This is a genomic window from Rugamonas brunnea, assembly GCF_014042345.1.
Taxonomy (GTDB): domain Bacteria; phylum Pseudomonadota; class Gammaproteobacteria; order Burkholderiales; family Burkholderiaceae_D; genus Rugamonas; species Rugamonas brunnea.
This window is the reverse complement of record NZ_JACEZT010000008.1, coordinates 171,041-226,978: the sequence shown is the minus strand read 5'-3', so window position 1 is coordinate 226,978 and position 55,938 is coordinate 171,041. Positions and strand designations below refer to the sequence as shown.

The 55,938-nt window shown below is 64.0% G+C and carries 55 protein-coding genes and 2 tRNA genes (2 of these 57 only partly in view); 31 read left to right on the top strand and 26 right to left on the bottom strand.

Annotated elements, in window-relative coordinates; genetic code table 11:
* From H3H37_RS14205 to H3H37_RS14145, 13 genes are all read left to right on the top strand, one after another.
* A protein-coding gene (locus tag H3H37_RS14205) for a SpoVR family protein (RefSeq protein WP_375540000.1) crosses the window boundary here: on the top strand, positions 1 to 1,341 show its 3' portion. It extends 198 nt beyond the left edge of the window; only the last 1,341 of its 1,539 coding nucleotides appear in the window; its start codon lies off the left edge, out of view; the stop codon is at positions 1,339 to 1,341.
* Positions 1,342 to 1,821: 480 nt separating this feature from the next.
* On the top strand, positions 1,822 to 2,481 hold the full coding sequence (locus H3H37_RS14200) for an energy transducer TonB (protein ID WP_182163520.1): 660 nt from the start codon (positions 1,822 to 1,824) through the stop codon (positions 2,479 to 2,481).
* 80 nt (positions 2,482 to 2,561) lie between these two features.
* Positions 2,562 to 3,467 carry a MotA/TolQ/ExbB proton channel family protein gene (locus H3H37_RS14195; RefSeq protein ID WP_182163518.1) on the top strand — a complete coding sequence of 302 codons (906 nt, stop codon included), beginning with the start codon at positions 2,562 to 2,564 and terminating at the stop codon, positions 3,465 to 3,467.
* Between the two features lie 5 nt (positions 3,468 to 3,472).
* Complete coding sequence (locus H3H37_RS14190) at positions 3,473 to 3,901, top strand: ExbD/TolR family protein (RefSeq protein WP_182152276.1); 429 nt, start codon at positions 3,473 to 3,475, stop codon at positions 3,899 to 3,901.
* A 69-nt stretch (positions 3,902 to 3,970) separates the two neighbouring features.
* On the top strand, positions 3,971 to 4,402 hold the full coding sequence (locus H3H37_RS14185) for an ExbD/TolR family protein (RefSeq protein ID WP_182163516.1): 432 nt from the start codon (positions 3,971 to 3,973) through the stop codon (positions 4,400 to 4,402).
* A 178-nt stretch (positions 4,403 to 4,580) separates the two neighbouring features.
* Positions 4,581 to 5,801, top strand: coding sequence for a tetratricopeptide repeat protein (locus tag H3H37_RS14180; RefSeq protein WP_229218834.1), 1,221 nt, complete (start codon positions 4,581 to 4,583; stop codon positions 5,799 to 5,801).
* A gap of 173 nt (positions 5,802 to 5,974) precedes the next feature.
* Positions 5,975 to 6,958, top strand: a complete 984-nt coding sequence (locus H3H37_RS14175) for a bifunctional riboflavin kinase/FAD synthetase (RefSeq protein ID WP_182163515.1) — start codon at positions 5,975 to 5,977, stop codon at positions 6,956 to 6,958.
* Between the two features lie 70 nt (positions 6,959 to 7,028).
* Positions 7,029 to 9,920 (top strand): isoleucine--tRNA ligase, encoded by a 2,892-nt coding sequence (gene ileS, locus H3H37_RS14170; RefSeq protein ID WP_182163513.1) that lies wholly within the window; start codon positions 7,029 to 7,031, stop codon positions 9,918 to 9,920.
* Positions 9,921 to 10,058: 138 nt separating this feature from the next.
* Complete coding sequence (gene lspA, locus H3H37_RS14165) at positions 10,059 to 10,592, top strand: signal peptidase II (RefSeq protein WP_182163511.1); 534 nt, start codon at positions 10,059 to 10,061, stop codon at positions 10,590 to 10,592.
* A gap of 16 nt (positions 10,593 to 10,608) precedes the next feature.
* On the top strand, positions 10,609 to 11,829 hold the full coding sequence (gene coaBC / locus H3H37_RS14160) for a bifunctional phosphopantothenoylcysteine decarboxylase/phosphopantothenate--cysteine ligase CoaBC (protein WP_182163509.1): 1,221 nt from the start codon (positions 10,609 to 10,611) through the stop codon (positions 11,827 to 11,829).
* A gap of 60 nt (positions 11,830 to 11,889) precedes the next feature.
* Complete coding sequence (gene dut / locus H3H37_RS14155) at positions 11,890 to 12,339, top strand: dUTP diphosphatase (RefSeq protein WP_182163507.1); 450 nt, start codon at positions 11,890 to 11,892, stop codon at positions 12,337 to 12,339.
* 72 nt (positions 12,340 to 12,411) lie between these two features.
* Entirely contained in the window at positions 12,412 to 13,461 is a 1,050-nt protein-coding gene (locus H3H37_RS14150; RefSeq protein ID WP_220456436.1) for a M48 family metallopeptidase, read from the top strand.
* Positions 13,462 to 13,475: 14 nt separating this feature from the next.
* A complete protein-coding gene (locus H3H37_RS14145; protein WP_182163503.1) occupies positions 13,476 to 13,910 on the top strand; it encodes a surface-adhesin E family protein in 435 nt (144 codons plus the stop codon).
* Between the two features lie 22 nt (positions 13,911 to 13,932).
* Here H3H37_RS14145 and H3H37_RS14140 read toward each other — a convergent pair whose 3' ends face one another.
* A complete protein-coding gene (locus H3H37_RS14140) occupies positions 13,933 to 14,076 on the bottom strand; it encodes a hypothetical protein (protein ID WP_182163501.1) in 144 nt (47 codons plus the stop codon).
* A gap of 70 nt (positions 14,077 to 14,146) precedes the next feature.
* On the opposite strand from H3H37_RS14140, the gene H3H37_RS14135 reads away from it, so the two are divergent.
* The 3 genes from H3H37_RS14135 to H3H37_RS14125 all read left to right on the top strand — a co-directional run bounded on the left by H3H37_RS14135 (position 14,147) and on the right by H3H37_RS14125 (position 17,103).
* A complete protein-coding gene (locus tag H3H37_RS14135; RefSeq protein ID WP_182163499.1) occupies positions 14,147 to 15,154 on the top strand; it encodes an XdhC family protein in 1,008 nt (335 codons plus the stop codon).
* A gap of 78 nt (positions 15,155 to 15,232) precedes the next feature.
* On the top strand, positions 15,233 to 16,132 hold the full coding sequence (locus tag H3H37_RS14130; protein WP_182163497.1) for a DMT family transporter: 900 nt from the start codon (positions 15,233 to 15,235) through the stop codon (positions 16,130 to 16,132).
* Complete coding sequence (locus H3H37_RS14125) at positions 16,129 to 17,103, top strand: DNA-3-methyladenine glycosylase 2 (RefSeq protein WP_182163495.1); 975 nt, start codon at positions 16,129 to 16,131, stop codon at positions 17,101 to 17,103. Before H3H37_RS14130 ends, H3H37_RS14125 begins: the two co-directional genes overlap by 4 nt.
* A gap of 157 nt (positions 17,104 to 17,260) precedes the next feature.
* Here the strand turns inward: H3H37_RS14125 and H3H37_RS14120 are convergent, their stop codons facing one another.
* Positions 17,261 to 19,534 carry a putative bifunctional diguanylate cyclase/phosphodiesterase gene (locus tag H3H37_RS14120; protein WP_220456435.1) on the bottom strand — a complete coding sequence of 758 codons (2,274 nt, stop codon included), beginning with the start codon at positions 19,532 to 19,534 and terminating at the stop codon, positions 17,261 to 17,263.
* Between the two features lie 349 nt (positions 19,535 to 19,883).
* A tRNA-Met gene (locus tag H3H37_RS14115) sits at positions 19,884 to 19,960 on the bottom strand.
* 201 nt (positions 19,961 to 20,161) lie between these two features.
* Between H3H37_RS14115 and H3H37_RS14110 the strand changes: the two genes are divergently transcribed.
* The 6 genes from H3H37_RS14110 (at position 20,162) to H3H37_RS14085 (ending at position 27,125) form a co-directional block, all read left to right on the top strand.
* Entirely contained in the window at positions 20,162 to 20,734 is a 573-nt protein-coding gene (locus tag H3H37_RS14110; protein WP_182163493.1) for an NUDIX hydrolase, read from the top strand.
* A gap of 7 nt (positions 20,735 to 20,741) precedes the next feature.
* Positions 20,742 to 21,470: a leucyl/phenylalanyl-tRNA--protein transferase gene (aat, locus tag H3H37_RS14105; RefSeq protein ID WP_182163491.1), complete on the top strand. Its 729-nt coding sequence runs from the start codon at positions 20,742 to 20,744 to the stop codon at positions 21,468 to 21,470.
* 121 nt (positions 21,471 to 21,591) lie between these two features.
* Entirely contained in the window at positions 21,592 to 22,332 is a 741-nt protein-coding gene (locus H3H37_RS14100) for an arginyltransferase (protein ID WP_182163489.1), read from the top strand.
* A gap of 51 nt (positions 22,333 to 22,383) precedes the next feature.
* Positions 22,384 to 23,424, top strand: coding sequence for a quinone-dependent dihydroorotate dehydrogenase (locus H3H37_RS14095; RefSeq protein WP_182163487.1), 1,041 nt, complete (start codon positions 22,384 to 22,386; stop codon positions 23,422 to 23,424).
* Positions 23,425 to 23,427: 3 nt separating this feature from the next.
* Positions 23,428 to 24,474 (top strand): aldo/keto reductase, encoded by a 1,047-nt coding sequence (locus H3H37_RS14090; RefSeq protein ID WP_182163485.1) that lies wholly within the window; start codon positions 23,428 to 23,430, stop codon positions 24,472 to 24,474.
* 317 nt (positions 24,475 to 24,791) lie between these two features.
* A complete protein-coding gene (locus H3H37_RS14085; protein WP_311197495.1) occupies positions 24,792 to 27,125 on the top strand; it encodes a TonB-dependent receptor plug domain-containing protein in 2,334 nt (777 codons plus the stop codon).
* Positions 27,126 to 27,235: 110 nt separating this feature from the next.
* On the opposite strand, the gene H3H37_RS14080 is transcribed toward H3H37_RS14085, so the two are convergent.
* The 8 genes from H3H37_RS14080 to H3H37_RS14045 all read right to left on the bottom strand — a co-directional run bounded on the left by H3H37_RS14080 (position 27,236) and on the right by H3H37_RS14045 (position 34,489).
* A complete protein-coding gene (locus H3H37_RS14080; protein ID WP_182163481.1) occupies positions 27,236 to 28,165 on the bottom strand; it encodes a CysB family HTH-type transcriptional regulator in 930 nt (309 codons plus the stop codon).
* A gap of 2 nt (positions 28,166 to 28,167) precedes the next feature.
* On the bottom strand, positions 28,168 to 29,232 hold the full coding sequence (locus H3H37_RS14075; protein ID WP_182163479.1) for a sulfate/molybdate ABC transporter ATP-binding protein: 1,065 nt from the start codon (positions 29,230 to 29,232) through the stop codon (positions 28,168 to 28,170).
* Between the two features lie 2 nt (positions 29,233 to 29,234).
* Positions 29,235 to 30,221 carry a sulfate ABC transporter permease subunit CysW gene (cysW, locus tag H3H37_RS14070; protein ID WP_229218833.1) on the bottom strand — a complete coding sequence of 329 codons (987 nt, stop codon included), beginning with the start codon at positions 30,219 to 30,221 and terminating at the stop codon, positions 29,235 to 29,237.
* Positions 30,218 to 31,072, bottom strand: coding sequence for a sulfate ABC transporter permease subunit CysT (gene cysT, locus H3H37_RS14065; RefSeq protein ID WP_182163477.1), 855 nt, complete (start codon positions 31,070 to 31,072; stop codon positions 30,218 to 30,220). The genes cysW and cysT overlap by 4 nt, the downstream gene beginning before the upstream one ends.
* Positions 31,073 to 31,273: 201 nt before the next feature.
* Positions 31,274 to 32,047 carry a sulfite exporter TauE/SafE family protein gene (locus H3H37_RS14060; RefSeq protein ID WP_182163476.1) on the bottom strand — a complete coding sequence of 258 codons (774 nt, stop codon included), beginning with the start codon at positions 32,045 to 32,047 and terminating at the stop codon, positions 31,274 to 31,276.
* Positions 32,048 to 32,162: 115 nt separating this feature from the next.
* Positions 32,163 to 32,801, bottom strand: coding sequence for a peroxiredoxin (locus tag H3H37_RS14055; protein ID WP_182163474.1), 639 nt, complete (start codon positions 32,799 to 32,801; stop codon positions 32,163 to 32,165).
* Between the two features lie 193 nt (positions 32,802 to 32,994).
* On the bottom strand, positions 32,995 to 33,999 hold the full coding sequence (locus tag H3H37_RS14050; RefSeq protein ID WP_182163472.1) for a sulfate ABC transporter substrate-binding protein: 1,005 nt from the start codon (positions 33,997 to 33,999) through the stop codon (positions 32,995 to 32,997).
* Between the two features lie 106 nt (positions 34,000 to 34,105).
* A complete protein-coding gene (locus H3H37_RS14045) occupies positions 34,106 to 34,489 on the bottom strand; it encodes a diacylglycerol kinase (protein ID WP_182163470.1) in 384 nt (127 codons plus the stop codon).
* 150 nt (positions 34,490 to 34,639) lie between these two features.
* Here H3H37_RS14045 and H3H37_RS14040 point away from each other — a divergent pair, with 150 nt between their 5' ends.
* Entirely contained in the window at positions 34,640 to 35,419 is a 780-nt protein-coding gene (locus tag H3H37_RS14040; RefSeq protein ID WP_182163468.1) for an IclR family transcriptional regulator, read from the top strand.
* Here the strand turns inward: H3H37_RS14040 and pbpG are convergent.
* The gene (pbpG, locus tag H3H37_RS14035; protein ID WP_182163466.1) at positions 35,401 to 36,456 is read right to left on the bottom strand and encodes a D-alanyl-D-alanine endopeptidase; all 1,056 of its coding nucleotides are present in this window, start codon (positions 36,454 to 36,456) and stop codon (positions 35,401 to 35,403) included. The genes H3H37_RS14040 and pbpG overlap by 19 nt on opposite strands.
* Positions 36,457 to 36,621: 165 nt before the next feature.
* Positions 36,622 to 37,317 (bottom strand): nitroreductase, encoded by a 696-nt coding sequence (locus H3H37_RS14030; RefSeq protein ID WP_182163464.1) that lies wholly within the window; start codon positions 37,315 to 37,317, stop codon positions 36,622 to 36,624.
* Between the two features lie 328 nt (positions 37,318 to 37,645).
* Here H3H37_RS14030 and phaP point away from each other — a divergent pair, with 328 nt between their 5' ends.
* Positions 37,646 to 38,206, top strand: a complete 561-nt coding sequence (gene phaP / locus H3H37_RS14025) for a TIGR01841 family phasin (RefSeq protein WP_182163462.1) — start codon at positions 37,646 to 37,648, stop codon at positions 38,204 to 38,206.
* A 138-nt stretch (positions 38,207 to 38,344) separates the two neighbouring features.
* Here the strand turns inward: phaP and H3H37_RS14020 are convergent, their stop codons facing one another.
* From H3H37_RS14020 to H3H37_RS13995, 6 genes are all read right to left on the bottom strand, one after another.
* Positions 38,345 to 39,067, bottom strand: a complete 723-nt coding sequence (locus H3H37_RS14020) for an ABC transporter ATP-binding protein (protein WP_182163460.1) — start codon at positions 39,065 to 39,067, stop codon at positions 38,345 to 38,347.
* Positions 39,067 to 39,837: an ABC transporter ATP-binding protein gene (locus tag H3H37_RS14015; RefSeq protein WP_182163458.1), complete on the bottom strand. Its 771-nt coding sequence runs from the start codon at positions 39,835 to 39,837 to the stop codon at positions 39,067 to 39,069. The genes H3H37_RS14020 and H3H37_RS14015 overlap by 1 nt, the downstream gene beginning before the upstream one ends.
* 8 nt (positions 39,838 to 39,845) lie before the next feature.
* Entirely contained in the window at positions 39,846 to 41,063 is a 1,218-nt protein-coding gene (locus H3H37_RS14010; RefSeq protein WP_182163456.1) for an ABC transporter permease subunit, read from the bottom strand.
* 18 nt (positions 41,064 to 41,081) lie between these two features.
* The gene (locus tag H3H37_RS14005) at positions 41,082 to 42,011 is read right to left on the bottom strand and encodes a branched-chain amino acid ABC transporter permease (protein WP_182163454.1); all 930 of its coding nucleotides are present in this window, start codon (positions 42,009 to 42,011) and stop codon (positions 41,082 to 41,084) included.
* Between the two features lie 261 nt (positions 42,012 to 42,272).
* Complete coding sequence (gene ispH, locus H3H37_RS14000) at positions 42,273 to 43,220, bottom strand: 4-hydroxy-3-methylbut-2-enyl diphosphate reductase (protein WP_182163452.1); 948 nt, start codon at positions 43,218 to 43,220, stop codon at positions 42,273 to 42,275.
* Positions 43,221 to 43,259: 39 nt separating this feature from the next.
* A complete protein-coding gene (locus H3H37_RS13995; RefSeq protein WP_182163450.1) occupies positions 43,260 to 43,715 on the bottom strand; it encodes an FKBP-type peptidyl-prolyl cis-trans isomerase in 456 nt (151 codons plus the stop codon).
* Between the two features lie 101 nt (positions 43,716 to 43,816).
* On the opposite strand from H3H37_RS13995, the gene radC reads away from it, so the two are divergent.
* The 3 genes from radC (at position 43,817) to rpmG (ending at position 45,112) form a co-directional block, all read left to right on the top strand.
* Positions 43,817 to 44,491: a RadC family protein gene (radC, locus tag H3H37_RS13990; RefSeq protein WP_182163448.1), complete on the top strand. Its 675-nt coding sequence runs from the start codon at positions 43,817 to 43,819 to the stop codon at positions 44,489 to 44,491.
* Between the two features lie 203 nt (positions 44,492 to 44,694).
* On the top strand, positions 44,695 to 44,931 hold the full coding sequence (gene rpmB / locus H3H37_RS13985) for a 50S ribosomal protein L28 (protein ID WP_008451488.1): 237 nt from the start codon (positions 44,695 to 44,697) through the stop codon (positions 44,929 to 44,931).
* Between the two features lie 13 nt (positions 44,932 to 44,944).
* Positions 44,945 to 45,112: a 50S ribosomal protein L33 gene (gene rpmG, locus H3H37_RS13980; protein ID WP_220456434.1), complete on the top strand. Its 168-nt coding sequence runs from the start codon at positions 44,945 to 44,947 to the stop codon at positions 45,110 to 45,112.
* Between the two features lie 70 nt (positions 45,113 to 45,182).
* Here the strand turns inward: rpmG and H3H37_RS13975 are convergent, their stop codons facing one another.
* The 6 genes from H3H37_RS13975 to H3H37_RS13950 form a co-directional block, all read right to left on the bottom strand.
* A complete protein-coding gene (locus H3H37_RS13975; protein ID WP_229218832.1) occupies positions 45,183 to 45,713 on the bottom strand; it encodes a hypothetical protein in 531 nt (176 codons plus the stop codon).
* Between the two features lie 67 nt (positions 45,714 to 45,780).
* Positions 45,781 to 46,983: a DesA family fatty acid desaturase gene (locus H3H37_RS13970; RefSeq protein WP_182163446.1), complete on the bottom strand. Its 1,203-nt coding sequence runs from the start codon at positions 46,981 to 46,983 to the stop codon at positions 45,781 to 45,783.
* A gap of 125 nt (positions 46,984 to 47,108) precedes the next feature.
* Positions 47,109 to 48,425, bottom strand: coding sequence for a mechanosensitive ion channel family protein (locus H3H37_RS13965; protein WP_182163444.1), 1,317 nt, complete (start codon positions 48,423 to 48,425; stop codon positions 47,109 to 47,111).
* Positions 48,426 to 48,532: 107 nt separating this feature from the next.
* A complete protein-coding gene (locus tag H3H37_RS13960) occupies positions 48,533 to 49,849 on the bottom strand; it encodes an RsmB/NOP family class I SAM-dependent RNA methyltransferase (RefSeq protein ID WP_182163442.1) in 1,317 nt (438 codons plus the stop codon).
* A gap of 42 nt (positions 49,850 to 49,891) precedes the next feature.
* A complete protein-coding gene (gene purN / locus H3H37_RS13955) occupies positions 49,892 to 50,512 on the bottom strand; it encodes a phosphoribosylglycinamide formyltransferase (RefSeq protein WP_182163621.1) in 621 nt (206 codons plus the stop codon).
* A 125-nt stretch (positions 50,513 to 50,637) separates the two neighbouring features.
* Positions 50,638 to 51,036: a barstar family protein gene (locus H3H37_RS13950; RefSeq protein WP_182163440.1), complete on the bottom strand. Its 399-nt coding sequence runs from the start codon at positions 51,034 to 51,036 to the stop codon at positions 50,638 to 50,640.
* A 443-nt stretch (positions 51,037 to 51,479) separates the two neighbouring features.
* Between H3H37_RS13950 and H3H37_RS13945 the strand changes: the two genes are divergently transcribed.
* From H3H37_RS13945 to H3H37_RS13930, 4 genes are all read left to right on the top strand, one after another.
* The gene (locus tag H3H37_RS13945; RefSeq protein WP_182163438.1) at positions 51,480 to 51,992 is read left to right on the top strand and encodes a glycine zipper 2TM domain-containing protein; all 513 of its coding nucleotides are present in this window, start codon (positions 51,480 to 51,482) and stop codon (positions 51,990 to 51,992) included.
* 151 nt (positions 51,993 to 52,143) lie between these two features.
* Complete coding sequence (locus H3H37_RS13940) at positions 52,144 to 52,923, top strand: spermine/spermidine synthase domain-containing protein (protein ID WP_182163436.1); 780 nt, start codon at positions 52,144 to 52,146, stop codon at positions 52,921 to 52,923.
* 48 nt (positions 52,924 to 52,971) lie between these two features.
* A complete protein-coding gene (tfpB, locus tag H3H37_RS13935; RefSeq protein WP_182163619.1) occupies positions 52,972 to 54,795 on the top strand; it encodes a type IV pilus assembly ATPase TfpB in 1,824 nt (607 codons plus the stop codon).
* A 93-nt stretch (positions 54,796 to 54,888) separates the two neighbouring features.
* Positions 54,889 to 54,964, top strand: a tRNA-Lys gene (locus tag H3H37_RS13930).
* A gap of 144 nt (positions 54,965 to 55,108) precedes the next feature.
* On the opposite strand, the gene H3H37_RS13925 is transcribed toward H3H37_RS13930, so the two are convergent.
* Positions 55,109 to 55,938, bottom strand: the 3' portion of a protein-coding gene (locus tag H3H37_RS13925) for a trypsin-like serine protease (protein ID WP_229218831.1). The gene runs 268 nt beyond the window's last position; only the last 830 of its 1,098 coding nucleotides appear in the window; the start codon falls outside the window, past its right edge — the gene reads right to left on this strand; the stop codon is at positions 55,109 to 55,111.

Sequence of the window (55,938 nt, the reverse complement as noted above, 5' to 3'; positions counted from 1 at the left end):
GTGTCCTACAACCATTGGTCGTTCGGCAAGCACTTCCTGGCCACGGAAAAGGGCTACAAGCGCGGACAGATGGGGCTGGCGTACGAGATCGTCATCAACTCCAACCCGTGCATCGCCTATTTAATGGAGGAGAATAGCCTGACCATGCAGGCGCTGGTGATCGCGCACGCAGCCTACGGCCACAACTCCTTCTTCAAGGGCAACTACCTGTTCCGCACCTGGACCGACGCCGAAGCCATCGTCGACTACATGGTGTTCGCCAAGAACTACATCGCCGAGTGTGAACAGCGCCACGGCATCGACGCCGTGGAATTGCTGCTCGATTCCTGCCACGCGATCCAGAATTACGGCGTGGACCGCTACAAGCGCCCGGCCAAGCTGTCCATGGCACAGGAATACGCGCGCCAGAAGGAGCGCGAAGCCTATGTGCAGTCGCAGATCAACGAGCTGTGGCGCACCGTGCCGCGGCGCGAGGAGGAGGAAGTGGACAAGACGGTCCAGCGCTTCCCGCCCGAGCCCGAGGAGAACCTGCTGTACTTCATCGAGAAGTACGCGCCGCTGCTGGAGCCGTGGCAGCGCGAGATGGTGCGCATCGTGCGCAAGATCTCCCAGTACTTCTACCCGCAGCGCCAGACCCAGGTCATGAACGAGGGCTGGGCCACGTTCTGGCACTACACCATCCTCAACCAGCTGTACGACGAAGGCGTGGTGGGCGACGGCTTCATGATGGAGTTCCTCAAGAGCCATACCAACGTGGTCTACCAGCCGCCCGTCAACAGTCCTTATTACAGCGGCATCAACCCGTATGCGCTCGGCTTCGCCATGATGACGGACATCCGGCGCATCTGCGAACATCCGACGGCCGAGGACAAGGAATGGTTCCCCGACATCGCCGGCAGCGACTGGCGCAAGACGCTGGACTTCGCGATGCGCAATTTCAAGGACGAGAGCTTCATCGCCCAGTATTTGTCGCCCAAGCTGATCCGGGAATTCCACTTCTTCGCCGTGCTTGATGATGACAACAACGAGAAGCTGGCCGTGTCCGCCATCCACGACGAGCTCGGCTACCGCTACGTGCGCCAGCAACTGGCCGAGCAATACAACCTGGGCAACCGCGAGCCCAATATCCAGGTGTGGTCGGTCAACACCCGCGATGACCGCGCCCTCACCCTGCGCCATACGCAGTTCCAGCGCCGCCCCCTGAACCAGCAGGCCAACGAAGTGCTCAAGCACGTGGCGCGGCTGTGGGGCTTCGACGTGCACCTGGAAACGGTGGCCCCGAACGGCGAGATCGTCAGTTCGCTGGAAGTCAAGCGCGAAAAGCGGGCCCGCAACAGCTGACCCCGGCGGCCTCCCCTCCCCGGCGCGGAGGCCGCGTTTCTCAACCCGGTTTGAATCGGCAATGCATGCTGCGGTGCGGAAGTCAAATTTTTTTTGACCAGTTTTGCCCAGCACCCTCAGAACAAGTTCCATCGAAGCAACAGAATTCACCAAATTTAGCATCGCGAAATTTAAAAATTACGACATAAAATTTCGCGTTATTTGAATTCGTAAAACATAATAACGCTATCGATTATCTTGCATCAAAATCGCGCCGAAATTACTTGCTTTTTGTGCCAGAACGGTGCAGACGCACCGCAGCAGAGCATGCCCATCATGGGCTAAGCGCATGAAATTTAACCGGTTTTAGGCTTGAAAATTCTATGTAAAATCAAGAATTCGTATGTATAATTCGCCGACGTCCCGGATGCGACTGTTGTTTTGTGTCGCCATTTTGGGGTTTAGTAGCAACAAAAAGAGTTGGTATTGGAGAAAGCAGGCATGAATTTCACGCACAACGAGAAAAGCGCCGGGAAGAACGTAACAGGCATCACAATTGTGGTACTTCTGCACATCCTGGTCGCTTACGGGATCGTGTCAGGCTTGGGCAAACGGATGGTCAGCAAGATGATCGAGCCGGTTGAAACCAAGATTATCGAGGAAGTGAAACCTCCTCCACCGAAAGAACTCCCGCCGCCGCCCCCGCCGCCGGAAATGAAAGCGCCACCGCCGCCTTTCATCCCGCCAGTTGAGGTGAACGTGCAGCAACCGCCACCGGTACAAAACACGATCGCCAACGCGACCAACGTGAAACCGGCGACGAATGAGCTGCAGAAGGCGCCTCCGGCCCCGCCGGCAGCGCCACCAGGTCCGGCCAAGTCGGTCCACATTCCGGCGGTATACGATTTCAACGCTTGCGCAAAACCAGAATGGCCTAAGTCATCGCTGCGCAACGAAGAAACCGGTACGGTGACCCTGCAGTTCCTGGTTGGAACGGACGGTCACGTACTCGAATCCAAGATCCTGAAATCGAGTGGTTTCCGGGAACTGGACAAAGCAGCAGTGGCAGGGATTAGCAAATGCAAATTCAAGCCAGGCATGACCGACGGCAAGCCAGAACAGTCGTGGACGCAAGTGCAATACGTTTGGACGCTGGAGTAAACCGGGACTCACCAGTCTCACCGAAGTTCGTTGTTAACCTACATTCAGCGATCTGATTATTTTATCAATTTGGAGGAAGCATGTTTAAGAATACCCGTTTGTCCGCTGTACTGGCCGCTGTGCTGTTCTCGGTGACCGCAGCTACCGCCCTGGTAAGCGCACCAGCCCTGGCTGAAGACGCACCAGCTTCGGCAGCCGCCTCGGCACCAGCAGCTGCGCCTGCAGCGGATGCGGCAGCAGCAGCACCGGAAGCGTCCGCTCCAGCCGCCAAGGTCACCAAGGAAGAAGTAGAAAACCCATACGGCTTCGAAGCTGTCTGGAACGGCGGCTTCGTGTCGCGCGGCACCCTGATCATCCTGTCGCTGATGTCGATGGGCTCGTGGTACATCATCATCACCAAGCTGATCGACCAGATGAAGATCTTCAAGCAGTCGAAAGAGACCGCTGCCAAGTTCTGGAAAGCATCGTCGATCGCCGCTGGCTCGACCGCGCTGACCGATGGCTCGCCTTTCCGCTTCATCGCTGAAACCGGCACCAAGGCCACCGCCCACCACGACGGCGCCCTGCTGGAACAAATCGACCTGTCGACCTGGGTCACCATGTCGATCCAGCGCGCTGTGGACAAAGTCCAGTCGCGTCTGCAAGACGGCCTGTCGTTCCTGGCTACCGTGGGTTCGACCGCACCGTTCATCGGTCTGTTCGGTACCGTGTGGGGTATTTACAATGCACTGATCGCCATCGGCATGTCCGGTAACGCCTCGATCGACAAAGTGGCAGGTCCTGTGGGTGAAGCACTGATCATGACCGCCTTCGGTCTGTTCGTCGCCGTTCCTGCCGTGCTGGGCTACAACTGGCTGGTGCGTCGTAACAAGGCCGCCATGGAAGACGTGCGTTCCTTCAGCGCCGACGTGCACTCCGTGCTGATCTCGGGCGCCATGTCCACCAGCGAAGCTGGCCGTGCTGCCGGCGCTAAAAAGATCGGGTAATCATCATGTCGATGTCCGTAGGCTCCGATAGCGGAGATGAAGATCAAGTCATGTCGGAAATCAACACGACGCCCCTCGTGGACATCATGTTGGTTCTGCTGATTATCTTCCTGATCACGAGCCCGGTTGTGCTGAAGCTGATTAAGATCAAGCTGCCAGAAGAAGCCAACCAGGTTATTCAGACCAAGCCGGAAGATGTCAACATCGTAGTGAGCAAGGATGGCGACATCTACTGGAATCAGAAGAAAATGAAGGACACGAATGAGTTGTTCGATTTTCTGAAGCTGGAAGCAGTCAAGCTGCCGCAGCCGGAAGTACACGTACGTGGCGACCAGGAAACGCGCTACGAAGCGATCGGCAAGGTGATCTACACGACCCAGCGTGCTGGTATCCAGAAGGTCGGCTTCATCACCGAACCGCCTGATAAGGGTTAATGCCCTGCCCGCCCCGGACGGCAACATCGCGCCGGGGCGGATCCAGCCCCCTTCTTAAAAGGAAACACCATGAGTATGAATGTCGGTTCGGGCGGCGCCAAGGGCGCGGATCCGGAACCAATGATGGAAATGAATATGACGCCCCTCATCGACGTGATGCTGGTGCTGATTATCATGATGATCATTACGATTCCTAAGGCTAACCACTCGGTGAACTTGAACATGCCGGTCGGCACCCCGCCGCCACCGACCAAGGAACCGGTTGTGGTCACCATCGACGTGGACTTCGACGGTACGATTCTGTGGGACAATGCGGTCATTCCGGACCGTCACTCCCTGGAAGCGAAACTGATGGATGTGGCGGCGCAAGCCGACCAGCCGGAAGTGCACCTGCGACCCAACAAGCTGGTGTCGTACAAGGTTGTAGCAGGCGTGATGGCTTCGGCCCAGCGTCTGGGCGTGACCAAGATTGGCCTGGTCGGCAACGAACAGTTCCAGTAAGAAGTTGTTTCAAAATGAACATGGCGAGGCGTGGCGCCGAAGACAGTGCGCCTGCACGGCAAGGCGCCACAACGAAGCCATGGGCTTTTTGAAATGACTTCAGCAGTACGTCCCTTTACACGAACGATAGGCAGGATTATCCTGCCTATTTTCGCATTTTGAAGAAAGATTTCTCCCCATGACCAAGTTTCGTCTCGCTCATCTCGGCCTGGTAATGGCCGCTATCGGTTTCACCGCAGCAGCCCCCATCGTTGGCCTGAGCCCGGTCGCCTACGCGGCCGACACGGTGCGCGCGGAAATCGGCAAGCCCCTGCAGGAAGCGCAGAAACTGGCACAGGCAGGTAAGAACAAGGAAGCGCTGGCCAAGCTGAAAGAGGCCGACGCCGTGGGCGGCAAGACCCCCAACGAAATCTACATGATCGAGCGCACCCGCGCCTCGGCCGCGGCCGCCGCCGGCGATAACGACGCCGCCGCCAAGGCCTTCGAAGCTGTGATCAATTCCGGCAAGCTGTCCGCTGCCGAAGCCCCCAAATTCACCCAGGCCCTGGCCGGCATCTACTACCGCGCCAAGGACTATCCGAAAGCCATCATCTGGATCCAGCGCTCGCTCAAAGACGGCGACAATCCGCAGATGCGCGAACTGCTGGTGCAGACCTACTACATCAGCGGCAAGTACGCGGAAGCGGCCAAGGAATTGCAATCGTCGCACGCCAACAGCGAAGCGTCGCTGCAGATGCTGGCCAATATCCAGCTGAAACAGAACGACAAGGCCGGCTACGTGCAGACCCTGGAAAAACTGGCCGGTTCCTATCCGAAGACCAGCTACTGGGCCGACCTGCTGAACCGCGTGTCGGGCAAGCCGGGCTTCTCCAGCACCCTGTCGCTGGACGTGCTGCGCCTGCGCCTGGCCAATGGCCTGCTGGCCAAGCCGGGTGAGTACATGGAAATGAGCCAGCTGGCCCTGCAGGCCGGCAATCCGGCCGAAGCCCTGAAAGTGATCGACCAGGGTTACAAGAAGGGCGTGCTGGGCGTCGGTTCCGATGCGGCCCGCCACCAGCGCCTGAAGGACCTGGCTGTGAAGACGGCCGCCGACAGCGAGAAGACGGCTGCCGCCCAAGAAGCGGAACTGACCAAGAACAAGGATGCCGATGGCCTGAGCAACCTGGGCTTTGGCATGGTCACCGCCGGCAAGGTCGACAAGGGCCTGGAGCTGATGACCAACGCGACCAAAATGGCCGACGCCAAGCACCCTGAGGAACTGAAGCTGCACCTGGGTATCGCCCAGGCCCAGGCTGGCAAGAAGCCTGCCGCCCTGGCCACGCTGAAGACCGTCAAGGGCACGGACGGCGCCGCCGACCTGGCCCGCTACTGGACGCTGCAGATCAACCACCCGATGTAAGGTGGCTGAGGCGGCCCCGGCCGCTTCCCGACCAGCCCCTCTAAAAAGCGCGGTTTATCCGCGCTTTTTGCGTTTACAGGGCCGAAATCGGCCCCGCGGAGCCCCTTGCGGCTGTGCATAGTCCAAACAGTCCGTATAATCCCCCTTTTGGCGACAGTTTTTCCTCACATCCCATGAAGGTATTTCGCGGTCTCCCCAATGCGGCGGCGCGCGCGCCCTGCGCGTTGACCATCGGCAACTTCGACGGTGTCCACCGTGGCCACCAGGCCCTGCTCGCGCACGTGCGCGCGGCCGCCGACCGGCTCGGCCTGGAAGCGGCCGTGATGACGTTCGAACCCCATCCGCGCGAATTCTTCGCCCACAAGGCCGGCGACCTGTCCAAGGCCCCGCCCCGTATCGCCAACCTGCGCGACAAGCTGCAATCGCTGGAGCGCAACGGCATCGACCGCGTCATCGTCGAGCACTTCTCGGACCACTTCGCGGCCCTGACGCCGCAGGAATTCACGGAAAAGGTGCTGGTCGAAGGCTTGCACGTCAAATGGCTGATGGTGGGGGACGACTTCTGCTATGGCGCCAAGCGCGCCGGCAACGTCGCCCTGCTGCAGGAGGCGGGCCGCCACTACGGCTTCCAGGTCGAGACCCTGCCGACCGTGATGAACGGCGAAACCCGGATCTCGTCGTCGGCCGTGCGGGCCGCGCTGCACGCGGGCGACTTCGTGCACGCCGAGCAGTTGCTGGGCCACCCCTATTCCATCTCCGGCCACGTGATCCACGGCCAGAAACTGGGCCGCACGCTGGGCTTCCCCACCCTCAACCTGCGGGTGCCGCACCGGCCCGCGCTGGCCGGCATCTTCATCGTCCAGGTGCACGGCCTGGCCGACGCGCCGCTGCCGGCCGTGGCCAGCCTGGGCTGGCGCCCCACGGTGGAGGACAGCGGCCGCGTGCTGCTGGAAGTGCACGTGTTCGACTTCAACCAGAACTGCTACGGCCGCCAGGTGCGCGTGGAATTCCTGCACAAACTGCGCGACGAGGAAAAATACGTGGACCTGCCCACGCTGACCGCCGCCATCGATCGCGACGCCGAGCAGGCGCGCGCCTTCTTCCGCGAGCGCGCCGGCACGAGCAACGGCGCAACCGGCGCCACCGACCGAATTTGAGTGCGCAACGCGAAGCCAAACGCGCCGGCACTCCCAAGCAAATACGATAGACGTCACCTAGAAGATAAACATGTCCGACAACAAACCAGCCAATCCGAAACAAGACAAGCAAGGCAAGAAGCCCGAGAGCAAATACCCGGTCAACATGACGGAAACCCCCTTCCCCATGCGCGGCGACATGGCCAAGCGCGAGCCGCAATGGGTCAAGGAATGGCAAGACAAGAAGATTTACCAGCGCATCCGCAAGGCGGCCGCCGGCCGGCCCAAGTTCGTGCTGCACGACGGTCCGCCGTACGCCAACGGCGACATCCACATCGGCCACGCCGTCAATAAGATCCTGAAGGACATGGTGGTCAAGTCGCGCACCCTGGCCGGCTACGACGCGCCCTACGTGCCGGGCTGGGATTGCCACGGCATGCCGATCGAGATCCAGATCGAGAAACTGTACGGCAAAAACCTGCCCACGGCCGACGTGCTGACCAAGGCCCGCGCCTACGCCCATGAGCAGGTCGAGCGCCAGCGCAAGGACTTCATCCGCCTGGGCGTGCTGGGCGAGTGGGAGAACCCCTACCTGACCATGAACTACTCGAACGAGGCCGACGAGCTGCGCGCGCTGGGCAAATTGCTCGACAAGGGCTTCGTCTACCGCGGCCTGAAACCCGTCAACTGGTGCTTCGATTGCGGCTCGGCCCTGGCCGAGGCGGAAGTGGAATACGCCGACAAGCGCGATCCGGCCATCGACGTCGGCTTCAAGTTCGCCGAGTGCGACAAGCTGGCCGCCGCCTTCGGCCTCGATAAGCTGCCGACCGAGAACGGCTACATCGTGATCTGGACCACCACCCCGTGGACCATCCCGTCCAACCAGGCGCTGAACGTGCACGCCGAGGTCAAGTACGCGCTGGTGGAAACCGTGCGTGACGGCCAGCCGCTGCTGCTGATCCTGGCCCAGGACCTGGCCGTGTCGTGCCTGGCCCGCTACAAGCTCGATGGCACCACCATCGCCACCTGCGACGGCCAGGCGCTGGCCGGCATCGGTTTCCGCCACCCGCTGGCCGCGCGCGACGCGTTCTTCGACCGCCTGTCGCCGATGTACATCGCCGACTACGTGACCACCGAGAGCGGCACCGGCGTGGTGCACTCGGCGCCCGCCTACGGCCTGGACGACTTCATCTCCTGCAAGGCGCACGGCATGAAGGACGACGCCATCCTGACCCCGGTGCTGGGCGACGGCAAATACGCCGAATCGCTGCCCCTGTTCGGCGGCATGACGATCTGGGAAGCGTCCAAGCCGATCTGCGCGGCCCTGAAGGAGGAAGGCGCGCTGTTCGAAGTGAAGATGTTCGACCACAGCTACATGCACTGCTGGCGCCACAAGACCCCCATCATCTATCGCGCCACCTCGCAGTGGTTCGCCGGCATGGACATCCATCCCAAGGATGGCGGCCCGACGCTGCGCCAGACGGCCCTGAAAGGCATCGACGCGACCCGCTTCTTCCCCGACTGGGGCCAGGCGCGCCTGCACGGCATGATCGCCAACCGTCCCGACTGGACCCTGTCGCGCCAGCGCCAGTGGGGCGTGCCGATGGCCTTCGTGGTGCACAAGGAGACGGGCGAGCTGCATCCGCGCACGCCGGAACTGCTGGAACAGGTGGCCCAACTGATCGAAAAGGGCGGCATCGACGCCTGGCTCAAGCTGGACCTGAAGGACCTGATCGGCGACGAGGCGGCCCACTACGACAAGAACAAGGACACGCTGGACGTGTGGTTCGACTCGGGCACCACGCACCAGACCGTGCTGCGCGGCTCGCACAAGGAGCAATCGCACTTCCCGGCCGACCTGTACCTGGAAGGCTCGGACCAGCACCGCGGCTGGTTCCACTCCTCGCTGCTGACGTCATCCATGCTGAACGGCGCCCCGCCCTACAAGGCGCTGCTCACGCACGGCTTCGTGGTCGATGGCGAAGGCAAGAAGATGTCCAAGTCGGTCGGCAACACCGTCTCGCCGCAGGACGTGTCCAACAAGCTGGGCGCCGACATCCTGCGCCTGTGGGTGGCCGCCACCGACTACACGGGCGAGCTGTCGATCTCCGACGAGATCCTCAAGCGCGTGACGGAATCGTACCGCCGCATCCGCAACACGCTGCGCTTCCTGCTGGCCAACACCTCGGACTTCGACCCGGCGCAGCACGCCGTGCCGGTGGCCGAGCTGCTGGAGATCGACCGCTACGCGATCGCCAACATGGGCGCGCTGCAGGCGCAGATCACGCAGCACTATGAGCAGTTCGAGTTCCACCCGGTGGTGGCCAAGCTGCAGAACTTCTGCTCGGAAGACCTGGGCGGCTTCTACCTCGACATCCTCAAGGACCGCCTGTACACGTCCGGCCTGACCTCGCCGGCGCGTCGCTCGGCGCAGACGGCCCTGTGGCACATCACGCAAAGCCTGCTGCGCCTGATGGCGCCGGCCCTGTCGTTCACGGCCGAGGAAGCGTGGGCCATCTTCGCCGGTCCGGACTCGTACCAGGCCAGCGACGAGACCATCTTCACGCAAACCTGGTGGCAACTGCCGGAACTGGCCGACGGCCCGGCCCTGCTGGCCAAGTACGACGCGCTGCGCGCCGTGCGCGCCGACGTCACCAAGCAGCTGGAGGACTTGCGCACCTCGGGCGCCATCGGTTCGTCGCTGCAGGCCGAACTCTCCATCAAGGCGGCCGGCAACAAGTACGCGCTGCTGGCCAGCCTGGAAGATGACCTCAAGTTCGTGTTCATCACCTCGCAGGCCAAGGTGGCCCAGGTGGCGGCCGAAGCCGAGGAGACGGTGGAAGTGGCCGCATCGACCGCCGACAAGTGCGAGCGCTGCTGGCACTACCGCGCCGACGTGGGCAGCCACGCCGACCACCCGACCCTGTGCGGCCGCTGCCACAGCAACCTGTTCGGCGCAGGCGAGCGCCGCAAGTTCGCGTAAGCCTCGCAGTAAGCTTGCGCAGTAAGCCTGCGCAGTAAGCGTGCGCAGTAAGTGTGTAATATGCCTTCCTCCGCCGCCGCGCCGCCCAGCCCCCGCTGCGCACGGCGCGGCGGCGGCCACGAAACCAACCAACATTCCATGGCCACCAACAAATCCCGCTTTTCCGCCAAATCCTCGTCCAGCCTCACGCCATGGCTCGGCATCGCCGCCATCGTGATCCTGCTCGACCAGCTGTCCAAGATCACCATCACCAAGCTGTTCACGCTCGGTGAAGAGAAATTCGTCACCTCCTTCTTCAACCTGGTGCTGGCCTACAATCCCGGCGCCGCGTTCAGCTTCCTGCGCGACGCGGGTGGCTGGCAACGCTACTTCTTCACCGCCCTCGCCCTCGGCGCGGCGGCCTACATCATCTTCCTGCTCAAGAAGCATGGCGGCCAGCGCCTGTTCTGCTGGGCCCTGGCCCTGATCCTGGGCGGCGCCATCGGCAACGTGATCGACCGCCTGCTGTACGGCCACGTGATCGACTTCCTCGACTTCCACCACAAGGCATTGGGCCACTTCCCGGGGTTCGACCTCGCCGGCCACTTCCCGGCGTTCAACATCGCCGATTCGGCCATCTGCCTTGGCGCCGGCCTGTTCATCCTCGATGAACTGCGCCGCGTGAACCGCTAACTCCTGGAGCACCAGCATGGATCTCACCGGTAAGAAAATCGTCCTCGGCCTGTCCGGCGGCGTGGCCTGCTACAAGGCGGCCGAATTGTGCCGCCTGCTCACAGGCCAGGGCGCCAGCGTGCAGGTGGTGATGACGGACGCCGCCGCCCACTTCATCACGCCCGTGACGATGCAGGCCTTGTCGGGCCGGCCCGTGTTCTCCAGCCAGTGGGACCCGCGGGTGGACAACAACATGGCCCACATCGACGTCACGCGCGGCGCCGACGCCATCCTGATCGCGCCCTGCTCGGCCGACTTCATGGTCAAGCTGGCCCACGGCGTGTGCGACGACCTGCTCTCGACCATGTGCCTGGCCCGCCCGCGCCAGCTGCCGCTGCTGATCGCGCCGGCCATGAACGTGGAGATGTGGCAGAACCCCGCCACCCAGCGCAACGCGGCCCAGCTGCGCGAGGACGGCATCGTCATCTTCGGCCCCGGCGCCGGCGAGCAGGCTTGCGGCGAAGTGGGCCTGGGCCGCATGCTGGAACCGCAGCAGCTGCTGGAGGAAGTGATCGCATCGTTCCAGCCCAAGACCATGGCCGGCAAGCGCATCCTGGTCACGGCCGGCCCCACGTTCGAAGCCATCGACCCGGTGCGCGGCATCACCAATCTGTCGTCCGGCAAAATGGGCTACGCCGTCGCGCGCGCGGCGCGCGAAGCGGGCGCCGAGGTGCTGCTGATCTCCGGCCCCACCGCCCTGCCCACGCCTTACGGTGTCCAGCGCATCAACGTGCAAAGCGCGCAGCAGATGCACGACGCCGTGATGGCGGCCGTGGAAGGCCAGCACGTGTTCGTGGCCGTGGCGGCCGTCGCCGACTGGCGCGTGGCCAACACCAGCGCCCAGAAAATGAAAAAGAAGGGCGACGGCTCCGTGCCCGAACTCAAATTCGAGCAGAACCCGGACATCCTGGCCACCGTGGCCGCCCGGACCTCGCTGGCCGGCCATCCCTACTGCGTGGGCTTCGCGGCCGAATCGGAAAACCTGCTCGAATACGGCGCCGTCAAGCGCGAGAAGAAAGGCATTCCGCTGCTGGTCGGGAACATCGGCCACCACACCTTCGGCCAGGACGACAACACCATCATCCTGTTCGACGAGAACGGCCACACCATCCTGCCGCGCGCCGACAAGCTCACGCTGGCGCGCCAGCTGGTGTGCGAAATCTCCAAGCGGATCGACAAGTACTCGCTGTTCCAGTGACGCCTGCACGGCCCGACAATCCGAATCATCCGAATCACCTGAAACACTGAAACCGCAACAATGAAAAATATCGACGTCAAGATCCTCGACCCGCGCATGAAGGACATGCTGCCCGCCTACGCCACGCCCGGCAGCGCCGGCCTGGACCTGCGGGCCTGCATCGACGCCCCCATCGTCATCGAAGCCGGCCAGACCGTGCTCATTCCCACCGGCCTGGCGATCCACGTGGCCGATCCCGGCTACGCCGCCATGATCCTGCCGCGCAGCGGCATGGGCCACAAGAACGGCATTGTGCTGGGGAATCTGGTAGGCTTGATCGATTCCGACTACCAGGGCCAGTTGATGGTATCGACCTGGAACCGCGGCCACGCCGCCTTCACGCTGCAACCGATGGAACGCCTGGCGCAGCTGATCATCGTGCCGGTCCTGCAAGTCGGGTTTAACATCGTCGAGGACTTCGACGCCAGCGAACGCGGTGCCGGCGGTTTCGGCAGCACCGGCAAACACTAAGGACAGACCATGCCACACTCCGACCAGCAGCCAGGCGCAGCGCGCCGCCAACTTGCCCGACCATGGGCCGCCATGACGGCGATGTTGCTGCTGTCGGCGTGTTCCGCTTTCAAGACGGTGCCGCAAGCGCCCGGCACCTCCGTCCCGCGCGCCGCGCCAGCGCCGGAGCCGGTGGTGGTCACGGCCCGCATGCTGGAGGCGCGCGACACGGTGAGCCGCATGGTGGCCACCCAGGAGCGGCTGTACCAGATCGTGGCGCCGCTCTTGATCAACAATGCGGACCTGTGCCGCACCCACGCCCATGAACTGCTAGGCTTCACGGCCAAGAACAAATACTCCTACCCGGGCGAATACGCGGACGCGGCCCAGGCCGCGCTGGGCTACGGCGAACAGCTGCAGGTGTCGGGCGTGCTGCCCGGCAGCGGCGCCGCGCGCGCCGGCCTGCGCAAGGGCGACGAACTGGTGTCGGTGGAAGCGCAAGCGCTGCCCACGGGACCGAACGCGGAAACCCAGGCCGCGCGCATCCTCGGTCCGCTGGTGGGACGCCACTCCGCGCTCAGCATCACCGTGCGCCGGGGCAGCGCCGTGCGCGCCATCACCGTGCCTGTCACCCGGGCCTGCGCCTTCAAGGTCGACTTGGGCAACTCGGACAACATCAACTCCTATTCCGACGGCCAGCGCGTGCTGATCACGCGCGGCATGGTCAACTTCGCCCAGAGCGACGAGGCGATCGCCTTCGTGCTGGCCAAGGACATCGCCCACAACGTGCTGGGCCACGCCAACACCACGCGCCAAGCCTACACCGTGGGCGGCATGATCGACAACCTGGTGACCGTGCGGCCCGACACCTCGCTCTTGATCGGCAGCGCCGGCATCAAGCCCGTGCCGCAGGAACTGGACGCGGCGGCCGACTACCTGGCGCTGTACCTGCTGGCCCGCGCCGGCTACAACATCGAGCACGCGCACGCGTTCTGGCAGCGCCTGGCCGGCCAGTATCCGCCCACGGTGCTGAACGGCTACACGGCCATCCATCCCGCCACCAGCTACCGGCTCGGCGTGATCGACAAGACCGTGGCCGAGATCAGGGCCAAGCAGGCCGCCCGCAAGCCGCTGCTGCCCTGAGCCGGGCCGACGCCATGCGCACCCTGCTCCTGCCCTTGCTGCTGCTGATCTGCTGCGGCGCGGCGCAGGCGGCGAAGGGACCGCACGGGCATCCGGCCCACCACCGCACGCACTGGAGCCGCGTGGGCCGGGCCGAAGGCGCGACGCTCTACCTGGACCGCACCAGCATCGTGCGCGTGGAACAGGGCCGGCGCGCATGGACGCTGCGCAGCTTCCGCCGTCCCCAGAATACGCCGGGCGGCAAGCCATTCCGCTCCATGAAGGCGCAGCACGTGTATGCATGCGGCGCGCGCACGGCCATCCTGCGGGCGCAGATCTACTATCCCGAGGCGATGGGCCGCGGCGAACCGGTGGAGAACTATCGGTTCGAGGAATTCAGCCCGGAAGCCATCGCGCCTGGCAGTCCTTACGCGGCGGCGCTGGCCGCCGTGTGCCGGCGCCGCCGCTGAGCGTGCGCCAGCGCGCCGGCATTCAGCTGAAGTTGGGGAAGTTGGGGAACACCGCGCCCATCACCCACGTGAGGGCGACACAGAACAGCACAGCGATGATCAGCACGATCAGCAGGCGGCCGAACTTGGGATTGCCGTCATCTTCGTGGTTGTCGGGTTGGGTCATCAGGTCATCCTGCAAGCTTTGGAGAGCCATAGTATAGTCGAATGCCTGCAGCCGCAAGGAGCCCACCGCCATGGACAGCATCGACCTGGAAGTACTGAAGACTTGCGCCGCCTGGATCGCGGCTGGCCGCCGCTGCGAACTGGTCACCGTGATCCGTACCTGGGGCTCCAGCCCCCGCCCCGTGGGCGCCACGCTGGCCATCTGCGAGGACGGCAGCGTGATCGGTTCCGTCTCGGGCGGCTGCATCGAGGATGACCTGATCGCGCGCGCCCGCGGCGACGGCTTGCGGCGCGCCGGCCCGGAACGGGTCAGCTACGGCATCACCGCCGACGAGGCGCACCGCTTCGGCCTGCCCTGCGGCGGCACCATCGAATTGGCGGTCGAACCGCTGTCGGCGCGCAGCCGCATCGCCGAACTGCTGGAACGGCTGGAGCGCCACGAACTGGTCGAACGCCGGCTGGATATGGCCAGCGGCGCCGTCACACTGGCGCCGGCGCCGCCGGGCGCCGTCATGCGCGCCGATGCGCACACGCTGGTCACACTGCACGGCCCCCGCTGGCGTTTGCTGATCATCGGCGCCGGCCAGTTGTCGCGCTTCCTGGCCCAGGTGGCCACCGCCATGGACTACCACGTGACCGTGTGCGAGCCGCGCGAGGAATACCGGACCGGCTGGAACATGGACGGGGTGCAGCTGGTGCACGCCATGCCGGACGACCTGGTGCTGGAACTGAAGCTGGACCACCGCAGCGCCGTCGTGGCCCTGACCCACGATCCCAAGCTGGACGACCTGGCCCTGATGGAGGCGCTCAAGTCGGACGCGTTCTACGTGGGCGCCATCGGCTCGCGCGCCAACAATGCCAAGCGGCGCGAACGGCTGTTGCAGTTCGACGTCACGCCGGACCAGCTGGCGCGGCTGCATGGACCCATCGGCCTGTACATCGGCAGCAAGACGCCGGCCGAAATCGCGATCTCCATCCTGGCCCAGATGACGGCCATTAAGAACGGTGTACCGGCCGCGCTGCAAGTGGGCCACGCGGCCACGCCAGAAGCGCCGGGCAGCCATGCCTGCGTGGCCTGAACCATTCAATAGCAAGAAGCGGGTGGCGCTAGCGCCGCCCATGCCCGACAATCACGCCTTTTCCATGGGATGCCATCCATGAGCACCACCAACCTGTTCCGACTGATCCTGCTGGCCGCCATCTGGGGAGGCTCGTTCCTGTTCATGCGCATCGCCGCGCCCGTGCTGGGCGCCGCGCTGCTGATCCAGTACCGGGTGCTGTTCGCCGCCCTGTTCCTGGCCATCGTGGCGCTGGTGCTGCGCAAGCCGCTGCAACTGCGCCGGCACTGGAAGCATTACCTGATCCTGGGCCTGTTCAATTCCGCCCTGCCCTTCCTGCTGTTCGCGTTCGCCGCGCGCACGCTGTCGGCCTCGCTGATGGCAGTGCTCAACGCCAGCACGCCGCTGTGGGGCGCCGTTATCGGCGCTGCCTGGTCGCGCCGCATGGTGTCGCCCACCGTGGCGGCGGGCCTGCTGCTGGGCGCAGCCGGCGTGGCGCTGCTGGTCAGCTTCGACCATGTGAGCGCCGGTCCGGGCGCCGGACTGGCCATCGCGGCCGTGCTGTTCGCCTCGTTCAACTACGGCATCGCCAGCAACTACGCCAAGTCGGCCAAGTCGGCGCAGGACGTGCCGCCGTTCGCCAACGCCCACGGCAGCATGTGGGGCGCCACCTTGCTGGTGCTGCCCGTGCTGCCGTGGTTCCCGGCGCCGGCCACGCCGACCATCGGCATCATGGGCGCCGTGCTGGCCCTGGGCGTGTTGTGCAGCGGCGTGGCCTACCTGATCTACTTCCGCCTGATCGAAGACGTGGGGCCGGCCTCCGCGCTCACGGTCACTTTCCTCAGCCCCGTGTTCGGCATCCTATGGGGCGTGCTGTTCCTGGGCGAGACGACGGGCTGGTACACCTGGACCGGCGCTGCCATCGTCCTGCTGGGCACCGCGCTGGTGACGGGCTTCCGCCCCCGCCTGGGTGCGCAGCGCAAGGCGAGCGCCGCATGACGCGCGCGTCATTCACGCTGCCGCTGCCGCCCGGCTACCGGCTCGATGACGTGCTGGCCTTCCACCGGCGCGATGCGGAAAGCGTGGCCGAACAGGTCAGCGACCGCCACCTGCGCAAAGGCGTGCTGCTCGACGGCGTGCCCGTGGTGCTCGACATTGCGCTCGACATTGCGCCGCCGATGGCAAACGATGGCGCCAAAGGCAACGCCAGAAACAACGCCAACAGCCGCGCCCCATCGGCCGCCCACTGCACCATCCTGGCCGACGGACCGTGCACGCCCGCCATCGAAGCGTACGCGCGCGCCGCCGCCGAAGCCATGCTGGGTCTGCGCATCGATCCCGAACCGTTCGCCGACTTCACGGCCGGCGATCCGCTGTTCGGCCCCCTCACGCGCGCGCAGGCGGGCTTGCGCGTGGTGCAGTCGGCCACCGTGTTCGAAGCGCTCACCTGGGCCATCATCGGCCAGCAGATCAACCTGCCGTTCGCCATCGCGCTGCGCCGCACCTTCATCCTGCAAGCGGGCCGCCAGCACAGTTCCGGCCTGTGGTGCTACCCGGACGCGGGCAGCGCGGCCAGCCTGGTCCCGGACGCGCTCACCACGCGCAAATTCTCGCGCGCCAAGGCCGACACGGTGCTGCGCCTGGCGCAACTGGTGGCCAGCGGCGAACTGCGGCTGGCGTTAGGCCCCGGCTATGGCATCGACGACGTATCGGCCGCCCTGCTCGCCGTGAAAGGCATCGGCCCCTGGACCGTCAACTACGGCCTGCTGCGCGGCTATGGCTACGCCGACTGCTCGCTGCATGGCGACGTGGCCGTGCGCGCGGCGCTGCAACACCTGCTGGGCGAAGACGCCAAACCCGACATGGCGCGCACCGAGCAGTTCCTGGCCCGCTACCGCCCCCATCGCACCATGGCTGCCGCCCACCTGTGGGCCAGCCAGCACCCCCGAGAAGATCCACCTGCCCCGTGACCGGGAGCCGGTACGGTTGATCTGCGCCTGCAAAACGGCGGACTAGCGGGCCTTTATCCGGCAGTCCATTGCCACGCTGCCCGCCGCCTGAGGCGCGGCCGCAGGCCCCGTTCGCAAGGTGCGGACCGGCGTACGCGCCGGCGCAAGGTTCGCAGGTTCACGCCGCGCATGGTTCCACCTCATGGACAAAGCGGCCGAACTGCTCGGCCGTTAAGGGCTTGCTGTAGTAATAGCCCTGGATTTCGTCGCAACCGTGCTCGCGCAGGAATTCGAGCTGGGCCTGGGTCTCCACGCCTTCCGCGATGGTGCGCAGGCCCAGCCCGCGCGCCATCGCGATGATGGCCGTGACGATGGCGCGGTCCTCCGGGTCGGCGCTGATGTCGCGCACGAAGGATTGGTCGATCTTCAGCTTGTACACCTTGAACTTCTTCAGGTAGCTGAGCGAGGAATAGGCGATGCCGAAATCATCGATGGCCATGCGCACGCCATGCTCGTGCAACTGGTCCATCACGGCGATGGCGGCCGGCGGATCGTGCATGGCGCCGCTCTCGGTCAGCTCCAGCTCCAGGTATTGCGGCGGCAGCTGTTCCTCGGCCAGGATGGTGGCCACCATGGCCGGCAGATTGGGATGGCGGAACTGCACGGTCGACAGGTTGACGGCCAACACGAACGGCGCCATGCCTTCGTCCAGCCAGGCCTTCATCTGGCGCACGGCGCGCCGCAGCACCCATTCGCCGATAGTCACGATCAAGCCGCTGTCCTCGGCCGCCGGGATGAATTCCTCCGGCGACACCTGGCCCAGCAAGGGATGGTGCCAGCGCAGCAAGGCCTCGGCGCCGATGATGCGGCCATCGCGCGCGCTGAACTGGGGCTGGTAGTGGATCGTCAACTGGTGCTGCTCCAGCGCGTGGCGCAGCGCGCTCACCACCTGCATGCGGCGCACCGTCAGCGCCTCGATCTCGGCCGTGAAGAAGCAATAGCGATTGCGCCCGTTCTGCTTGGCGCGGTACATGGCGGCGTCGGCGCACTTGACCAGGCCCTCCAGGTCGCCGCTGTCGTCCGGATACAGGGCGATGCCGATCGAACCGCTCACCGTCAACTCGTGCTGCTCGATCGAGAAGGGTTCCTCCACCACGTCCAGGATGCGCTGGGCCGTCTGCGCCAGGCCGCCCACGTCCACCCCTTGCAGCAGGAACACGAACTCGTCGCCGCCCAGGCGCGCCACCATGTCGTCGGCGCGCATGATGCCGCGCAGCCGCCGCGCCAGCGCCACCAGCAGCGCGTCGCCCACGCTGTGTCCCAGGCTGTCGTTGATGTCCTTGAAATGGTCGAGGTCGAGGAACAGCACGGCCAGTTTCTGTCCGCCGTCGGCCGCCTGGCCGATGGCGTGCTGGATGCGTTCATCCAGCTGCACGCGGTTGGGCAAGCCCGTCAGCACGTCGTAATGGGCCAGGTACTGGATGCGCTCCTCGGCCAGCTTGCTCTTGGTGATGTCGCGCGAGACGCCGAACAAGCCCACCACGGCACCGGACGGGTCGTAGATGGGGCCCTTGGTGGACTGGAACAGGATGCGCTCGCCCGACTGGTTGACCAGGTATTCCTCCTGGGTCTGGGTGCGGCCCGAGGCGATGATCTCCTGGTCCAGTTTCCCGATCGCCAGCGCCGTCTCGGCCGGCAGCATGGCCAGGTCGTCGCGCCCCAGCACCTCGGCCTGCGGCCGGCCCAGGTAGGAGGCCGCCGCGCCATTGGCCAGCAGGTAGCGGCCCTTCAAATCCTTGACGTAGATGGCGTCCGAGGTGCCGCCGACGACATTGGTGAGCAGGTTGCGGTCCACGTCGCGCCGGTGCAGGGCGCGACGCAATATTTCGCTGAGCACGCTGATGACGATGCCGTTCAGGACCAGCAAGCTCCACACCAGCAAGTCCGTGCCGCGGTCGAAGCGCATGCTGTACAGCGGCTCGATGGCCATCAGCTTGTCGCCCACCGTGGCCACGACCGTGGCCAGCAGGCCCGGCCCCAGGCCGCCCAGCATGGCGCTGAGGATGATGGGCAACATGAACAGGATCAGCCATGGATGTTGCTGGTTGACGGCCACCATGTTCAGCCGCGCGAACAGGGTGGCGCCGGACAAGGCTGCGGCCAGCACGTAGCACAGCGCGCCATTGCCGCGCGTGGGCGCCAGGCCGGTGGCCATCATCGTCAGCAGCGATTGCGGGCGGTTATCGTCGCCGGCAACGGCGCGCATGGCGAGAAAATAGCCGACCGCCGTGCTGACGACGAAAAACACCCCCTTGGCCGTCGACATCCAGGCCGCGTCCCGCACATTCAGGAGGCTGAGCAACATCTGGTCCGACAGGAAAATCCATGCCAGGGCCAGCACCGTGTAGCTGGCTGTGACGAGAGCGATGAAACGATTGCGCGACGATGCCATTTCATCCCCCTTTCAGGTAGCGGCAGCGGTGAAACCACAAGGCATCCGGCCAATGGCAGGACGGCGTTTCCGGGCGATCCCGGCGGGTTCAAACGGCTGGCACAGTGATTGGGGGCGCAGACTGGCGTTCCGGGAGCGGCAACCCGCGGGAAAAAGGGGGATTGCCGGCTCGACGCTTATGCTAGGAGATTAGCATTGAAACTTCCGCCACAGCCACGCGTCTTGCGCTGCATCAATCGCGGAGTTCCAATTCAATGATCTGGATCAAATCATCGCCGGACAGTGTTGCCTGGTCGCAGCAATAAAAAACCGTCACCACTTTAACATGGACGACGGTTTTTTGGGAATTTGGTTGCGGGGACAGGATTTGAACCTGTGACCTTCGGGTTATGAGCCCGACGAGCTGCCAGACTGCTCCACCCCGCGTCTGATGTGATCATTATAGGCCAAAGACTTGATTTAGGCAATATTTATCCCGAAATCGCTGGTGATAGCCCATATAAATGCCCGCCAACGCCGATCCACCGTGCCGCGCGGCACGGTTTTCCCTCTGGCGTGGCCCCTGCGGACATGCCGCGATGGCGCCATTGGGTGTAAAGTAAGCACATCACGACTAGAGTAATCTCCATGAAATATTGTTCCGAATGCGCCCACCCCGTGTCCCTGACCGTACCGGCCGGCGACAACCGTCCGCGCTACGTGTGCAGCCACTGTGCCACCATCCATTACCAGAACCCCAAGATGGTGCTGGGCTCGATCCCGGTGTGGGAGCGCGACGGCCAGACCCAGGTGCTGCTGTGCCGGCGCGCCATCGAACCGCGTTACGGCTACTGGACCCTGCCGGCCGGTTTCATGGAGAACAACGAGACCACCTCCCAGGCCGCCGTGCGCGAGACGGAGGAGGAAGCGGGCGCCAACATCGAGCTGGGCCAGCTGTTCACCCTGCTCAACGTGGCGCGTGTGCACCAGGTCCACATGTTCTACCTGGCCACGCTGCGCGACCTCGATTTCGCCCCCGGCGAGGAAAGCCTGGAAGTGAAGATGTTCACGGAGGCGGAAATCCCGTGGGATGACCTGGCCTTCCCCACCGTCCGCACCACGCTGGAGCTGTTCTTCGCCGACCGCGCCCGCATGCGCGAAGGCGGCGGCCACGGCTTCTACACCCAGGACGTCGACCGTCCCATGCGCACCGACGTCTGAGGCGGCCGTGATCCCCTGGCTAGAAGCGCAAAGCCCCTTCCCGGACGTGGCCAGCGCGCTCACGACGGATGCGCCCGGCTTGCTGGCGGCCGGCGCCGACCTGTCGCCGCAACGCCTGCTGGCAGCCTACCAGCGCGGCATCTTTCCCTGGTTTTCCGAAGGCCAGCCCATCCTGTGGTGGAGCACCGACCCGCGCATGGTGCTGATGACGGACCAGTTCCGCATCAGCGACAGCCTGAAGAAGACCCTGCGCAAAATCGAACGCAGCCGCCACACGGACGGCCGCTGGCAGGTGCGCTTCGACAGCGCCTTCGAACAGGTGATGCGGGCCTGCGCCGCGCCGCGCAAGGACGGCCCCGGCACCTGGATTTCGGAAGACATCATCGCCGGCTACACGGGCTTGCACCGGCTCGGTTACGCCCATTCATCCGAGCTGTGGCTAGACGGCAAGCTGGTGGGCGGCGCCTACGGCGTCTGCATCGGCCGCATGTTCTATGGCGAATCGATGTTCGCCCGCGTCAGCGACGCCTCCAAGGTGGCGCTGGCCTACCTGGTGCAATTCCTGCGCAGCCACGGCGTAGCCATGATCGACTGCCAGCAGGAAACCAACCACCTGGCCTCGCTGGGCGCCGCGCCGATTCCACGCACCCGCTTCCTGGCGCATCTGCGCAACAGTATCGCCTTGCCGCCAATTTCCACATGGGAACCAATTGCGCCCTTGCCGGACGCCGGTTAAGCTGGACCTGCATGCACGGCATGCGCGCGCGCACACCAATGCGGCTGCGACGCGCTAAGATATGTCTGACCATGCCTGACCGCACCACCTGTTTTGCCATCGTACCGATAGGACATGCTCGATGACGCACCTGAACGACCTGCCTTTCGCCACGCTGCAGTTCTACACCACGGCGCCCTACCCTTGCAGCTACCTCGATGGCCGCCAGGCCCGCTCGCAGGTGGCCACCCCGTCGCACCTGATCAACGCCGACGTGTATTCGGAACTGGTCAAGAACGGCTTCCGCCGCAGCGGCATCTTCACCTACCGCCCGTATTGCGACGGCTGCCAGGCCTGCATCCCGGTGCGCGTGGTGGCCGACCTGTTCACGCCCAGCCGCACCCAGCGCCGCGCCTGGGTGCGCCACGGCCAGCTGCGGGCCGCCGTGGCCACGCTGTCGTTCTCCGATGAGCACTACGCGCTCTACCTGCGCTACCAGAGCGCGCGCCACGCCGGCGGCGGCATGGACCAGGACAGCCGCGACCAGTACGCCCAGTTCCTGCTGCAAAGCCGGGTCAACACGCGGCTGGTGGAATTCCGCGACCCGGACGGCACGCTGCGCATGGTCAGCATCATCGACATGCTGTCGGACGGCCTGTCGTCCGTGTACACCTTCTTCGACCCGGACGTGGAAGGCGCCTCCTACGGCACCTTCAACGTGCTGTGGCAGATCGAGCAGGCGCGCGAGCTGGGCCTGCCCTACGTCTACCTCGGCTACTGGATCGAGGACAGCCCGAAGATGAGCTACAAGATCAACTTCCGGCCGCTGGAAGCGCGCATCAAGGGCCAGTGGGGGGTGTTGCAGCCGGGACGCCAGGGCTAGGGCTTGCCGGCCGGACACGGTAAAATACCGCACCTAATTCAGAGTGCCCCCATGTCCAACCATTTCCTGTATTCCCTGGCCCGCCCGCTGCTGTTCTCCATGGACCCCGAGTCGGCCCACCACTTCACGCTGCCCGCCCTCAAGCGCGCCGCCGCGCTGGGCCTGACCAAGTGCCTGCCGCAACCGCAACCCGACCCGCGCACCGTGATGGGCCTGACGTTCAAGAACCCGGTCGGCCTGGCCGCCGGCCTGGACAAGGATGGCGCCTACATCGACGCGCTCAACGACCTCGGCTTCGGCTCGATCGAAGTGGGCACCGTGACTCCGCGCGCCCAGCCCGGCAATCCCAAGCCGCGCATGTTCCGCCTGCCGGCCGCGCACGCCATCATCAACCGCATGGGCTTTAACAACGGCGGCGTGGACGCCTTCGTGGCCAATGTGCAGGCCTCGCGCTTCTACCAGGACAAGGCCGGCGTGCTGGGCCTGAACATCGGCAAGAACGCTGACACCCCGATCGAACGGGCGGTCGACGATTACCTGCTGTGCCTGCAAAAAGTCTATCCCTACGCCAGTTATGTGACGGTCAACATTTCCTCGCCCAACACCAAGAACCTGCGCCAGTTGCAGGGCGGCTCAGAACTGGACGGCCTGCTGGCCCAGCTCAAGGACGCCCAGTCGCGCCTGGCCGACCAGCACAAGCGCTACGTGCCGCTGGCCCTGAAGATCGCGCCGGACATGGATGGCGAGCAAGTCAAGAACATCGCCGACGCCCTGCTGCGCCACAAGATCGACGGCGTGATCGCCACCAACACCACGCTCAGCCGCACGGCCGTGCAGGGCATGCGCCATGGCGAGGAAGCGGGCGGCCTGTCGGGCGCGCCCGTGTTCGAACTGTCGAACCAGGTGATCCGCCTGCTCAAGGCGGAACTGGGCGACGCCCTGCCCATCATCGGCGTGGGCGGCATCATGAAGGGCGCCGACGCGCGCGCCAAGTTCGACGCGGGCGCCCAGCTGGTGCAGCTGTACAGCGGCCTGATCTACGCCGGTCCCGCCCTGGTGCGCGACTGCGCGGACGCACTGCGCGGGCGTTAAACCATGCAGTACACCACCCTGGGCATGACCGATGTGAAGGTCAGCCGTATCTGCCTCGGCACCATGACCTTCGGCGAGCAGAACACGGAAGCGGACGCGCACAGCCAGCTCGACCTGGCGCTCGCGCGCGGCATCAACTTCATCGACACGGCCGAGATGTACCCGGTGATGCCGCGCGCCGAAACGCAAGGCAGCACCGAGCGCCACATCGGCAGCTGGCTGAAGAAAACCGGCCAGCGCGACCGGGTGGTGCTGGCCACCAAAGTGGCGGGGCCGAACCCCAATATGCACTGGGTGCGCGGCGGGCGCAACAACCTGGACGCGGCCAACATCCGCGCCGCCGTCGAGGGCAGCCTGCAGCGTTTGCAAACGGACTATATCGATTTATACCAATTGCACTGGCCCAGCCGCAACGTGCCCATCTTCGGCGCCCACGCCTTCGAGCCGGCCAAGGAACGGACCCACGTGGCCATAGCGGAGACGCTGGCCGTGCTGGGACAGTTGCAGCAGGAAGGCAAGATCCGCCACATCGGCGTGTCCAACGAATCGAGCTGGGGCGTGTGCGAGTTCATCAAGCAGTCCGAGATGAAGGGCTTGCCGCGCATCGCCACCATCCAGAACCTGTACAACCTGACGGCCCGCCATTTCGAAACCAGCCTGCTGGACGAAACCTGTTACCGCGAACAGGTCAGCCTGCTGGCCTACAGCCCGCTGGCGTTCGGCCAGCTCAGCGCCAAATACCATGACGATCCCAAGGCGCATGGCCGCCTGACCATCTTCCCGCCCAACTGGAGTCCACGCTACCTGCGGCCTGGCGTGCTGGCCGCCGTGGCCCACTATGCGGCGCTGGCGCGCGCGCACGGCATGACGCCGGCGCAGATGGCGCTGGCATGGTGCTACTCGCGCTGGTTCGTGGCCTCCACCATCATCGGCGCCACCACGCTGGCGCAGCTGGAAGAAAACATCGCCGCGCTGGACGTGCAGCTCGCGCCGGAAGTCGTGGCGCAGATCGACGCGATCCACGCCAGCTTGCCCAATCCGGGACAATAAGCTGCCGGGGCCGGTTCACTGGCCCCGCGCCTGCGCAAAGAAACGGAACGGCGCCGCCCCCTGTGCGCTGTTTCGTTTCCACCACAAAACGCCTTCCCTGCACCGCGCAACGTCCGCGCGTGCCGCCCTCGCCTGCAACTTATTTCATTACTGTATATGATTAGTTGAAACGATTCGTGGGCGGCAATTTTGCCCGCTGTTAAGCTTTTTTTTCCACTATCCCCGGAGAGAGCCACATGCGTTTACGTCCAGATTCACGTCCAAATTCCCGTCCAGATTCCCGTCACCGCCTCATCCTCCGCCCCACCGCACCAGCCGTGCTGGCCGCCACCCTTGCCGCCAGCCTCAGCGTGCCCGCCATGGCCCAGGAAACCGAGCCGCTGGCCGGCGAGCTGCCCTCGGTTGTGGTGGTCACGGGCACCTATGCCAAGAACCGCCGCACGGTCGATTCCGAATCGCCGATCGACATCATCGGCGCGCGCGAACTGCAAGCCACCGGGTCCACGGAACTGGCCACGGTGCTGGGCCGCTTGCTGCCCTCGGTCAACTTCCCGCGCCCGTCCGGCGCCGACGCCAGCGACGCCGTCCGGCCCGCCCAGTTGCGCGGCCTGTCGCCCGACCAGACCCTGGTGCTGGTGAACGGCAAGCGCCGCCACACCTCGGCCGTGGTCAACGTCAACGGCACCCAGGGGCGCGGCTCGGCGCCCGTGGACCTGAACGCGATCCCCCTGTCGGCCATCGACCACATCGAAGTGCTGCGCGACGGCGCCGCCGCCCAGTACGGCTCAGACGCCATCGCAGGCGTCATCAACATCATCCTCAAAAAGGGGCCGAACGGCGGCGACGCCGAACTGGGCGTAGGCGAATACCAGAAGCGCGACGGCAAGCAAGTCTCGCTCAAAGGCTCGACCGGCTTCGCGCTGGGCGACAGCGGCTGGCTGCGCGTGGCCGTGGAAGCGGCCGACCGCGATCCCACCAACCGCGCCGGCCCCGACCTGCGCAATCCCAAGGACCCGCGCTACGGCCTGGTCAACCAACGCTTCGGCGACCCGGAAACCCGGCCCCGCACCGTGTTCGTCAACAGCCAGGTCACCATCAACGACGACCTCGAATGGTATGCCTTCGCCAACTACGGCCAGCGCGACACCTCGGCCGCCGCCACCTGGCGCACGTTCGGGCGCAGCCCCATTTATCCGGACGGTTTCCTGCCGCTGGAAAACAGCACCTCGACCGACCAGTCGCTGGTGACCGGCCTGCGCGGCGAGGCCGGCGGCTGGCGCTGGGACACCAGCCTGAACTACGGCAGCAACGAGTTCCAGCTCGACATGGACCACACGGTCAACCTAGACCTGGGCGCCAACAGCCCCACCCACTTCTATGCCGGCAAGCTGCAGAACACGCAAACGTTGCTGAACGTGGATGTGGCGCGCGAATTCCCGGTGGCCGCCTTCAGCGGTCCGCTGACGGTGGCGCTGGGCGCGGAGGCGCGGCATGAAAAATATGAAATCGGCGCCGGCGACGCGGCGTCCTACCAGGGCACGGGCTCGCAAGGCTTTTCCGGCTTCCGGCCGGTCAACGCGGGCAGCAACAGCCGCCACAACGAATCGCTGTACCTGAACCTGGAAGCGGAAGTCAGCCGCCAGTTCTCCGGCTCGGCAGCGCTGCGCCACGAGCGCTACAGCGATTTCGGCAGCACCACCTCCGCCAAGGGCTCGGCCCGCTACGCGTTCAACGAGATGGTCTCCCTGCGCGGCACGGCCTCGTCGGGCTTCCGCGCGCCGTCGCTGGCGCAGCAGTTCTACACCATCACCACCACCAACTTCTCCGTCATCAACGGCGTCAACACGCCGATCGAGACGGGCACCTTCGCCGTCGGCAGCGCCGCCGCCACGGCACTGGGCGCCACGCCGCTCAAGGCCGAGAAAGCCCGCAACTATAGCCTGGGCTTGCAGGTGCAGCCGACCAGCAACTGGAACGCCACCATCGACGCCTACCGCATCGACGTGGACGACCGCATCGCGCTGTCGGCCAACATGACGCTGTCGGACACGCTCAAACGGGCGCTGGCCGCGCAAGGCATCCTGGTGGGCGCGGGCCGCTACTTCACCAACGCCATCGACACCCGCACCACGGGCGTGGACGTGGTCAGCACCTATCGCTGGAACCTGGCGCTGGTGGGCCGCTTCGATTTCACGCTGGCCTACAACCACAACAAGAACACGCTGGAACGGGTGGCGCCCAACCCGGCCCTGCTGACGGCTAACGGCCTGACCCTGATCGACCGCCAGACCATCAACCGCATGACGGTCGGTTCGCCGCGCGACAAGTTCAGCCTGGCCACCGAATACACGGCCGGTCCCTGGAACGGCCGCGTCACCGTGACCCGCTACGGCAGCTTCACCGTGCCGCAGAACAATCCGGCGCTGGACCAGGTGTATGACCCGCAATGGGTGCTGGACCTGGCCGCCAGCGTCAAGCTGGGCAACCGCTGGAAGCTGACGGCCGGCATCGACAACGCCACCAACCGCTATCCGGACCAGGTGACGTCGGCGGGCAACCTCAACAACAACGGCATCAATCCCTACAGCGGCTTCTCGCCGAACGGCTTCAACGGCCGCTTCTACTACGCCAAAGCCGGCTACAGCTGGTAAGAAGTTGCATCAAAAAGCCCATGGCGTCGTTGTGGCGCCTTGCCGTGCAAGCGCACTGTCTTCGGCGCCACGCCTAGCCATGGTCATTTTGAAACAACTTCCAAGGAGGTTCAGGCCACGGCGCTGCCCAGCGCAGCGTCGATCTCGGCCCGGGTCAGCCCGGGCGCGAACTGCTGGATGAAGTCGTAGGCATAGCAGCGCAGGTAAGCGCCGCGCCGCACAGCCAGCCGGGTGGTGTTGGTGGCGAACAGGTGCGACGCTTCCACCGCCCGCAAACCATGGTCGCGCCCATGATCGAACGCCATCGAGGCGACGATGCCGACGCCCAGCCCCAGCGACACGTACTGCTTGATCACATCCGAATCCATGGCGGTGAGCACGATGTCGGGCCGCAAGCCAGCCTGGCTGAAGGCAGCGTCGATGTGGCCCCGGCCCGTGAAGCCCTGGTCGTAGGTGATCAGCGGCACATCGGCCAGGTCTTCCAGCCGGATCGGCGTGCGCGTCAGCAGCGGGTGGCCTTCGGGCACGACGATCAGATGGCTCCAGCGGTAGCAAGGGAACGACACCAGTTCCGGATATTCCGACAAGCCCTCGGTGGCGATGCCGATGTCCGTCTTGCCCGACAACACCCATTCGGCGATATGCTCGGGCGCGCTTTGCTGCAGGCCGATGCGCACGTCCGGATAAGCCGAACGGAACGACTGCACCACGCGCGGCAAGGCGTAGCGGGCCTGGGTGTGGGTGGCCGCCACGTTGAGGGTGCCGCTGCGCTGGCCCGCATATTCGAGGCTGGCCTGCTGCAGGTTTTCCGCTTCCACCAGCAGGCGCTCGATGATGCGCAGGATGCCCTTGCCCGGCTCCGTCATGCCGGTCAGGCGTTTGCCGTTGCGCTCGAAGATGATCACGCCCAGCTCGTCTTCCAGCTCGCGGATCTGGCGGCTCACGCCCGGTTGCGACGTGAACAGCGCGTTGGCCACTTCCGTCAGGTTGTAGCCGCGCCGGGCCGCTTCGCGCACGGAGCGCAATTGTTGGAAATTCATACTCAAGCTCCTTGATTCACAAATACTTGCAAGCGCCGGGGCCGCACCACCAGCGTTTCGCCCTCCTGCAGCCGCAGCTGGCGATAGTGTTCATGCGGCAGCACAGCTTCGATCAATTCGGCGTTGTCGCCCCGTTCCAGGTCCAGCTGGGCCAGCGGGCCGACCGCATGCGCGCGGCGCAGCTTGACGACGATGCCGGGCGCACCCGGCGTGTAGCGTTCGATATCGAGCTCATGCGGGCGCACATAGGCCGTGCCGTGGCCGTCGGCGCCGCCGTGGCCAAGCACGGCCAGACTGGCGTCACCGGTAGCCAGGAAGCCGTCCTGCACGCGCCCGTGGAAGGTATTCACATGGCCCAGGAAGCTGAACACGAACGGCGTGGCCGGATGGTTGTAGACCTGCGCCGGCGTGCCAACCTGCTCGACCTGGCCCTTGTTCATCAGCACCACCTGGTCGGCCACTTCCAACGCCTCCTCCTGGTCGTGGGTAACGAAGATGCTGGTCACGTGCAGCTCGTCGTGCAGGCGGCGCAGCCAGCGCCGCAGTTCCTTGCGCACCTTGGCGTCCAGCGCGCCGAACGGTTCGTCGAGCAGCAGCACGCGCGGCTCCACGGCCAGCGCGCGGGCCAGCGCGATCCGCTGGCGCTGCCCGCCCGACAACTGGGGCGGGTAGCGGTCGGCCAGCCAGTCCAGTTGCACCAGTTCCAGCAAGGCCTTGACCTTGACACGGATCTGATGCTCGGAAGGCCGCTGGTCGCGCGGCTTGACGCGCAGGCCGAACGCCACGTTCTCGAACACCGTCATGTGCTTGAACAGGGCGTAATGCTGGAACACGAAACCGACCTGGCGCTCGCGCACATGGCGGGCCGAGGCGTCCTCGCCATCCAGCAACACCTGACCGCTGTCGGGATGCTCCAGGCCGGCGATGATGCGCAGCAGCGTGGTCTTGCCGCAGCCCGACGGGCCCAGCAGCGCCGTCAGTTCGCCGGCCGGGAAATCGAGCGACACGTCGTTCAATGCCGCGAACGCGCCGAATTGTTTGTGTATATGCTTGACTGCGATGGTCATGGTCATTGCTCCGTGGATGGGGTTGCGGCGGCACCTGCATTGAGGCGCCACGCGATGCACGATTTCAGGGCCAGCGTCACCAGCGCCAGCAGGGCCAGCAGTGACGCCACGGCGAACGCGGCGGCGAAGTTGTATTCGTTGTACAGGATCTCCACTTGCAGGGGCATGGTGTTGGTCTCGCCCCGGATGTGGCCGGACACGACCGACACGGCGCCGAACTCGCCCATGGCGCGGGCGTTGCACAGGATCACGCCGTACAGCAAGCCCCACTTGATGTTGGGCAGGGTGACGCGGCGGAATGTCTGCCAGCCCGACGCCCCCAGCACGATGGCGGCCTCCTCCTCCTCGCTGCCCTGAGCCTGCATCAGCGGGATCAGCTCGCGCGCCACGAACGGGAAGGTGACGAAGATGGTGGCCAGCACGATGCCCGGCACGGCGAACAGCAGCTTGATGTCATGCGTCTGCAACCACGGCCCGAACCAGCCCTGGGCGCCGAACAGCAGCACGTAGATCAGGCCAGAAATGACGGGCGAGACGGAGAACGGCAAATCGATCAGCGTCAGCAACAGGCTCTTGCCACGGAAGGAAAACTTGGCGATGCACCACGACGCGGCCACGCCAAACACCACGTTGAGCGGCACGGCGATGGCGGCCGTGAGCAGGGTCAGACGGATGGCGGCCAGCGCGTCGTCCTCGCTGATGGCCTCCAGGTAGGCATGCCAGCCCTTGCTGAATGCCTCGGCGAACACGGCCGCCAGCGGCACGAACAGGAACAGCGTCAGGAACACCAGGGCCACGGCCAGCAACACGCCGCGCACCCACTGCGGTTCCAGCGTCGCCTGCGTGGGGCGCGCGACGGAGCGCGACCACGGCGCCGCTGATGCGTTCAGCACATCCGGCGCCTTCAGCACGTCCGGCGTATGCGGCCCGTCAGGTCCGCCGGGCGCACCTGGCGCGGCCGCCTGCAAGTCTGCAAAGACGATACTCATCGGCCTTTCCCTCCATTGCCGCGTGCCCAGGCTTGCAGCAGGTTAATCGACAGCAGCATCAGGAACGATGCCGCCAGCATCACGACGGCGATGGCGGTGGCGCCCGCGTAGTCGTATTGTTCCAGCTTGGTGATGATGAACAGCGGCGTGATCTCGGAGACCATCGGCATATTGCCGGCAATGAAAATCACGGAACCGTATTCGCCCGTGGCGCGCGCGAACGCCAGCGCAAAGCCCGTCAGCAGCGACGGCAAGATGGCGGGAAACACCACCCGCCCGAACGTCTGCAGCGCGCTGGCGCCCAGGCTGGCGGCCGCCTCTTCCAGTTCGCGTTCGGCCTCCTCCAGCACCGGCTGCACGGTGCGCACCACAAACGGCAGGCCGATGAAGGTCAGCGCCACCACCACACCGAGCGGCGTGAACGCCACTTTCACACCGAACACGCCTTCCAGCACGCGGCCGAACCAGCCATTGGCCGAATACAGGGCCGTCAGCGTGATGCCGGCCACGGCGGTGGGCAGCGCGAACGGCAAGTCGACCAGCGCGTCCACCACGCGTTTGCCGGGAAAGTTGTAACGCACCAGCACCCAGGCGACGATGCCGCCGAACACCACGTTGAGCGCGCCGGCGACCAGCGCCGCGCCGAATGTGAGCCGGTAGGACGCCAGCACGCGCGGCGAACTGACGGCGGCCCAGAAGTCATCCCAGCTCAGCGAGAACGTCTTCAGGAACACGGCCGACAGCGGGATCAGCACGATCAGCGTGAGATAGAAAACCGTAAAGCCCAGCGATAAGCGGAAACCAGGCAGCACGCGGTACGGTGCGGCCGTGGCGTTGAATGTTGCAGACATGATGCGCCCCTTCATTACAAATTCATCTAAAGAGGCTAAATATTCTCATCAATCAAACATATAACAAACGAAGCATTTGGTATGTCGATACTTGTTTCCGCTATAAGCCGGCCGCTTTCAGTGCAAGCAGAATGACAACGGCCCGGCGCCGCATGCAGCGGGCCGGGCCGGGGCGCCGGCGGACCGGCGAACGTCACGAAATCAGGAAATCAACTTGGCGGCCACGCTGACCAGCGTAAAGGCCAGCAGCCCGCGCAGCACGCGCTCGGGCACGGCGCGCGCCGCGTAGGCGCCCAGCGTGATGCCGGGCACGGAACCGACGAGCAGCGTCAGCAGCAATTCCCAGTTGATGGAACCGAGCCACCAGTGGCCGACGGCGGCGATGGCCGTCAAGGGCACGGCATAAGCGATGTCGGTACCGGCCACTTCGGCCGCCGTCAGGCGTGGATACAGCATCACCAGCAAGGTGGCGCCAATGGCGCCGGCGCCGATCGAGGAAATCGTGACCAGCGTGCCCAGCAGCGCGCCGGAGGCGATGGTGGCAGCCGTCAGCGCCCCGCCCTGCAACTGGTACTGGGGATGGGCGTTAATCCAGGCCAGCATCTTGCGTTTGAACAGCAGCGCGACCACGGTCAGCATGACGGAGACGGCGATCACGTAACGGATCAATTGGCCAATCTCCTTGTCCAGCACGCCGAATTTTTTCAGGGCCAGGCTGGCCAGCACGGCGGCCGGCAAGGCGCCGATGCACAGGCGGCGCACGATAGGCCAGCGCACGGTGCCGCGCATGCGGTGCGTGAACGTGCCCACGCCCTTGGTCAGCGACGCGAACGCCAGATCGGTGCCCACCGCGATCGAAGGCGAGACGCCGAACATCAGCGTCAGCAACGGCGTCATCAACGAACCGCCGCCCACGCCCGTCATCCCGACCAGCAGGCCCACCGCAAATCCTGAAACTACAAACGACAAGGTCATACCATCCCCCTAGAGTAAGCGTCAGGGTAATGACTCTGGCCGAAAAACCAAAGGACGAAGTTCCTATTTGCTTATGCCATATCGACATAGGCGGCACTTCGTCCCGGTCCGGGCCTTACTTGTTCGGCTGTGGCGTCAGGCGCAGATAAGGGCGTTCGGCCTTGTAGCCCTTGGGATATTTTTGCTTGATCAGCTCGGGATCCTGCACCGTCAGCGGGATGATGACGTCGTCGCCATCCTTCCAGTTGCCCGGCGTGGCGACGGTGTGGCTGTCGGTCAGCTGCAGCGCGTCGATCACGCGCAGCACCTCGTCGAAGTTGCGGCCCGTGCTCATCGGATAGGTGATGGACAGGCGCACCTTCTTGGCCGGGTCGATCACGAACAACGTGCGCACGGTGGCCGTGGCCGAAGCGTTGGGGTGGATCATGTCGTACAGCTCGGACACCTTGCGGTCCACGTCGGCGATGATGGGGAAGCCCACCACCGTGTGCTGGGTTTCCTCGATATCGGCGATCCATTCGCGGTGGGCGTCGGCCGGGTCGACCGACAAGGCGATGGCTTTCACGTTGCGCTTGTCGAATTCCGGTTTGAGCTTGGCCGTCAGACCCAGTTCCGTGGTGCATACTGGGGTGAAGTCGGCCGGATGGGAGAACAGCACCACCCACGAATTCCCTGCCCATTCGTGGAAGCGGATCGGGCCGATGGTGGAGTCCTGCGTGAAGTCGGGCGCGGTGTCGCCCAGGCGTATGGTCATGGTGTTCTCCTGTGTGGTCGGTAGTGGTGGGATGTGGCGGGATAGCGGTGGCCAGCAGTGCATTTTGCGCCTTTTCTAACCAAATTCGCAACAAAATTGCATGCCGCTAGCGGCCAATTCTCCCCTGTTATGACTTGATTCAAAGCAAAGAAATGGCCGGCGTCCGACTGGCGCCGGCATTCGGGCTCACCGCTCACTTGCCGGGCTGGTAGATCTGGTCGAACACGCCGCCGTCGGCGAAATGCGTCTTGTGCGCCGTGGCCCAGTCGCCGGCCACCTGGGCCAGCGTGAACAGCTTGATGGCGGGGAACTGTGCCGCGTACTTCTTCGCCGCCTTGTCCTGCACGGGGCGGTAGTAATTCCTGGCGATCAGTTCCTGTCCCTCATCCGAGTACAGGAATTGCAGGTAGGCTTGCGCCACCTTGCGCGTGCCATGGCGCTCGGCCACCTTGTCCACCACGGCCACCGGCGGCTCGGCCAGGATGGACGACGATGGCGCCACCACCTGTACCTTGTCCGGCCCCAGCTCCTTGATGGCCAGCAAGGCTTCATTTTCCCAGGCGATCAGCACGTCACCTATGCCGCGCTCGACGAAGGTGGTGGTGGCGCCGCGCGCGCCGGAATCGAGCACGGGCACGTTCCGGTACAGCTTGCCGAGAAAGGCGCGGGCGCTGGCCTCATTGCCGCCCGGCTGGCGCAAGGCGTAGCCATAGGCGGCCAGGTGGTTCCAGCGCGCGCCGCCCGAGGTTTTCGGGTTGGGCGTGATGACGGCCACGCCCGGCTTGACGAGGTCGTTCCAGTCATGGATGCCCTTGGGGTTCCCCTTGCGGACCAGGAACACGATGGTGGACGTGTATGGCGCGCTGTTGTGCGGCAGGCGCTGCTGCCAGTCGGGCGGCAGCAGCTTGTGGGCGGCGATGGCGTCGATATCGTAGGCCAGCGCCAGCGTCACCACGTCCGCCTCCAAACCGTCGATCACGGCCCGCCCCTGCTTGCCCGAGCCGCCATGGGACTGGCGGATCTTGACCGTGTCGCCGCTGCTGGCTTTCCAGCTTTTAGCGAAAGCGGCGTTGATATCCTGGTACAGCTCGCGGGTGGGATCGTAGGAAACGTTCAGCAGGGAAACGTCGGCGGCGAAAGCCGGCACGATGGCGGCGGCGGCCAACAGGGCCGCGGCGAGGCAATTCTTGGTCAGCATGAGATTCCTTGTAGTTGTCACGTCAGGAACACCAGCGTAAGACCGGCAATTAATAAATAGAAGGAATCATTTCAAGGTTTTATATATCAAAACCACATAAAACACGTCAGGCAAAACGGTCGAGCAACACCACGGCCCAGGCGGCGGCGGCCAGCAGGCAGGCCAGCAGCACGGCGGCGCTGCCGAAATCCTTGGCATTTTTCGACAAGGGATGGCGCTCCAGCGACACCCGGTCCACCACGGCTTCCAGCGCGGAATTGATCAGCTCCACGATCAGGATCAGCACCAGCACACCGATCAGCAACAGTTTTTCGAACGCGGAGATATGCAAGGCCAGCGCGATGGCGGTGCCGACAGCGAACAGGGCCAATTCCTGGCGGAATGCGTGCTCGTGGCGCCACGCTGCCTTGAGCCCGTCCAGCGAGTAGAAAAAGGCCGACAGGATGCGTTTGAGGCCGCTTTTGCTCTTGAATTCGCTGACTGGTTCCATGCGGGCAATGACGAAGTTGACGAAAGGAACGATTATGCCCTTTCGTGACCGAACGGTGACAATTTTGGCGCGGCCGCTCCAGACATTTCCCAATATTTTCACATTATGGTATAAAGCTGGTATGACTTACCGCATCGCACCAACCACATCATGAAAATCGAAACCGTTCCCGAGCAAAAGACGACGATCCAGGTGATCGAGCGCATGGTAGCGCTGCTCGACGCACTGGCCAAATATCCCGATCCCGTGAGCCTGAAAGAATTGTCGAAAGTGTCGGGGCTGCACCCGTCCACGGCCCACCGCATTCTGAACGACATGGTGCTCACGCGCTTTGTCGACCGCATCGAACCGGGCACCTACCGGCTCGGCATGCGACTGCTGGAGCTGGGCAATATCGTCAAGAGCCGGCTGTCCGTGCGCGAGGCGGCGCTGGACTTCATGCGTGCACTGCACAAAAAAACCCAGCAGACCATCAACCTGTCCGTGCGCCAGGGCGACGAGATCGTCTACATCGATCGCGCCTTCTCCGAGCGCTCCGGCATGCAGGTGGTGCGCGCCATCGGCGGGCGCGGCCCGCTGCACCTGACCTCGACCGGCAAACTGTTCCTGTCGGTGGACGAGCCCAAGGCCATCCGCGCCTACGCCACCCGCACCGGCCTGGCGGGCCACAACAAGAACTCGATCACGGACCTGGCCACGCTAGAACGCGAGCTGAGCCTGGTGCGCGCGCGTGGCTATGCGCGCGACAACGAGGAACTGGAACTGGGGGTGCGTTGCATGGCCGCCGGCATCCGTGACGATTCCGGCAAGCTGATCGCCGGCCTGTCGATCTCGGCGCCGGCCGACCGTCTGCAGGACGCGTGGCTGGACGACCTGGTGGCCACGGCCAACCAGATCTCGGCCACGCTCGGTTACATGCCGGCCGAGTAAGTCGGCGCGGCGGCCGTGCCGGTGGTCATGCCGGCCGGCTTGAGGGCCTCCAGCCATTTGCGCATGCGGCCGGCATCGGCCGTGCGCGATTGCTTGCCCTTGGAGTCGAGGAACACCATGATCACGGCGCGACCTTCGATCACGGCCTGCATCATCAGGCAGCGGCCGGCCTCGTTGATGAAACCGGTCTTCTGCAAGCCGATTTCCCAGGTCGGATTGGCCACCAGGTGGTTGGTGTTACCGAACTGCATGGGGTGGCCGCTGGCCTCCACCACGGCCTTGGGATCGGTCGAGTACTGGCGCAGCAGCGGCTGCTGGTAGGCGGCCATGGCCAGCCGGGCCAGGTCGCGGGCGCTGGCCACGTTCATCTTGGACAGGCCGTTGGAATCCACATAATGCGTATCGAGCATGCCCAGCTCGCGCGCCTTGGCGTTCATGGCCTCGACAAACGCGGCCCGGCCGCCCGGATAGTTGCGGCCCAGCGCGGACGCGGCCCGGTTCTCCGAGCTCATCAGCGCGATGTGCAGCATGTTGGCGCGCGTCAGCCGCGAGCCCACTTTCAGGCGCGAACTGCTGAACTTGATGCGGTCCACATCGTCTTCGGTCACGGTCAGTACTTCATCCATGTCCTGGTGCGCCTCCACCACGACCAGGCCCGTCATCATTTTGGTGATGGACGCGATCGGCAGCGCCACGTTGGAATTTTTCTCGAACAGCACTTCGTCGTTGTTCTGGTCCAGCACCAGCGCCACGTTCGACTTCAGGTCGAACGGGTCATGGGTCTGGTTCAGGCCGGCCAGGTCGCCCATGGTGGGCACGGCGGGCGCGGCGGCCAGCAGGCGTTCGTACACCACCTTGCGGCGGCCATGCACCATGACCACGCGCTTGACCAGGTGTTCGCGCGGCGCGGCGGCCGCTTCATGCAGCTTGCCTTTGCGGACGTGATGTTTCTTGTGGTGGGTATCGGCCGCCTGGGCAGCGGCAGGTAGCGACACCAGCAGCGCTGCGATCAGCGCACCAGAGGCGAGCTTAAACATGAAATTCCCCGGTAAACGAACAGACGAGTGACCGTTGCAGTGTAGCAAAACCATGCGCGAGCGCAAGCTGATTTAACATAGTCGGCATCACAGTTTTCCCCTGCGCAATGCACTCACAATAAGCTTGCTTAAACGACCCGCGCATGCGCGCTGCACAGCACCCCATCAGTCGACAAATTTAACAAATTCCGCGACCGGCATGCGTTCCGTGACCAGGCTGTTCTCGACCTTGTCCATATCAGCGTAGCCCAAGGACATCCCACACACAACCGTTTCATTGTCTGGAATTGACAACATTGATTGAATGATCTTGTGGTACTGGGTGAACGCTGCCTGCGGGCAGGTATCGAGCCCCCGTCCGCGCGCCGCCACCATGATGTTTTGCAGGAACATGCCGTAGTCCAGCCACGAGCCCTGCTCCATGATGCGGTCGATGGTGAAGATCAGCCCCACGGGCGCGCCGAAGAATTCATAGTTGCGGCCATGCTGGGCCGCCATGCCGGCCTTGTTCTCGCGCGTCAGGCCCAGCAGCGCATACAGGTCCCAGCCCACCTTGCGGCGCCGTTCGATGAAGGGCGAGACCCACTCGCGCGGGTAGTAGGCGTACTCCTCCGTGTGCTGGCGCGACAGCGACGGGTCGTTGTGGGCGGCCAGGATGGCGGCCGACAGCGCGTGCTTGCGCTCGCCCGTCAGCACATACACTTTCCATGGCTGGGTGTTGGTGCCCGACGGCGCACGCGCGGCCACCTGCAGCAATTGTTCGATGTCGGCCCGCGGCACGGGCGTGGGCAGATAGGCGCGGATCGAGCGGCGCGACGTGATGGCGTTGTCAACGGCTAACTGGTCGGATTTGCTGGGCATGCGTCCTCACTGATAGGGAAGGTCAAAGGCGGGTTCTGCGCGGGCGGCAGAGCCGATGCGCAGTCTAGCACGGGATGGCAACACGGCAGTCGCCCCAGCCTGGCCGGCAATCTTCAATTCCCGCAAGAAATCGTGCCATGTGGCCAAAATGACTTCTTTGGTGCAACGCACAAAATATCGCTTGACTTAATTATGGAAGGCCGTAAAATCGGGTTTGTTGCGTTGCACAATTTGTTTTTTGGTCTGAAGGCTGGATTCATCTGCTTCGTACCACTGGTAGAAACAGCAGCATTTATCGATGACTATTTTCTAATTTCTGGAGAGTTATATGTTTTCAATCCCTGAGCAATTTTCCAATGCGACCAAGGCCAATTTTGAAGCCCAGTTCGCCATCTTCTCCGCACTGACCAACAAGGCCTTCGAAGGCGTGGAAAAGTTCGTCGACCTGAACCTGACCGCTGCCAAAGCATCGCTGGAAGAATCGTCGGTGACCACCAAGCAACTGCTGGCGGCCAAAGATCCGCAAGAGTTCTTCTCGCTGACCGCTGCCCAGGCCCAGCCTACGGCTGAGAAAGTGGTGGCCTACGGCCGTCACCTGGCATCGATCGCTTCCGGCACCCAAGCCGAGTTCAACAAAGCGGCCGAAACCCAGATCGCCGAAACCAACCGCAAAGTGATCTCGCTGGTGGAAGAAGTGAGCAAGAACGCCCCAGCCGGCACCGAAAACGCCGTGGCCCTGCTGAAGACCGCCATCGGCAATGCCAGCGCCGGTTACGAGCAGTTCACCAAGACCGCCAAGCAAGCCGTGGAATCGATCGAATCGAACATGGCCACGGCCGTGAACCAGTTCTCGCAAGCTGCCGCCAAGGCCGCTCCTGCGAAGAAGTAATGCAGGCCATGCTGGCGCCTTCGGGCGCCAGCCCCGTTGTACAGACTCCTCGGCATCCGTGGTGTCCTTTCAAACGGGTGTCCTTCTCAGCCCCGGCCGTGACCGGGGCTTTTTTTATTCGCCCACTTATACGTCCACTTATTCGCCCAGGTAGGCGGCCTTCACGCGCGGATCGACCAGCATGTCCTGGGCGTTGCCGGTCATGGTGATCAGGCCGGAATCCATCACGTAGCCGCGGTGCGCGGCCTGCAGCGCCAGCTTGGCGTTCTGCTCCACCAGCAAGATGGTGATGCCTTCGGCCGACACGTTGCGGATCACTTCAAAAATCTTGTCCACCATGATGGGCGACAAGCCCATCGACGGTTCGTCCAGCAACAGCAGCTTGGGATGCGACATCAGCGCGCGCGCCATGGCCAGCATCTGCTGCTCGCCACCCGACAGCGTGCCCGCCATCTGCTGCGCCCTCTCCTTCAGGCGCGGGAACACGTCGTACCACTTGGCGATGTCGGCCTCGATGCCGGCCTTGTCGTCGCGCGTGTAGGCGCCCATCATCAGGTTTTCCTGGATCGACATGCGGGTGAACACGCCGCGCCCTTCCGGCACCATGGCCAGCTTTTTCTCGACCAGGTGGAACGATTGGTCGCCCTTGAGCGAGGCGCCCATGTAGGTCACGGTGCCATCCACCTTGCAAGGCGGCAGCGTGCCGGTGATGGCTTTCAGCGTGGTGGTCTTGCCGGCGCCGTTGGCGCCGATCAGGGCCACCAGCTCGCCCCGGTTCACTTCCAGATCGATGCCCTTGACGGCCTTGATGCCGCCGTATGCCACCGTCAATCCTGCTACCTTCAGCACGTTTTCGCTCATCAGTGCGATCCTCCCAGATAGGCGTCGATGACGGCCTGGTTGCTCTGTATTTCGGCCGGCAAGCCTTCCGCGATCGGTTTGCCGTATTCCAGCACCATCAGGCGGTCGCACATGCCCATCATCATCTTGACGTCGTGCTCGATCAGCAGCACGGTCTTGCCTTCGTTCTTGATCTTGACCAGCAGCTCGCGCAAGGCCAGCTTCTCGGTCGCGTTCATGCCGGCCGCTGGTTCATCGAGCGCCAGCAACTGCGGATCGGTGGCCAGCGCGCGCGCGATCTCCAGCCGGCGCTGGTCGCCATAGGACAGGAAACGCGAGGTGCGGCTGGCGAACTGGCCGATGCCGACGAAGTCCAGCAACTCCTGCGCGCGCCGGCGGATCGCCGCCTCCTCCTCGCGCGCCGCCTTGTGGCGGAACACGGCGCCGAACACGCCCTGGTGGGTGCGCACGTGGCGGCCCACCATCACGTTCTCCAGCGCCGTCATGTCGCCGAACAGGCGGATGTTCTGGAAGGTGCGGGCGATGCCGGCCTTGGCCACCTCATGCGGGGCGGACGGCGAATACGGCTTGCCGGCCAGCTCGAAGGTGCCCGTGTCGGGCTGGTACAGGCCCGTGATCACGTTGAAGAAGGTGGTCTTGCCGGCGCCGTTGGGGCCGATCAGGCCGTAGATCTGGCCTTTCAGAATCTTGATGCTGACGTCGGTCAGCGCCTGCAGGCCGCCGAAGCGCTTGTTGACGCCGGCGATGTTGAGTATCACTTGTTCGCTCATGGCTTTCCTCAGGCGCGCAGCACGCCGGCTGCCGGCTCGGGTTTGTCGGTGTCGTGGTCGGGGCGGTCCTCATGCTTGGGCGCGGGCCACAGGCCGGCCGGACGGTTCAGCATGATGAGCACCATGGCCAGGCCGTACAGCAACTGGCGCAGCACTTCCGCTTCGATGACGACGTGGCCGAACAGTTTTTCCTGCAGCGGTTCGACCACGTGGCGCAGCACTTCCGGCAGCGCCGCCAGCAGCGCGCCGCCCATGATCACGCCCGGCACGTGGCCGATGCCGCCCAGCACCACCATCGCCAGCACGGCGATCGATTCCGTCAGCGAGAACGATTCGGGCGACACGAAGCCCTGGAACGAGGCGAACATGGCGCCGGCGATGCCGCCGAACGAGGCGCCCATGGAGAACGCCAGCAGCTTGACGTTGCGGGTGTTGATGCCCATGGCCTTGGCGGCGATCTCATCTTCGCGGATGGCAACCCAGGCGCGGCCCAGGCGCGAATGCTGCAAGCGCGTGGTGACGAACACCACGGCGATGCACAGGAACAGGAACAGGAAGTAGTAAGCGTTCACGGACGGCATCGAGAAGCCGCCGATGACGACGGTGGCGCGCGAGCCGGCCTCGCCCGACAGGTTGACGCCGAACACGCGGATCGGGTCGATCAGGTTGATGCCCTGCGGGCCGTTGGTGAAGTTGACCGGCTCGTTCAGGTTGTTCATGAAGATACGGATGATCTCGCCGAAACCGAGCGTCACGATGGCCAGGTAGTCGCCGCGCAGCTTGAGCGTAGGCGCGCCGAGGAGCGCACCGAACAGGCCGGCCAGCGCGGCCGCCAGCGGCACGATCAGCCACACAGACAGGTGGATGCCGTGCTCGCGGATATCGGGCCCCAGCATGGCCACCAGCGTATCGCCCAAAGCCGGGTACTGGTTGATGATGGATTCAAGCAGCGTGGCGAACTGTGGCGAGGCCAGCAGGCCGGTCATGTAGGCGCCCACGGCGTAGAACGCGATGTAGCCGAGGTCCAGCAGGCCGGCGAAGCCGACCACGATGTTCAGGCCCAGCGCCAGCATGATATACAGCAGCGCCATGTCGATGATGCGCACCCAGGAGTTGCCGAACTGGGCGGCCACGAACGGGAAGACCAGCAGGCCGATCAGCACCACCGCCATGCTGGCGTAGGCTTTGGCGGGGTTGCGGGCCGTGTCGAAATTGAGGAGAGCCATGATGATCCTTTCTGGCGGTCAGGCGCGGTCGGCGACGCGCTCGCCCATGATGCCGGACGGACGCACCGTCAGCACGAGGATGAGGACGACGAAGGCGAAGATGTCCTGGTAATTACTGCCCAGGAAGCCACCGGTGAGATCGCCGATGTAGCCGGCGCCCAGGCTTTCGATAATGCCCAGCAAAATGCCGCCTATCATGGCGCCGTAGATGTTGCCGATGCCGCCCAGCACGGCCGCCGAGAATGCCTTGAGGCCGGGCACAAAGCCCATCGCGAACTGGATCGACGCATAGTTGGCGCCCCACATCACGCCGGCGACGGCGGCCAGCGCGGCGCCGATGGCGAAGGTGGCGACGATGACCTTGTTCGAATCGACGCCCATCAGGCCGGCCACGCGCGGATTTTCCGCCGTGGCCCGCATGGCGCGGCCCATGCGGGTCTTTTCCACCAGCAGCACCAGGCCGAACATGGACGCGGCCGCCAGTACCAGCAGCAGCACCTGGGTTTGCGAGATCACGGCGCCGCCCACCATGATGGGGTCGGACGACAGCAGTTGCGGGAACGGCAACGGATTGCGGCCCCAGATCATCATGGCGAAAGTTTGCAGCAGGATGGACACGCCGATGGCCGTGATCAGCGGCGCCAGCCGGGGGGCATTGCGCAGGCGGCGATACGCGACACGCTCGATGATGATGTTAACCAGCATGCAGACCGGGATGGCGCCGATGATGGCGATGCCCAATTGCACGAACCCGGGCAGGCCGGGCGCCACGTTCTGCAGCACCTTGAGGATGGTCAGGCCGGCCATGGCGCCTATCATCAGCACGTCGCCATGGGCGAAGTTAATCAGGTTCAGCACGCCATACACCATCGTGTAGCCGAGCGCGACCAGCGCGTACATGCTGCCCAGCACCAGACCATTGATAATTTGTTGGATAAAAGTATCCATGGGTTCGATTGCCTTTGTTGAGTGTGTTACCGATACGCACGCTGCGGGCGCCGCCTAACAAAAACGGCACCCGGGGAGGTCCCCGCAGTGCCGCCGTTGACGTGACGCCGCCATCCCGAAACAAGCCCATTCGAAGCACATTCGACAACTTTTTCGGGCGAGGCAATGATAGCGACTATTATAAAAAACTAATAGCGAAAAAAACGATAATGGGCCAAACAAAATTCAACCCATCACCCATGCAGCGTGGCCCCATGGCCCTCAGGCCTGCTCCGCCTTGCCGCCATCGAGCCCTTTTGGCAAGGGGAAAGTAACGGCTTCCTGCACCCCGTCCAGCGTGCGCACGCTGCGCGCGCCGCACTGCTTCAGGCGGTCGATGACGGCCTGCACCAGCACCTCGGGCGCCGATGCGCCGGCCGTGACGCCCACGCGCAGCTTGCCTTCCAGCCATTGCGGGTCGATCTGCGCGGCATTGTCGACCATGTAGGCCGGCGTGCCCTTCTTCTGCGCCACTTCGCGCAGGCGGTTGGAATTGGAGCTGTTCGGGCTGCCCACGACGATCACCACATCCACCTGCGGCGCCATGAATTTCACGGCTTCCTGGCGGTTGGTGGTGGCGTAGCAGATGTCGCCCTTCTTCGGTTCGATAATGCTGGGGAACTTGGCTTTCAGGGCCGCGATGATGTCGGCGGTGTCATCCACCGACAACGTCGTCTGCGACACATAGGCCAGCATGTCGGGTTTGCTGACTTCCAACTTGTCCACGTCGGCCACCGTTTCGACCAGGTACATACCTTCCTCGGTCTGGCCCATCGTGCCTTCCACCTCGGGGTGACCGTCGTGGCCGATCATGATGATCTCGCAGCCCTGGCGGCGCATCTTGGCCACTTCCACGTGCACCTTGGTCACCAGTGGGCAGGTGGCGTCGTAGATGGTCAGGCCGCGCGCTTCCGCTTCGGCCCGCACGGCCTTGGACACGCCGTGCGCCGAGAACACCAGCGTGTTTCCGGCCGGCACGTCATCGAGTTCTTCGATGAAGATGGCGCCCTTGTTGCGCAAGTCATCGACCACGTAGGCGTTGTGCACGATTTCGTGGCGCACGTAGATGGGTGCGCCGAACTGCTGCAGGGCGCGCTCCACGATCTCGATCGCACGGTCCACGCCGGCGCAAAAACCGCGCGGCTGGGCCAACAGAATTTCTTTATCCATCAATGCCTCAATTGGAGGGTGCACAAGCGGAGGAACCGCTTACAGCACCGAAATCAGGTTCACTTCAAAGCGCAGCGGCTGGCCGGCCAGCGGGTGGTTGAAGTCGAACAGGGCCGACTCCTCGCTGATCTCGCGCAGCACGCCGGCGAAACGGCCGCCGCCGGGCGCCGCGAAGTCGATCAGGTCGCCGATCTTGTATTCCGCTTCCGGGTCCGAATTCTCGTCCAGCGTGGCGCGCGACACGGAGCGGATCAGCTCGGGATTGCGCTCGCCGAAACCCTGGGCCGGCGCCAGCTCGAACGTCTTGTGGGTGCCTTCAGGCAAGCCCAGCAGGCAATCTTCGAGGAACGGGGCCAGCTGGCCCTGGCCCAGCATCAGCGTGGCCGGGTTTCCGTTGAAGGTTGTGACTATATCAGTACCGTCCAGCGTAGCCAGACGATAATGCAGAGTGAGATAAGCCGATTTGGTGACGACGTTAGGTTGCGCGTTAGACATGACTTGGTACTCGGTAAGCTTGCAGGAAGCGATATTGTAAGCCACCTTGCCCGTCACGCCCCCGCTCCGGAACAATTCGCCCCACTTTTCATGGAGGACGCATGGCGATCAGCGACTGGCCGGCCCACCGCCGGCCCCGCGAGCGTTTGATACTGGAAGGGGCGCCGGCCCTGTCGGACGAGGAATTGCTGGCGGTCTTCCTGCGCGTGGGCGTGCAAGGCAAGGACGCCGTGACGCTGGGGCGCGAGCTGGTCCACCGTTTCGGCTCGCTGCACGCGCTGTTCAGCGCCAGCCTGGACGAATTCTGCGCCATCCACGGCCTGGGCGCCGCCAAGTTCGCGCAATTGCAGGCCGTGATGGAGCTGGCCCGCCGCGCCATCGAGGAGCAATTGAAGACGGGCCAGACGTTGGGCTCGCCCAAAGCCGTCAAGGAATACCTGCGCGTGATCCTCGGCGGCAAGACCCACGAATCGTTCCACGTGCTGTTCCTCGACGTGAAGAATCGCCTGATCGACGCCAAGGAATTGTTTCGCGGCACCCTCACCCACACCAGCGTCTACCCGCGCGAAGTGGTCAAGGAAGCGCTGGCGCGCAACGCGGCCAGCGTGATGCTCGCGCACAACCACCCATCTGGCACGCCCGAGCCCAGCGAATCGGACCTGCTGCTCACGCGCGCGCTGATGCAGGCGCTGGCCCTGGTGGACGTGCGCATCCTCGATCATTTCGTGGTGGCGGGCCACCAGGTGCATTCGTTTGCCGAGCACGGCCAGCTGTAAAGCGGGGCCGGCGCGCGCAGCGGCGCAAGCCCGGTTTACCCTTGTTTACCAAGGGAAAATTGCCATTTCATGCAGGCCCTTCAAATTGTTAAATTTTTTTGAAAATGCGAGACACAATTGTTTTTCACAAGTCATTGAAAAAGCTGGGTTTTTTTGATATAGTCTTGTTTTTCCAATTGTGGAATGTCTTTAAGGAGTGCGCCATGGCACGTGTTTGCCAAGTCACTGGGAAGAAGCCGATGGTCGGCAACAACGTTTCCCATGCAAACAACAAAACCAAACGTCGTTTCCTGCCTAACCTGCAGAACCGTCGTATTTTTGTTGAATCTGAAAACCGCTGGGTCTCCCTGCGTCTGTCCAACGCCGGTCTGCGCGTGATCGACAAAGTCGGCATCGACGCCGTTCTGGCCGACATGCGCGCGCGTGGCGAAAAAGTCTAAATAGGGAGCTATCATGGCAAAATCTGGCCGCGACAAAATCAAGCTGGAATCGACCGCAGGTACGGGTCACTTCTACACCACTACCAAGAACAAGCGCACCATGCCTGCTAAGATGGAAATCATCAAGTTCGATCCTAAGGCACGTAAGCACGTTCAGTACAAAGAAACCAAGATCAAGTAATCCGATCTGTGTGTTTCGTGAAAAAGCCGTTCATCTGAACGGCTTTTTTGCTTTCCGCCGCCATTCATGATTAGTGGCAACCATCCTCCTGCAGCACCTGCTGCCACGCGCCGGCATACATGGCGGCCACCCGGCCCTGCTCCGTCTCGAAACGGATCGCATACTGCCCCTCCCCCGCCCTGACCGTCAGGTAATGCCCTTCCGCCCGGTGCGGGTGCGCCACCTTCCGCACCGCCTCGCCGTAGTGGCGCCCCACCTTGCCCTCCGGATCGTCCAGCGCGATCCCCCGCTCCGATTCGATCCCCGGTTGCGTCACGTCCACCCGCTTCAGCACATCGTGCACGAACATCAGCACGATGCCGCCCTGTTCCGCAGGCGAGACCTGGAAGCAGTCTGGCACCATGCGCTGCCAGGCGGGCACGCGATCCATATGCTCGCCCAGGATCTTGTTGACCGTGTCGAAACGCATGCCGACCTTGAGCGGGCCGGCGCCATCGACGCGCAAGGTCCAGTCGCGCGCCTGCGCGGCCGGCAACAGCGCACCCAGGGCCAAGGCCACCCACCAGCGCTTAGTGACTTGCCAATTGCCATGCCGATTCATCAATTCCTGCTCCCCAATGCAAAACGGCTCCGTTTCCGGAGCCGTTGGTGTTTTCAAGCTAAGCCTGTCATGCGTAGCTGCGCAGGCGCAGCGAGAAGTCCTGCAGCGACTTGATGCCGGACGCTTCCGCGCGCGCGCACCAGTCCTGCAGCTTGTGCAGCAACTGGTCGCGCGTGAAGTGCGAACGCTCCCAGATCGCGCCCAGTTCCACGCGCATATTGTGCATGGTCTCCAGCGCCTTGCTGTGCTGGAACAGTTCGCTCAGCTGCTGTTGCTGCTGCTCGGCCAGCTTGCCCGGCTCGCGCTGCAACAGCTTGCGCGACGATTTCAGGAAACGCGATTCCAGCTGGGCCTTGTCCTTCAGGTGGGCCAGTTCTTCCTTCCAGGCGTGCTTGACGGACTTGGCATACTTGGCCATCACGTCGTAACGGTTGGTGATCACCGATTGCAGCGTGTCGAAGTCCGCTTCCAACTTGCCCGAAGCGAATTTCGGGGCCGGCGCCAGTTTCTTGACCTTGGCCAGGCCCATTTTTTCCAGCGAGCGGATGTACAGCCAGCCGATGTCGAGCTCGTACCATTTGGACGACAGCTTGGCCGAGGTGGCGAACGTGTGGTGGTTGTTGTGCAGTTCCTCGCCGCCGATCAGGATGCCGAACGGGAAGATGTTGGTGGCCGCGTCCGAGCACTCGTAGTTGCGATAGCCCCAGTAGTGGCCGATACCGTTGATGACGCCGGCGGCCATCACGGGAATCCACATCATCTGCACGGCCCACACGGTGATGCCGATCACGCCGAACAGCATGAAGTTCAGCACCAGCAGCGAGGCCACGCCCTGCCAGCTGTACTTGGTGTACAGGTTGCGCTCGATCCAGTCGGTCGGCGTGCCATGGCCATACTTCTCCATGGTTTCCATGTTCTTCGATTCAGCGCGATACAGTTCGGCGCCTTCCCAGAACACCTTCTTGATGCCACGGGTGACGGGGCTGTGCGGATCTTCCTCGGTGTCGCACTTGGCGTGGTGCTTGCGGTGGATGGCGGCCCATTCCTTGGTCACCTGGCCCGTCGTCAGCCACAGCCAGAAACGGAAGAAGTGGCTGGGGATGGCATGCAGTTCCAGCGCGCGGTGCGCCTGGTGGCGGTGCAAATAAATGGTGACGCTGGCGATGGTGATGTGGGTGACGGCCAGGGTGTAGAAAAACACTTGCCATGCGGTGAGTCGGGTGACGCCGTTAGCCAAAAAATCCAGTACTGCGGGTAAGCTCAAATTCATTCCTGCTCCAAAGTGGGGATCGCGATCCGGTCGCCCCCGCGCACGGGAGAGCCGATATTCTTGATTTTAGTCACCATTGTACGATGAAACGCTGGTGTTTTGCGGAAGCATTGCCCTAAAACTGACTATTTTTTAGGCAGGGCAACGGATTCCGGCAGCGGCTTGTCGCCGAGGATACGCATTTCCCGTTGCGGGAATGGCACGCTGATATTGTTCTCTTTCAAGGCCTTCCAGATTGCCCGATTGACATCGGAGGTCACGCCGCCCTTGCCGTTCTCGGGGTCGTGGATCCAGAACCCCAGTTGCAGGTCGAGGCCGTCGGCACCAAAACTGAGCAGCTGGGCCGATGGCAGTTTCTCCTTCGAGACCCGGGCCACCGTGGCGGCGGCCTGCTCCAGCAACTGCAGCACGCGTTCGAGGTCCGAATCGTAGGCCACCGAGACCTTGGTCGACAGCCACAGCATGCTGTTGGACAAGGACGAATTCTGCACCGCGCCCGACACCAGCATTTCATTCGGCACGATCGACTCCACCCCGTCCAGTCCTTGCAGCACCGTGTAGCGGGTGTTGATCTGGGTCACGCGGCCACTGTATTTGTCGACCGTGATCATGTCGCCGATGGTCAGGCTGCGGTCCAGCAGGATCACGAAGCCGGACACGTAGTTGCTGGCGATCTTCTGCAAGCCCAGGCCCAGGCCCACGCCCAGCGCGCCGCTGAACACGGACAACACCGTCAGGTCAATGCCCACCAGCGATAAGCTCACCAGGATGGCCACCACGATCAGGATGGCGCGGCCCGTGCGCGACAGCACCACGCGCAGATTGGTATGCAGGCCCGGCACATGCATCAGGCGCTCCTCCAGCGCAGCGCCGGCCCACAGCGCCAGCATTTGCAGCAACAGCACGGACACGGCCGCTTGCAGGATGGCCAGGATGGACACCTTGTGCTTACCGAGCGGCAGCACGGTGTCGTCGAGGAAATCGAAGATATCGACCCACAGGCCGGTGATGTAGAGCACGAACGCCAGCCACACCAGCAGCTGGAACACCTTCTCGAACATCAGCATGGCCGCGCCCACCTGCCCGCGGCGCGCGAACACGCGGCGCAGCACGAAGAAGGTGAAGCGGATCACCACCAGCGCGCCAAAGATGGCCATGCCCATCTTGAGCAGGTTCACATGGTGCGCGCGCGACAGCACCGCGCGCGACACGCCCAGCAGGCAAATGGTCAGCAGCGGACCCAGCACGCGGCCAAAGCTCTCGACGCCGAATTGCATCACCCCGGCCTGGCTGCTGCGCCCGAAGCGGCGCCGCAGCAGCGCGGCCAGCCCCCAGCCCAGCGCCACGGACAGGCCGATGGCGCTCAGTTGCCACAGCAGGCTGGGATCGGTGAGGTCGTCAGTCAGGCCGGCGATCAGGTTGGCGAGCGGTAATTGGTTCATTGCGGATCGATATGGAAATGGATGGGACACAGATTAGCGTAAACGCCAAGTTTTCCGCCACACGCGGCAGGCAGAAAAAAGGCCGGGAAGAACCCGGCCTGTCTGGATTACTCGGCGTCGTCCGCCGCCTCATCCGCCGGCGCGGCGGCCGGCTTGGCGACCTTGGCCATCGGCTTGCGCTCGAACACGGCGGCGAAGAAGCCGTCCGTCTGGTGCTTGTGCGGCAGCAGCTTCAGGTAGTCGCCCATTTCCAGCGGAATCTTCTGCTCGGCCAACACTTTGCTCATCGGCACCAGTTCGAAGTCCGGGTGGTTGGCCAGGAACTGTTCGGCGATGACGTCGTTCTCTTCATTGAGGAAACTGCAGGTGGCGTACACGAGGCGGCCACCGCCCTTGACCAGGCGCGCGGCGCCGTCCAGGATCGACGCCTGTTTGACCTGCAATTCGGCGATGGCGCCCGGCTGCTGGCGCCACTTGACGTCAGGATTGCGGCGCAGCGTGCCCAGGCCCGAGCATGGCGCGTCCACCAGCACGCGGTCGATCTTGCCGGCCAGGCGCTTGATCTTGGCGTCGCGCTCGTGCGCGATCTGCACCGGGTGCACGTTCGACAGGCCGCTGCGGGCCATGCGCGGCTTGAGCTTGGCGAGGCGCTTCTCCGACACGTCGAACGCGTACAGGCGGCCGGTGTTGCGCATGATGGCGCCCAGCGCCAGCGTCTTGCCGCCGGCGCCGGCGCAGAAGTCCACCACCATCTCGCCGCGCTTGGCGCCAACGATCTGCGACAGGATCTGGCTGCCCTCGTCCTGCACTTCGATGGCGCCGCTCTTGAACAGCGGCAGGTTTTGCAGGGCCGGCTTTTGCAGGATGCGCAGGCCCAGCGGCGCGTATGGCGTGGGCGTGCTGCGGATCGGCGCCTGGGCCAGCTCGGCCATCACGTCGTCGCGGTTGGCCTTGAGCGAGTTGACGCGCAAGTCCAGCGGGGCCGGCGTGTTCATGGCGTCGGCCAGTTGCAGGGTTTCATCCTCGCCGCACTGCTCGACCAGCTTGTCGAACAGCCACTTGGGCATGTTGGAACGCATGGACTTGTGCATCAGCTTGCGGTCGATCTGGGTCACGCGCTCCAGCCACTGCACTTCGTCCTCGGACAGGCCGCCCATCGAAGCGATGCCGACGGCGTCGGCCATGCCCAGCAGCGTCAGGCGGCGCATGGTGGGGCCGCCGCCCGCTTCGGAGAAATCAGTGAAGAACGACTTGTTGCGCAGCACGTTGTACACGCATTCGGCGATGGCGCCGCGCTCGCGGCCGCCCAGGCGCGGGTGGTCCTTGAAGTAGCGCGACAGGGTGGTGTCGGCCGGCGCGGTAAAGCGCAAAATCTCGCGCAACACTTCTTCAGCATTGGCGAGTATCGCTGGTGGCAATCTCATGGAATTCCTTGGTTGTAATTCTGTACGGTTATTCAGTACGTGTTATGCGCTACGTGGGCTGTCGTCGACCACGACCTTGCCTGCTTCGATCGTGAGCCGGTCTTCGACGAACCAGCGTATCGCCCGTGGGTACAGCTCGTGTTCCTGTTTCAGCACGCGGGCCGACAAGGTGTCGACCGTGTCGTCGGGCAGCACCGGCACGGCGGCCTGCGCCACCATGGGGCCGTGATCGAGTTCGGCGGTCACGAAATGCACGGTCGCGCCATGCTCGGGCACGCCGGCCGCCAGCGCCTGCGCGTGCGTGGCCAAGCCGGGGAAGGCTGGCAGCAGCGAAGGATGGATGTTGAGCATGCGTCCCGCGTAGTGGTCGACGAACTCGGGCGTGAGGATGCGCATGAAGCCGGCCAGCACCACCAGGTCGGGCGCGTAGCCGTCGATCACGGTGCGCAGGGCCGCGTCGAACTCGGCGCGGGTGGCGTAGTCTTTATTGGGCACCACGGCCGTGGCGATGCCGTGGCTGGCCGCGAACGCGAGGCCGGCCGCGTCGGCGCGGTTGCTGATGACGGCGGCGATCCGGGCCGGCCATTGCTGGTCGCGGGCCGCGCGCACCACGGCTTCCATGTTGCTGCCGCGGCCAGAAATAAGGATGACGATGTTTTTCATAGCCGGCATTGTACCTGCTCGCGCGGGGTGAACCAAGAAAATGGCGGGCGACGGGGGTTCCGATGCTGCGGCGCAGCACGGCTCAAGGAGGCTCACCCGGTCATGCAAACCGGGGAATGGCGGGCTTACTCGAACGAGTAGAAGACCCGGAATGGCACTTTCTTCTCGGCCCAGTAGTCGGCCGCATCGCGGAACACGTCCAGCAAGGTTTCACGCGCTTCCTTGTCGAACTTTTGCGTGTTGGGCAATTGTTCGAGCACCACCAGGAAGCCCGTCTGCGGACCGGCCTTGTGCATGGTCTCGGTCAGCGTTTCGCGCAGGCCGTCGAAATTCTTGCCCACGCCCTTAGGAAACTGGAACGATTCTGCAATAATGCCGCAAACCTGTTGCTTGGTCTGGCCGGCCAGGCAGTGTGCGTACAAAAAATGCTGCCCGAGACGGACGGCCTCGTCCTGCAGTTCCAACACGCGGAAGGCGCGGATGGACTGAACGAGGTTGGGCGGCACGGTCATTAACAAACTCATTTTTCCCTCAAGTCGACCTGGTATGTAGGGTGCGTTCATGTTCTCGTGCATATTGTTATATCCGGTCATAAATACCGTTACACAGCTCGCGGTAAACGGGTCAATGCGCTTACCAGGAGAGATCCACGTTTCTATCCGTCAATCTATTCCCATACACATATTAGGGTAACGTGTTGTTCCTCGTGAATCAACACGAATGTGATGCCTAACGCAAGTTTTGTTAAAAGCAGAACATTTTTAAGCCATTTTATAGATGTTTTCAGCAAGATTCCCCTACTAAGGGCCCCGTTTTTACTCCAGGATCGCAACAGTTGTTGCTGTTACAAATTGTTGCCATAAGCGCGAGTGGGCCAGTTACACTGGGATTACCATACATCCATGCAATATCGGACAATACGCAAAGCGCCGATATTCCTTATCCAAAACAGACCCGAGGTATAACAATGAAACTGCAATCCAAACTGATCGCATCGGCCCTTTGCCTTGGCGCCCTGCCATTCGCCCAGGCCGCCGATTTTGAAGATTTCGGCCGTGTCGTGCGCGTCACGCCGCAAGTGGAACAAATCAACCGTCCGCGCCAGGAATGCCGCACGGAATACGTGCAAGTCCAGCAGCCGGCGCCCCAGCGCAGCGTGGGCGGCGCCATCATCGGCGGCCTGATCGGCGGCCTGGCCGGTAACCAGGTGGGCGGCGGCACGGGCCGCTCGGTGGCCACGGCGGCCGGCGCCATCGCCGGCGCCGTCACGGGCGACCGCATTGATAACGCCAACCAGCCCCAGGGCGGCGTGGCGGAACAGGCCGTCAAGCAGTGCCGCACGGTGGACCACTGGGAATCGCGCACCAGCGGCTATGAAGTGACCTACGACTACCGCGGCCACACCTACACCAGCCAGATGTCGTACGACCCGGGCGAGCGCGTGCGCCTGCACGTGAACCTGGAGCCGGCCCAGCGCTGATCCGCTCCCGCTCCGCCCCGCACTGCCGGCCCGTCGTGGCCGGCAGTGTTATTTTGGCGGTGGCCACACCCGCCCGTCCCGGCGCGCACCGCTTGCCTTGCGGTAAGTCCTCGCGGGATAATGGCTGTTCACTTCCCGCCACACCCGCCCCATGCTGATCAAACGAAAATCCATCGAAAAAGAAGAATCCTCCCGTCCGGCCCGCAAGGTCAAATACGCGCCCGTCACCCTGTCGGAGCAGGATGGCGTGCGCTACCTGCACTTCGGCACGGAATGGGTGCAGGGCGCCATGCGCATCCGCAAGCCGGACTGGCCGGAACTCGAATACGCGCAGCAGATGATGAGCTGGATGTTGTGGCTGCCGCAGCCGCGCGCCATCGCCCAACTGGGCCTGGGCACGGGTGCGCTCACTAAATATTGTTACAAACAGTTTCCGGACGCGCAGGTGACGGCGGTGGAACTGAACCCCGCCGTGATCGCGATCTGCGCCTCCATGTTCAAGCTGCCGCCCAACGATGCGCGGCTGGCCGTGCTGGAAATGGACGCGCTCGACTTCGTGCACGATGAACAGCGCCACGGCACGCTGGACGTGCTGCAGGTGGACTTGTACGACGCCACGGCCAAAGGCCCGGTGCTCGACACGGCCGAGTTCTACCAGGCCTGCTGCGCCTGCCTCAACGACGACGGCATCATGACCGTCAACCTGTTTGGCGACCATCCCAGCTACGCGCGCAACCTGAAGGCGATGAAGTTCGCCTTTGAGCAAGTGGTTTGCCTGCCGCAGGTGCATGATGGTAACGTGGTCGCGATCGCCTTCAGGCGCGCCCGTCCCATCGACCTCGCGGCGCTGGCCGAGCGCGCCGCGGAGATCGTGGCCGCCACCAAGCTGCCGGCCAAGTCCTGGGTCAAGGGCCTGGCGGCCGCCAAGTAAACCGCATCCCGCGCGGCGTGCCGCGTCTTTATGAAAGTGGCCGTGACGATGTCCGCAACTTCAGCAAGTTCCGCCAATCCAGCCGCGCCAGCACCCGCACCCAGCCTGCGGGTACTGGACCTGCAGCAGATCTTCACCTGGCTGCTGGCCGACGGCATGGTCGAGAAGGCCCACGTCAAGGCCAACTATGCGCAAGCCCAAGGCATCCTGAAGAACACGGTCGGCGCCATGCACCCGCTGTGCGCCGTGGCCCATTGCAAGCTGCTGTCGGCCACGCCGCCGCACAAGCTGCTGACGCTGGACCTGCTGACGGAATGGCTGGCGCGCCGCGTGTCGCTGCCCTTCATCCGCATCGACCCGCTCAAGATCGACTTCACCAAGGTGGCCGACGTGATGTCGGCCAGCTACGCGGCGCGCTTCAACATCCTGCCCGTGGAGCTGACCCACGACACCCTGGTGGTGGCCACAGCCGACCCGTTCGCGCTCGAATGGGAACCGGAGATCGCCAAGGTGGCGCGCCGCACGGTGCGGCGCGTGATCGCCAATCCGCTCGACATCACGCAATACATCTCGCAGTTCTTCAGCCTGGCCAAGTCGATCAAGAAGGCCAATAAGTCCAACGGCCAGGACCTGGCGCTGCGTAACAACTTCGAGCAACTGGTCGAACTGGGCAAGCTGAACAAGCAGGTCGACGCCAACGACCAGCACGTGATCAACATCGTCGACTGGCTGTGGCAATACGCGTTCGAGCAGCGCGCCTCCGACATCCACCTGGAACCCAAGCGCGACCTGGGCACGATACGCTTCCGCATCGACGGCGTGTTGCACCAGGTGTACCAGGTGCCGGCCGTGGTGCTGATCGCCATGACGGCCCGCATCAAGCTGCTGGGCCGCATGGACGTGATCGAAAAACGCCGCCCGCAGGATGGCCGCATCAAGACCCGCACGGCCGGCGGCCAGGAAATCGAGCTGCGCCTGTCGACGCTGCCCACGGCGTTTGGCGAAAAGCTGGTGATGCGTATCTTCGACCCCGAAGTGGTGGTCAAGACCCTGCCCGAACTGGGCTTCCCGCCCGACGACGCGGCGCGCTGGGACGCGCTCACCAGCCGCCCGCACGGCATCATCCTCGTCACCGGCCCCACCGGCTCGGGCAAGACCACCACGCTGTACACCACGCTCAAGGCGCTGGCCACGTCGGAGGTGAACGTGTGCACGGTGGAAGATCCGATCGAGATGGTGGAGGCCTCGTTCAACCAGATGCAGGTGCAGCCCGGCATCGACCTGTCGTTCGCCGACGGCGTGCGGGCGCTGATGCGGCAGGACCCGGACATCATCATGGTGGGCGAGATCCGCGACCTGGCCACGGCCGAGATGGCGATCCAGGCCGCGCTGACGGGCCACCTGGTGCTGTCCACGCTGCACACCAACGACGCGCCGTCGGCCGTGATGCGCCTGCTGGAACTGGGCGTGCCCTACTACCTGCTGGAAGCGACGCTGATCGGCATCATGGCCCAGCGCCTGGTGCGCACGCTGTGCCCGGATTGCAAGTCGCCCGATGGCGAGCTCAGTGATGAGTTGTGGAACAGCATCGGCGGCGCCTGGAACTTGCCCAAGCCGGCCACGCTCTACCGCCCGGTCGGCTGCCCCGAGTGCCGGCAGACCGGCTACCGGGGCCGCACCGGCATCTACGAGCTGCTGACGGTGACCGAGGCGTTCGGCAAGCTGGTGCGCGAGGAAACGGACATCCAGGCGCTGCGGCGCCAAAGCGTGGCCGATGGCATGAAGCCGCTACGCATCGCCGGCGCCCTGAAGATCCAGGAGGGCGTGACCAACGCCGAGGAAGTGCTGAAGGTGACATCGTCGCTGAGCTGAGCTTGGCTAAGCGCAGGGGATGGCCAGCGAATTGTTTGATTGAAGAAAACCCTTTGCAGTTTCCTGCCGGCTGTATATAATACGGCCTCTTTCGGGTCGTTAGCTCAGCTGGTAGAGCAGCGGACTTTTAATCCGTTGGTCGCAGGTTCGAATCCCGCACGGCCTACCACGAATGTGTCAGAGAAGCCCACGAATTTCGGTTCGTGGGCTTTTTTGTTTTTACGCACCGTTTTTCCGCATCATTTCCGGCAAAAAAAGCCAACCGCGAACGGTTGGCTTTTCATTGTGGAGCGGCAGCGTGTGCCGCCCGCGTTTATCCCTGCCGGCGGCGGCGCGCCACAGCGCCCGTCACCAGCAAACCGGCCAGCATCATGGCGTAGGTTTCCGGCTCCGGCACGGCCGTCACCTGGTTGATCCAGCCGATGTGCGAATAGGTGGCCGTGGAACCGGACAGGTCGCCGAAGCTCGACGAGTTCTGGTCGCTCGAATCGCAATGGAGCAAGTCGAAGAACGAGCAGGCGCTGCTGCCCTGCCAGCCCCACGAGTGCACGCCCGACAGCAGCCATTCCTTGCCATTCCACACGAAGTCGCCGCCGCCCGAATCACCGCCGGCGATCAGCGCCTCGTTGACGCCGTGGCCCAGGCCGCTGCTCCACTGGTGGCCCGTCACGTCGGCGATGCGGCCCAGCGTGTTCTTGCTGGCCGTACCGTCATCGTAGTCGCTCATGTAGGTGGTGCCGGGCTTGTAGTAGTTGGGATCATAGCCCCAGCCCGTGTACTGGTTGCCCACCTTGTTGAAGGTGTTGCTGTCGACGTCGAAGGTGTTGTAGCCATAGTGTCCGTAGGCATGGTCGCCCCAGTCCGGGTCCTGGTCGGAACTGGCCACGGTGGTGGTGCCGTAGCCCGCCATCAGGTAATCCTTGCCGACGTCATTGGTCGTGCTCAGGTGATAGCCTTTGATATCGGTGACGGCGCTGCTCAGTTTCAGCAGCGCGACGTCGGAGCCCGCATCCAGCGAATTGTTGGCGCCATGCCACTGCGGGTGGACGAACGCATCGGCCACGGCCACCGTGCGCGACTCGCGCGCCTTGCCGTCGGCCCAGCCGAAGTCGACTTTCATCTTCGTGAAATCGTCGGCGCAAT

Bases quoted from the DNA above. Each gene is read 5' to 3' on its own strand.
- H3H37_RS14200 (WP_182163520.1), top strand. From the start codon at position 1,822: ATGAATTTCACGCACAACGAGAAAAGCGCCGGGAAGAACGTAACAGGC.
- H3H37_RS14195 (WP_182163518.1), top strand. From the start codon at position 2,562: ATGTTTAAGAATACCCGTTTGTCCGCTGTACTGGCCGCTGTGCTGTTC.
- H3H37_RS14190 (WP_182152276.1), top strand. From the start codon at position 3,473: ATGTCGATGTCCGTAGGCTCCGATAGCGGAGATGAAGATCAAGTCATG.
- H3H37_RS14185 (WP_182163516.1), top strand. From the start codon at position 3,971: ATGAGTATGAATGTCGGTTCGGGCGGCGCCAAGGGCGCGGATCCGGAA.
- H3H37_RS14180 (WP_229218834.1), top strand. From the start codon at position 4,581: ATGACCAAGTTTCGTCTCGCTCATCTCGGCCTGGTAATGGCCGCTATC.
- H3H37_RS14175 (WP_182163515.1), top strand. From the start codon at position 5,975: ATGAAGGTATTTCGCGGTCTCCCCAATGCGGCGGCGCGCGCGCCCTGC.
- ileS (WP_182163513.1), top strand. From the start codon at position 7,029: ATGTCCGACAACAAACCAGCCAATCCGAAACAAGACAAGCAAGGCAAG.
- lspA (WP_182163511.1), top strand. From the start codon at position 10,059: ATGGCCACCAACAAATCCCGCTTTTCCGCCAAATCCTCGTCCAGCCTC.
- coaBC (WP_182163509.1), top strand. From the start codon at position 10,609: ATGGATCTCACCGGTAAGAAAATCGTCCTCGGCCTGTCCGGCGGCGTG.
- dut (WP_182163507.1), top strand. From the start codon at position 11,890: ATGAAAAATATCGACGTCAAGATCCTCGACCCGCGCATGAAGGACATG.
- H3H37_RS14150 (WP_220456436.1), top strand. From the start codon at position 12,412: ATGACGGCGATGTTGCTGCTGTCGGCGTGTTCCGCTTTCAAGACGGTG.
- H3H37_RS14145 (WP_182163503.1), top strand. From the start codon at position 13,476: ATGCGCACCCTGCTCCTGCCCTTGCTGCTGCTGATCTGCTGCGGCGCG.
- H3H37_RS14140 (WP_182163501.1), bottom strand. From the start codon at position 14,076: ATGACCCAACCCGACAACCACGAAGATGACGGCAATCCCAAGTTCGGC.
- H3H37_RS14135 (WP_182163499.1), top strand. From the start codon at position 14,147: ATGGACAGCATCGACCTGGAAGTACTGAAGACTTGCGCCGCCTGGATC.
- H3H37_RS14130 (WP_182163497.1), top strand. From the start codon at position 15,233: ATGAGCACCACCAACCTGTTCCGACTGATCCTGCTGGCCGCCATCTGG.
- H3H37_RS14125 (WP_182163495.1), top strand. From the start codon at position 16,129: ATGACGCGCGCGTCATTCACGCTGCCGCTGCCGCCCGGCTACCGGCTC.
- H3H37_RS14120 (WP_220456435.1), bottom strand. From the start codon at position 19,534: ATGGCATCGTCGCGCAATCGTTTCATCGCTCTCGTCACAGCCAGCTAC.
- H3H37_RS14110 (WP_182163493.1), top strand. From the start codon at position 20,162: ATGAAATATTGTTCCGAATGCGCCCACCCCGTGTCCCTGACCGTACCG.
- H3H37_RS14100 (WP_182163489.1), top strand. From the start codon at position 21,592: ATGACGCACCTGAACGACCTGCCTTTCGCCACGCTGCAGTTCTACACC.
- H3H37_RS14095 (WP_182163487.1), top strand. From the start codon at position 22,384: ATGTCCAACCATTTCCTGTATTCCCTGGCCCGCCCGCTGCTGTTCTCC.
- H3H37_RS14090 (WP_182163485.1), top strand. From the start codon at position 23,428: ATGCAGTACACCACCCTGGGCATGACCGATGTGAAGGTCAGCCGTATC.
- H3H37_RS14080 (WP_182163481.1), bottom strand. From the start codon at position 28,165: ATGAATTTCCAACAATTGCGCTCCGTGCGCGAAGCGGCCCGGCGCGGC.
- H3H37_RS14075 (WP_182163479.1), bottom strand. From the start codon at position 29,232: ATGACCATCGCAGTCAAGCATATACACAAACAATTCGGCGCGTTCGCG.
- cysW (WP_229218833.1), bottom strand. From the start codon at position 30,221: ATGAGTATCGTCTTTGCAGACTTGCAGGCGGCCGCGCCAGGTGCGCCC.
- cysT (WP_182163477.1), bottom strand. From the start codon at position 31,072: ATGTCTGCAACATTCAACGCCACGGCCGCACCGTACCGCGTGCTGCCT.
- H3H37_RS14060 (WP_182163476.1), bottom strand. From the start codon at position 32,047: ATGACCTTGTCGTTTGTAGTTTCAGGATTTGCGGTGGGCCTGCTGGTC.
- H3H37_RS14055 (WP_182163474.1), bottom strand. From the start codon at position 32,801: ATGACCATACGCCTGGGCGACACCGCGCCCGACTTCACGCAGGACTCC.
- H3H37_RS14050 (WP_182163472.1), bottom strand. From the start codon at position 33,999: ATGCTGACCAAGAATTGCCTCGCCGCGGCCCTGTTGGCCGCCGCCGCC.
- H3H37_RS14045 (WP_182163470.1), bottom strand. From the start codon at position 34,489: ATGGAACCAGTCAGCGAATTCAAGAGCAAAAGCGGCCTCAAACGCATC.
- H3H37_RS14040 (WP_182163468.1), top strand. From the start codon at position 34,640: ATGAAAATCGAAACCGTTCCCGAGCAAAAGACGACGATCCAGGTGATC.
- pbpG (WP_182163466.1), bottom strand. From the start codon at position 36,456: ATGTTTAAGCTCGCCTCTGGTGCGCTGATCGCAGCGCTGCTGGTGTCG.
- H3H37_RS14030 (WP_182163464.1), bottom strand. From the start codon at position 37,317: ATGCCCAGCAAATCCGACCAGTTAGCCGTTGACAACGCCATCACGTCG.
- phaP (WP_182163462.1), top strand. From the start codon at position 37,646: ATGTTTTCAATCCCTGAGCAATTTTCCAATGCGACCAAGGCCAATTTT.
- H3H37_RS14020 (WP_182163460.1), bottom strand. From the start codon at position 39,067: ATGAGCGAAAACGTGCTGAAGGTAGCAGGATTGACGGTGGCATACGGC.
- H3H37_RS14015 (WP_182163458.1), bottom strand. From the start codon at position 39,837: ATGAGCGAACAAGTGATACTCAACATCGCCGGCGTCAACAAGCGCTTC.
- H3H37_RS14010 (WP_182163456.1), bottom strand. From the start codon at position 41,063: ATGGCTCTCCTCAATTTCGACACGGCCCGCAACCCCGCCAAAGCCTAC.
- H3H37_RS14005 (WP_182163454.1), bottom strand. From the start codon at position 42,011: ATGGATACTTTTATCCAACAAATTATCAATGGTCTGGTGCTGGGCAGC.
- ispH (WP_182163452.1), bottom strand. From the start codon at position 43,220: ATGGATAAAGAAATTCTGTTGGCCCAGCCGCGCGGTTTTTGCGCCGGC.
- H3H37_RS13995 (WP_182163450.1), bottom strand. From the start codon at position 43,715: ATGTCTAACGCGCAACCTAACGTCGTCACCAAATCGGCTTATCTCACT.
- radC (WP_182163448.1), top strand. From the start codon at position 43,817: ATGGCGATCAGCGACTGGCCGGCCCACCGCCGGCCCCGCGAGCGTTTG.
- rpmB (WP_008451488.1), top strand. From the start codon at position 44,695: ATGGCACGTGTTTGCCAAGTCACTGGGAAGAAGCCGATGGTCGGCAAC.
- rpmG (WP_220456434.1), top strand. From the start codon at position 44,945: ATGGCAAAATCTGGCCGCGACAAAATCAAGCTGGAATCGACCGCAGGT.
- H3H37_RS13975 (WP_229218832.1), bottom strand. From the start codon at position 45,713: ATGAATCGGCATGGCAATTGGCAAGTCACTAAGCGCTGGTGGGTGGCC.
- H3H37_RS13970 (WP_182163446.1), bottom strand. From the start codon at position 46,983: ATGAATTTGAGCTTACCCGCAGTACTGGATTTTTTGGCTAACGGCGTC.
- H3H37_RS13965 (WP_182163444.1), bottom strand. From the start codon at position 48,425: ATGAACCAATTACCGCTCGCCAACCTGATCGCCGGCCTGACTGACGAC.
- H3H37_RS13960 (WP_182163442.1), bottom strand. From the start codon at position 49,849: ATGAGATTGCCACCAGCGATACTCGCCAATGCTGAAGAAGTGTTGCGC.
- purN (WP_182163621.1), bottom strand. From the start codon at position 50,512: ATGAAAAACATCGTCATCCTTATTTCTGGCCGCGGCAGCAACATGGAA.
- H3H37_RS13950 (WP_182163440.1), bottom strand. From the start codon at position 51,036: ATGAGTTTGTTAATGACCGTGCCGCCCAACCTCGTTCAGTCCATCCGC.
- H3H37_RS13945 (WP_182163438.1), top strand. From the start codon at position 51,480: ATGAAACTGCAATCCAAACTGATCGCATCGGCCCTTTGCCTTGGCGCC.
- H3H37_RS13940 (WP_182163436.1), top strand. From the start codon at position 52,144: ATGCTGATCAAACGAAAATCCATCGAAAAAGAAGAATCCTCCCGTCCG.
- tfpB (WP_182163619.1), top strand. From the start codon at position 52,972: ATGTCCGCAACTTCAGCAAGTTCCGCCAATCCAGCCGCGCCAGCACCC.